This window comes from Pigmentiphaga humi (genome assembly GCF_900606115.1).
Classification (GTDB): Bacteria; Pseudomonadota; Gammaproteobacteria; order Burkholderiales; family Burkholderiaceae_B; genus Pigmentiphaga; species Pigmentiphaga humi.
Genome location: NZ_UWPJ01000011.1, coordinates 1 through 54,822 on the forward strand (window position 1 = coordinate 1; position 54,822 = coordinate 54,822).

59 protein-coding genes (1 of these 59 only partly in view) are annotated in these 54,822 nt (G+C 66.1%); 51 read left to right on the forward strand and 8 right to left on the reverse strand.

The annotated features are described in order from the left end of the window. Window positions 1-194: 194 nt before the first annotated feature. The 12 genes from rpsJ to PIGHUM_RS06025 all read left to right on the forward strand — a co-directional run bounded on the left by rpsJ (window position 195) and on the right by PIGHUM_RS06025 (window position 6,411). Window positions 195-506, forward strand: a complete 312-nt coding sequence (gene rpsJ / locus PIGHUM_RS05970; RefSeq protein WP_087779994.1) for a 30S ribosomal protein S10 — start codon at window positions 195-197, stop codon at window positions 504-506. A gap of 302 nt (window positions 507-808) precedes the next feature. Continuing rightward, complete coding sequence (gene rplC, locus PIGHUM_RS05975) at window positions 809-1,501, forward strand: 50S ribosomal protein L3 (RefSeq protein ID WP_124078485.1); 693 nt, start codon at window positions 809-811, stop codon at window positions 1,499-1,501. 2 nt (window positions 1,502-1,503) lie between these two features. After that, on the forward strand, window positions 1,504-2,127 hold the full coding sequence (rplD, locus tag PIGHUM_RS05980) for a 50S ribosomal protein L4 (RefSeq protein ID WP_124078486.1): 624 nt from the start codon (window positions 1,504-1,506) through the stop codon (window positions 2,125-2,127). Further along, window positions 2,124-2,423: a 50S ribosomal protein L23 gene (rplW, locus tag PIGHUM_RS05985; RefSeq protein WP_087779997.1), complete on the forward strand. Its 300-nt coding sequence runs from the start codon at window positions 2,124-2,126 to the stop codon at window positions 2,421-2,423. The genes rplD and rplW overlap by 4 nt, the downstream gene beginning before the upstream one ends. Beyond that, entirely contained in the window at window positions 2,424-3,251 is an 828-nt protein-coding gene (gene rplB / locus PIGHUM_RS05990; protein ID WP_124078487.1) for a 50S ribosomal protein L2, read from the forward strand. Between the two features lie 12 nt (window positions 3,252-3,263). After that, window positions 3,264-3,539, forward strand: coding sequence for a 30S ribosomal protein S19 (rpsS, locus tag PIGHUM_RS05995; protein WP_124078488.1), 276 nt, complete (start codon window positions 3,264-3,266; stop codon window positions 3,537-3,539). A 5-nt stretch (window positions 3,540-3,544) separates the two neighbouring features. Beyond that, window positions 3,545-3,874 carry a 50S ribosomal protein L22 gene (rplV, locus tag PIGHUM_RS06000; protein WP_124078489.1) on the forward strand — a complete coding sequence of 110 codons (330 nt, stop codon included), beginning with the start codon at window positions 3,545-3,547 and terminating at the stop codon, window positions 3,872-3,874. Window positions 3,875-3,883: 9 nt separating this feature from the next. Further along, complete coding sequence (rpsC, locus tag PIGHUM_RS06005; RefSeq protein WP_124078490.1) at window positions 3,884-4,756, forward strand: 30S ribosomal protein S3; 873 nt, start codon at window positions 3,884-3,886, stop codon at window positions 4,754-4,756. Between the two features lie 2 nt (window positions 4,757-4,758). After that, entirely contained in the window at window positions 4,759-5,175 is a 417-nt protein-coding gene (gene rplP / locus PIGHUM_RS06010; protein WP_124078491.1) for a 50S ribosomal protein L16, read from the forward strand. Between the two features lie 11 nt (window positions 5,176-5,186). Next, the gene (gene rpmC / locus PIGHUM_RS06015) at window positions 5,187-5,378 is read left to right on the forward strand and encodes a 50S ribosomal protein L29 (RefSeq protein ID WP_124078492.1); all 192 of its coding nucleotides are present in this window, start codon (window positions 5,187-5,189) and stop codon (window positions 5,376-5,378) included. Window positions 5,379-5,380: 2 nt separating this feature from the next. Continuing rightward, window positions 5,381-5,644, forward strand: coding sequence for a 30S ribosomal protein S17 (gene rpsQ / locus PIGHUM_RS06020; RefSeq protein WP_124078493.1), 264 nt, complete (start codon window positions 5,381-5,383; stop codon window positions 5,642-5,644). 173 nt (window positions 5,645-5,817) lie between these two features. Then, window positions 5,818-6,411, forward strand: coding sequence for a sugar O-acetyltransferase (locus PIGHUM_RS06025; protein ID WP_124078494.1), 594 nt, complete (start codon window positions 5,818-5,820; stop codon window positions 6,409-6,411). A gap of 30 nt (window positions 6,412-6,441) precedes the next feature. Here PIGHUM_RS06025 and PIGHUM_RS06030 read toward each other — a convergent pair whose 3' ends face one another. Further along, entirely contained in the window at window positions 6,442-7,743 is a 1,302-nt protein-coding gene (locus PIGHUM_RS06030; protein ID WP_124078495.1) for a DUF763 domain-containing protein, read from the reverse strand. A 214-nt stretch (window positions 7,744-7,957) separates the two neighbouring features. On the opposite strand from PIGHUM_RS06030, the gene PIGHUM_RS06035 reads away from it, so the two are divergent. The 5 genes from PIGHUM_RS06035 (at window position 7,958) to PIGHUM_RS06055 (ending at window position 15,268) form a co-directional block, all read left to right on the forward strand. After that, window positions 7,958-8,470 (forward strand): sigma-70 family RNA polymerase sigma factor, encoded by a 513-nt coding sequence (locus PIGHUM_RS06035; protein WP_222929224.1) that lies wholly within the window; start codon window positions 7,958-7,960, stop codon window positions 8,468-8,470. 3 nt (window positions 8,471-8,473) lie between these two features. Continuing rightward, window positions 8,474-9,463, forward strand: coding sequence for a FecR domain-containing protein (locus PIGHUM_RS06040; RefSeq protein ID WP_124078496.1), 990 nt, complete (start codon window positions 8,474-8,476; stop codon window positions 9,461-9,463). Window positions 9,464-9,543: 80 nt separating this feature from the next. Further along, window positions 9,544-12,162 carry a TonB-dependent receptor gene (locus tag PIGHUM_RS06045; protein WP_124078497.1) on the forward strand — a complete coding sequence of 873 codons (2,619 nt, stop codon included), beginning with the start codon at window positions 9,544-9,546 and terminating at the stop codon, window positions 12,160-12,162. 8 nt (window positions 12,163-12,170) lie between these two features. Beyond that, window positions 12,171-13,931: a choice-of-anchor tandem repeat GloVer-containing protein gene (locus tag PIGHUM_RS06050; RefSeq protein ID WP_124078498.1), complete on the forward strand. Its 1,761-nt coding sequence runs from the start codon at window positions 12,171-12,173 to the stop codon at window positions 13,929-13,931. Continuing rightward, window positions 13,925-15,268, forward strand: a complete 1,344-nt coding sequence (locus PIGHUM_RS06055; protein WP_124078499.1) for a tetratricopeptide repeat protein — start codon at window positions 13,925-13,927, stop codon at window positions 15,266-15,268. The genes PIGHUM_RS06050 and PIGHUM_RS06055 overlap by 7 nt, the downstream gene beginning before the upstream one ends. An 87-nt stretch (window positions 15,269-15,355) precedes the next feature. On the opposite strand, the gene PIGHUM_RS06060 is transcribed toward PIGHUM_RS06055, so the two are convergent. Together PIGHUM_RS06060 and PIGHUM_RS06065 are read right to left on the reverse strand one after the other, a co-directional pair. Then, window positions 15,356-15,676 (reverse strand): BrnA antitoxin family protein, encoded by a 321-nt coding sequence (locus tag PIGHUM_RS06060; RefSeq protein ID WP_124078500.1) that lies wholly within the window; start codon window positions 15,674-15,676, stop codon window positions 15,356-15,358. Next, window positions 15,663-15,935 (reverse strand): BrnT family toxin, encoded by a 273-nt coding sequence (locus tag PIGHUM_RS06065; RefSeq protein WP_124078501.1) that lies wholly within the window; start codon window positions 15,933-15,935, stop codon window positions 15,663-15,665. Before PIGHUM_RS06065 ends, PIGHUM_RS06060 begins: the two co-directional genes overlap by 14 nt. A gap of 468 nt (window positions 15,936-16,403) precedes the next feature. On the opposite strand from PIGHUM_RS06065, the gene PIGHUM_RS06070 reads away from it, so the two are divergent. The 4 genes from PIGHUM_RS06070 to PIGHUM_RS06085 all read left to right on the forward strand — a co-directional run bounded on the left by PIGHUM_RS06070 (window position 16,404) and on the right by PIGHUM_RS06085 (window position 21,008). Further along, window positions 16,404-18,566 carry a TonB-dependent receptor gene (locus tag PIGHUM_RS06070; RefSeq protein ID WP_425466678.1) on the forward strand — a complete coding sequence of 721 codons (2,163 nt, stop codon included), beginning with the start codon at window positions 16,404-16,406 and terminating at the stop codon, window positions 18,564-18,566. A 14-nt stretch (window positions 18,567-18,580) separates the two neighbouring features. Next, window positions 18,581-19,828, forward strand: coding sequence for an MFS transporter (locus PIGHUM_RS06075; RefSeq protein ID WP_124078503.1), 1,248 nt, complete (start codon window positions 18,581-18,583; stop codon window positions 19,826-19,828). Between the two features lie 83 nt (window positions 19,829-19,911). After that, window positions 19,912-20,580, forward strand: coding sequence for a TetR/AcrR family transcriptional regulator (locus PIGHUM_RS06080; RefSeq protein ID WP_124078504.1), 669 nt, complete (start codon window positions 19,912-19,914; stop codon window positions 20,578-20,580). 8 nt (window positions 20,581-20,588) lie between these two features. Continuing rightward, the gene (locus tag PIGHUM_RS06085; RefSeq protein WP_124078505.1) at window positions 20,589-21,008 is read left to right on the forward strand and encodes a hypothetical protein; all 420 of its coding nucleotides are present in this window, start codon (window positions 20,589-20,591) and stop codon (window positions 21,006-21,008) included. Between the two features lie 42 nt (window positions 21,009-21,050). On the opposite strand, the gene PIGHUM_RS06090 is transcribed toward PIGHUM_RS06085, so the two are convergent. Then, window positions 21,051-21,881 carry a class I SAM-dependent methyltransferase gene (locus PIGHUM_RS06090; protein ID WP_124078506.1) on the reverse strand — a complete coding sequence of 277 codons (831 nt, stop codon included), beginning with the start codon at window positions 21,879-21,881 and terminating at the stop codon, window positions 21,051-21,053. Window positions 21,882-22,033: 152 nt separating this feature from the next. Between PIGHUM_RS06090 and PIGHUM_RS06095 the strand changes: the two genes are divergently transcribed. The 8 genes from PIGHUM_RS06095 (at window position 22,034) to PIGHUM_RS06130 (ending at window position 33,818) form a co-directional block, all read left to right on the forward strand. Continuing rightward, the gene (locus tag PIGHUM_RS06095) at window positions 22,034-22,510 is read left to right on the forward strand and encodes a sigma-70 family RNA polymerase sigma factor (RefSeq protein WP_124078507.1); all 477 of its coding nucleotides are present in this window, start codon (window positions 22,034-22,036) and stop codon (window positions 22,508-22,510) included. A 2-nt stretch (window positions 22,511-22,512) separates the two neighbouring features. Further along, entirely contained in the window at window positions 22,513-23,505 is a 993-nt protein-coding gene (locus PIGHUM_RS06100) for a FecR domain-containing protein (RefSeq protein ID WP_124078508.1), read from the forward strand. 42 nt (window positions 23,506-23,547) lie between these two features. Beyond that, on the forward strand, window positions 23,548-26,415 hold the full coding sequence (locus tag PIGHUM_RS06105; RefSeq protein WP_222929225.1) for a TonB-dependent receptor: 2,868 nt from the start codon (window positions 23,548-23,550) through the stop codon (window positions 26,413-26,415). Window positions 26,416-26,463: 48 nt separating this feature from the next. Continuing rightward, window positions 26,464-28,995 (forward strand): PKD domain-containing protein, encoded by a 2,532-nt coding sequence (locus PIGHUM_RS06110; RefSeq protein ID WP_124078509.1) that lies wholly within the window; start codon window positions 26,464-26,466, stop codon window positions 28,993-28,995. Between the two features lie 200 nt (window positions 28,996-29,195). Beyond that, the gene (locus PIGHUM_RS06115; protein ID WP_124078510.1) at window positions 29,196-30,086 is read left to right on the forward strand and encodes a HupA family protein; all 891 of its coding nucleotides are present in this window, start codon (window positions 29,196-29,198) and stop codon (window positions 30,084-30,086) included. Window positions 30,087-30,224: 138 nt separating this feature from the next. Then, a complete protein-coding gene (locus PIGHUM_RS06120; protein ID WP_160142180.1) occupies window positions 30,225-31,685 on the forward strand; it encodes a surface lipoprotein assembly modifier in 1,461 nt (486 codons plus the stop codon). Between the two features lie 25 nt (window positions 31,686-31,710). After that, a complete protein-coding gene (locus tag PIGHUM_RS06125; protein WP_222929226.1) occupies window positions 31,711-32,691 on the forward strand; it encodes a DUF6607 family protein in 981 nt (326 codons plus the stop codon). A gap of 173 nt (window positions 32,692-32,864) precedes the next feature. Next, on the forward strand, window positions 32,865-33,818 hold the full coding sequence (locus PIGHUM_RS06130; RefSeq protein WP_124078512.1) for an Rpn family recombination-promoting nuclease/putative transposase: 954 nt from the start codon (window positions 32,865-32,867) through the stop codon (window positions 33,816-33,818). A gap of 43 nt (window positions 33,819-33,861) precedes the next feature. Here the strand turns inward: PIGHUM_RS06130 and bglX are convergent, their stop codons facing one another. Beyond that, window positions 33,862-36,162, reverse strand: coding sequence for a beta-glucosidase BglX (gene bglX, locus PIGHUM_RS06135; RefSeq protein ID WP_425466680.1), 2,301 nt, complete (start codon window positions 36,160-36,162; stop codon window positions 33,862-33,864). 412 nt (window positions 36,163-36,574) lie between these two features. Here bglX and PIGHUM_RS06140 point away from each other — a divergent pair, with 412 nt between their 5' ends. Then, on the forward strand, window positions 36,575-38,098 hold the full coding sequence (locus PIGHUM_RS06140) for a glucan biosynthesis protein G (RefSeq protein ID WP_281279058.1): 1,524 nt from the start codon (window positions 36,575-36,577) through the stop codon (window positions 38,096-38,098). Here the strand turns inward: PIGHUM_RS06140 and PIGHUM_RS06145 are convergent. Then, entirely contained in the window at window positions 38,095-38,997 is a 903-nt protein-coding gene (locus PIGHUM_RS06145) for a LysR family transcriptional regulator (protein WP_124078513.1), read from the reverse strand. The two genes, PIGHUM_RS06140 and PIGHUM_RS06145, sit on opposite strands and share 4 nt — an antisense overlap. Window positions 38,998-39,123: 126 nt before the next feature. Here PIGHUM_RS06145 and PIGHUM_RS06150 point away from each other — a divergent pair, with 126 nt between their 5' ends. From PIGHUM_RS06150 to rplQ, 21 genes are all read left to right on the forward strand, one after another. After that, window positions 39,124-40,074 (forward strand): dioxygenase family protein, encoded by a 951-nt coding sequence (locus tag PIGHUM_RS06150; protein WP_124078514.1) that lies wholly within the window; start codon window positions 39,124-39,126, stop codon window positions 40,072-40,074. A gap of 206 nt (window positions 40,075-40,280) precedes the next feature. After that, the gene (locus PIGHUM_RS06155) at window positions 40,281-42,326 is read left to right on the forward strand and encodes a S8 family serine peptidase (RefSeq protein ID WP_124078515.1); all 2,046 of its coding nucleotides are present in this window, start codon (window positions 40,281-40,283) and stop codon (window positions 42,324-42,326) included. 32 nt (window positions 42,327-42,358) lie between these two features. Continuing rightward, window positions 42,359-42,805 carry a hypothetical protein gene (locus PIGHUM_RS06160; RefSeq protein WP_124078516.1) on the forward strand — a complete coding sequence of 149 codons (447 nt, stop codon included), beginning with the start codon at window positions 42,359-42,361 and terminating at the stop codon, window positions 42,803-42,805. Window positions 42,806-43,184: 379 nt separating this feature from the next. Next, complete coding sequence (rplN, locus tag PIGHUM_RS06165; protein WP_087780015.1) at window positions 43,185-43,553, forward strand: 50S ribosomal protein L14; 369 nt, start codon at window positions 43,185-43,187, stop codon at window positions 43,551-43,553. A gap of 10 nt (window positions 43,554-43,563) precedes the next feature. Then, entirely contained in the window at window positions 43,564-43,881 is a 318-nt protein-coding gene (gene rplX / locus PIGHUM_RS06170; RefSeq protein WP_124078517.1) for a 50S ribosomal protein L24, read from the forward strand. Window positions 43,882-43,896: 15 nt separating this feature from the next. Further along, entirely contained in the window at window positions 43,897-44,436 is a 540-nt protein-coding gene (gene rplE, locus PIGHUM_RS06175) for a 50S ribosomal protein L5 (RefSeq protein ID WP_124078518.1), read from the forward strand. 11 nt (window positions 44,437-44,447) lie between these two features. Beyond that, window positions 44,448-44,753, forward strand: a complete 306-nt coding sequence (gene rpsN, locus PIGHUM_RS06180; RefSeq protein WP_087838307.1) for a 30S ribosomal protein S14 — start codon at window positions 44,448-44,450, stop codon at window positions 44,751-44,753. 11 nt (window positions 44,754-44,764) lie between these two features. Further along, complete coding sequence (gene rpsH / locus PIGHUM_RS06185) at window positions 44,765-45,160, forward strand: 30S ribosomal protein S8 (RefSeq protein ID WP_124078519.1); 396 nt, start codon at window positions 44,765-44,767, stop codon at window positions 45,158-45,160. A 9-nt stretch (window positions 45,161-45,169) separates the two neighbouring features. Then, window positions 45,170-45,703 (forward strand): 50S ribosomal protein L6, encoded by a 534-nt coding sequence (gene rplF / locus PIGHUM_RS06190; protein ID WP_124078520.1) that lies wholly within the window; start codon window positions 45,170-45,172, stop codon window positions 45,701-45,703. Between the two features lie 18 nt (window positions 45,704-45,721). After that, complete coding sequence (rplR, locus tag PIGHUM_RS06195; protein WP_124078521.1) at window positions 45,722-46,078, forward strand: 50S ribosomal protein L18; 357 nt, start codon at window positions 45,722-45,724, stop codon at window positions 46,076-46,078. An 11-nt stretch (window positions 46,079-46,089) separates the two neighbouring features. After that, the gene (gene rpsE / locus PIGHUM_RS06200) at window positions 46,090-46,611 is read left to right on the forward strand and encodes a 30S ribosomal protein S5 (RefSeq protein ID WP_087838303.1); all 522 of its coding nucleotides are present in this window, start codon (window positions 46,090-46,092) and stop codon (window positions 46,609-46,611) included. A gap of 3 nt (window positions 46,612-46,614) precedes the next feature. Continuing rightward, window positions 46,615-46,800, forward strand: a complete 186-nt coding sequence (gene rpmD, locus PIGHUM_RS06205) for a 50S ribosomal protein L30 (protein WP_124078522.1) — start codon at window positions 46,615-46,617, stop codon at window positions 46,798-46,800. A gap of 120 nt (window positions 46,801-46,920) precedes the next feature. Continuing rightward, a complete protein-coding gene (gene rplO, locus PIGHUM_RS06210; RefSeq protein ID WP_124078523.1) occupies window positions 46,921-47,352 on the forward strand; it encodes a 50S ribosomal protein L15 in 432 nt (143 codons plus the stop codon). A 17-nt stretch (window positions 47,353-47,369) separates the two neighbouring features. Continuing rightward, on the forward strand, window positions 47,370-48,692 hold the full coding sequence (gene secY / locus PIGHUM_RS06215) for a preprotein translocase subunit SecY (RefSeq protein ID WP_124078524.1): 1,323 nt from the start codon (window positions 47,370-47,372) through the stop codon (window positions 48,690-48,692). Between the two features lie 9 nt (window positions 48,693-48,701). Beyond that, a complete protein-coding gene (gene infA, locus PIGHUM_RS06220; RefSeq protein WP_087780026.1) occupies window positions 48,702-48,920 on the forward strand; it encodes a translation initiation factor IF-1 in 219 nt (72 codons plus the stop codon). 37 nt (window positions 48,921-48,957) lie between these two features. After that, the gene (rpmJ, locus tag PIGHUM_RS06225) at window positions 48,958-49,071 is read left to right on the forward strand and encodes a 50S ribosomal protein L36 (protein ID WP_087780027.1); all 114 of its coding nucleotides are present in this window, start codon (window positions 48,958-48,960) and stop codon (window positions 49,069-49,071) included. A 35-nt stretch (window positions 49,072-49,106) separates the two neighbouring features. Further along, a complete protein-coding gene (gene rpsM / locus PIGHUM_RS06230; RefSeq protein WP_124078525.1) occupies window positions 49,107-49,472 on the forward strand; it encodes a 30S ribosomal protein S13 in 366 nt (121 codons plus the stop codon). A 29-nt stretch (window positions 49,473-49,501) separates the two neighbouring features. After that, the gene (rpsK, locus tag PIGHUM_RS06235; RefSeq protein WP_124078526.1) at window positions 49,502-49,903 is read left to right on the forward strand and encodes a 30S ribosomal protein S11; all 402 of its coding nucleotides are present in this window, start codon (window positions 49,502-49,504) and stop codon (window positions 49,901-49,903) included. Window positions 49,904-50,267: 364 nt separating this feature from the next. Continuing rightward, on the forward strand, window positions 50,268-50,891 hold the full coding sequence (gene rpsD / locus PIGHUM_RS06240; protein ID WP_124078527.1) for a 30S ribosomal protein S4: 624 nt from the start codon (window positions 50,268-50,270) through the stop codon (window positions 50,889-50,891). Window positions 50,892-51,074: 183 nt separating this feature from the next. Next, window positions 51,075-52,061 (forward strand): DNA-directed RNA polymerase subunit alpha, encoded by a 987-nt coding sequence (locus tag PIGHUM_RS06245; RefSeq protein ID WP_124078528.1) that lies wholly within the window; start codon window positions 51,075-51,077, stop codon window positions 52,059-52,061. A gap of 237 nt (window positions 52,062-52,298) precedes the next feature. Further along, entirely contained in the window at window positions 52,299-52,685 is a 387-nt protein-coding gene (rplQ, locus tag PIGHUM_RS06250; protein WP_124078529.1) for a 50S ribosomal protein L17, read from the forward strand. A gap of 144 nt (window positions 52,686-52,829) precedes the next feature. Here rplQ and PIGHUM_RS06255 read toward each other — a convergent pair whose 3' ends face one another. Beyond that, on the reverse strand, window positions 52,830-53,825 hold the full coding sequence (locus tag PIGHUM_RS06255; protein ID WP_160142181.1) for a Bug family tripartite tricarboxylate transporter substrate binding protein: 996 nt from the start codon (window positions 53,823-53,825) through the stop codon (window positions 52,830-52,832). 35 nt (window positions 53,826-53,860) lie between these two features. Then, window positions 53,861-54,822 carry the 3' portion of an alpha/beta hydrolase gene (locus PIGHUM_RS06260; RefSeq protein ID WP_124078531.1) on the reverse strand. It continues 31 nt past the right edge of the window, so only the last 962 of its 993 coding nucleotides appear in the window; the start codon falls outside the window, past its right edge; its stop codon occupies window positions 53,861-53,863.

The window sequence follows — 54,822 nt, forward strand, 5'->3', positions numbered from 1 at the left end:
TGCCAAGGTATTGAAGTAATCCCCCCTACGCGCTGACGCGCGCCCCCCAGGGGGCGGGACTGGCGGACCGGCAAAGCCGGATCCGCGGTCCCCTGGATCGGGGCGCGGCAGTGCGGGTGGTTGGTTATAGTGCCAGCAGTATCTGACTACTACCGGGACGGGTTTTCCGTCCTCTCGCTCTTTAGGGAAGTTTCATGAAAAAGCAGAAGATTCGCATCCGCCTGAAGGCGTTCGATTACAAGCTCATCGACCAGTCGGCCGCCGAGATCGTCGAAACCGCCAAGCGCACGGGTGCCGTGGTCCGTGGTCCGGTTCCCCTGCCGACCCGTATCCGCCGCTACGACCTGCTGCGTTCGCCGCACGTGAACAAGACGTCGCGCGACCAGTTCGAGATCCGTACCCATCAGCGCCTGATGGACATCGTGGATCCGACGGACAAGACGGTCGACGCGCTGATGCGCCTGGATCTGCCGGCCGGCGTGGACGTGGAAATCGCTTTGCAGTAACGTGGTATTTGCGCCCGGCGCTTGAAAAAGCGGCCGGGCGCACGCTATACTCGCAGGCTGGTCAGTGTTTTACTGGCCGGCTGGCGCACAGTTTTTTCGTGTGCGCCTTTTCAGCCTGGCGGCAATCGCGCCGGGCTGGCTGGAAAAAAAGCGTCTTTCCGCGCTGATCCCGGGTTCATTGCCGGGTGCGCGAATTCCGCTCTACCTCTCGAGTTTGGCGCGGCACCCGGTCCGGGTGCCGCTGTCTCGGTGCTGCGCCCAGGCGCAACGCCACTTTTAGCCCCGGCCAATCGCAGTCGGGAATGGAGAAAACGATGTCGACCCAATCGACGGCCTCCACGCCAGCCGCATTCCGGCTCGGCCTGGTGGGACGCAAGGTTGGCATGACCCGCATTTTCACGGACGATGGCGAGTCCATCCCCGTGACCGTGCTGGACGTGTCGAACAACCGTGTGACCCAGGTCAAATCCCCGCAGACGGACGGCTACGCAGCTGTCCAGGTCACGTTCGGTACGCGCCGTGCTTCGCGCGTCACCCAGCCCCAAACCGGCCACTTTGCCAAAGCTGGCGTGGAAGCGGGCAGCGTGCTCAAGGAATTCCGCCTTGATCCGGCCAAAGCGGCCGAGTTCGCTCCGGGCGCAGTCATTACCGTGGAATCCGTGTTCTCGGTCGGCCAGAAGGTCGACGTCACCGGCACGACCATCGGCAAGGGCTTCTCGGGCGCGATCAAGCGTCACAACTTCTCGTCGAACCGCGCTTCGCACGGCAACTCGGTTTCGCACAACTCGGCTGGCTCCATCGGTATGGCGCAAGATCCGGGCCGTGTGTTCCCCGGCAAGAAAATGGCCGGCCATTATGGCGACGTGACCCGTACCGTGCAGAACCTCGACGTGATTCGCGTGGACGCCGAGCGCGGCCTGCTGCTGGTCCGTGGCGCCGTCCCGGGCCACGCCGGCGCGGACATCGTCGTCCGTCCCGCTGTGAAAGGAGCCTGAACATGGCAGATCTCAAGCTCCTGAATGATCAGGGCCAGGTCGCTGCGACCGTCAGCGCACCCGACACCGTCTTCGGCCGTGAATTCAACGAAGCGCTGGTGCACCAGGTCGTTGTCGCCTACCAGACCAACGCCCGCAGCGGCAACCGTGCGCAGAAGGATCGCGCCGAAGTCAAGCACACGACCAAGAAGCCGTGGCGCCAGAAGGGCACGGGCCGCGCCCGCGCCGGTATGTCGTCCTCGCCGCTGTGGCGTGGGGGCGGCCGGATTTTCCCGAATTCGCCCGAAGAAAACTTCAGCCAGAAAGTGAACAAGAAGATGTACCGCGCCGGCGTGCGGTCCATCCTGTCGCAACTGGCCCGCGAAGACCGCATCGCGATCGTCGAGAACTTCGTCGTCGATTCGCCCAAGACCAAGGTGGCCGCCGACAAGCTCAAGAGCCTGGGCCTGAACTCGGTCCTCATCATTACCGATGCGGTTGACGAAAACCTCTATCTGGCTACGCGCAATCTGCCGCACGTCGCCGTGGTCGAGTCCCGTTATGCCGATCCGCTGTCGCTGATCCACTACAACAAAGTGCTGATCACCAAGCCGGCGATCGCTCAGCTCGAGGAGATGCTGGGATGAGCAACGACCGTCTGCTCCAGGTTCTGCTGGCCCCGATCGTCTCTGAAAAGAGCACGTTCATCGCCGACAAGAACCAGCAAGTGGCTTTCCGCGTCCTGCAAGACGCCACCAAGCCGGAAATCAAGGCTGCCGTCGAACTGCTCTTCAAGGTGCAGGTCGAGTCCGTGCAGGTTCTCAATACCAAGGGCAAAGTCAAGCGCTTTGGCCGCTTCATCGGTCGCCGCCGCAATGAGCGCAAGGCCTATGTGTCGCTGAAGCCGGGTCAGGAAATCGACTTTGCGCAGGAGGTGAAGTAAATGCCCCTCGTCAAGCTGAAGCCGACCTCGGCCGGTCGCCGCGCGATGGTGAAGGTGGTTCACCCCCACCTGCACAAAGGTCGCCCGCTCGACAGTCTGCTCGAAAAGCAGATGCAGAATGCCGGCCGCAACAACAACGGCCACATCACCACGCGTCATCGCGGCGGTGGTCACAAGCAACACTATCGCGTGGTCGATTTCAAGCGCACCAAGGACGGCATCCCGGCCAAGGTCGAGCGCATCGAATACGATCCGAACCGTACGGCGCACATCGCTCTGCTGTGCTACGCCGACGGCGAGCGTCGCTACATCATCGCCCCGCGGGGCCTGGAAGTCGGCGCCATGCTGCTGTCCGGCAGCGAAGCGCCCATCCGCGCCGGCAACACTCTGCCCATCCGGAACATTCCGGTCGGTAGCACCATCCACTGCGTGGAAATGATCCCCGGCAAGGGCGCCCAGATGGTGCGTTCGGCTGGCGGTTCGGCTGTGCTGCTCGCCCGTGAAGGCACCTATGCCCAGGTTCGCCTGCGCTCGGGTGAAGTCCGCAAGGTGCACATCGAGTGCCGCGCGACCATCGGCGAAGTCAGCAACGAAGAGCACGGCCTGCGCCAGATCGGCAAGGCCGGCGCTACCCGCTGGCGCGGTATTCGTCCCACCGTCCGCGGTGTGGCCATGAACCCGATCGATCACCCGCACGGTGGTGGTGAAGGTCGTACTGGCGAAGCCCGTGAGCCGGTCAGCCCCTGGGGCACTCCGTCCAAGGGTTTCAAGACCCGTCGCAACAAGCGGACGAGCAATATGATCGTCCAGCGGCGCAAGAAGAAGTAAGCGAGGCGAGCCATGTCACGTTCTATTAAAAAGGGCCCGTTCGTCGATCAACACCTTCTGAAGAAGGTCGATGCGTCGACGGCCGGCAAAGACAAGCGCCCGATCAAGACCTGGTCGCGTCGTTCCACGATCCTGCCCGAGTTCATCGGTCTGACGATCGCGGTCCATAACGGCCGCCAGCATGTTCCCGTCTACATCAACGAGAACATGGTCGGTCACAAACTCGGCGAATTCGCGCTGACCCGGACGTTCAAGGGCCACGCTGCGGATAAAAAGGCCAAGAGGTAAGCGCGATGGAAACCACAGCGATTGTTCGTGGCGTACGCGTGTCGGCCCAGAAGGCCCGTCTGGTCGCGGATATGATCCGCGGCAAGTCGGTTGCCCAGGCCATCAACATTCTGACGTTCACGCCCAAGAAGTCCGCCGGCATCATCAAGAAAGCGGTCGAATCCGCGATCGCGAATGCCGAGCACAACGACGGTGCCGATATCGACGAACTGAAGGTGAAAACCATCTACGTCGACAAGGGCACGTCGCTCAAGCGTTTCGACGCTCGCGCCAAGGGCCGCGGCGTCAAGATCGAGAAGCAGACTTGCCACATCGTGGTCAAGGTCGGTAACTAAGGAGCCACGATGGGACAGAAAATTCACCCGACCGGGTTCCGTCTCTCGGTCAGCCGTAACTGGTCTTCGCGCTGGTACGCGGGCGGCAGCGCCTACGCCGGCATGTTGGCCGAGGACATCAAGGTCCGCGAATACCTGAAGAAGAAGCTGAAAGGTGCTTCCGTGGGCCGCGTGATCATCGAGCGTCCGGCCAAGAATGCCCGCGTCACGGTCTACTCGGCCCGTCCGGGCGTCGTGATCGGCAAGAAGGGCGAGGACATCGAAGTCCTGAAAGCCGACCTGCAGCGCCTGATGGGCGTGCCCGTGCACGTCAACATCGAAGAGATCCGCAAGCCGGAAATCGACGCGCAGCTGATCGCCGACTCGATCTCGCAACAGCTCGAGAAGCGCATCATGTTCCGCCGCGCGATGAAGCGCGCCATGCAGAACGCGATGCGCCTGGGCGCCCAGGGCATCAAGATCATGAGCGCGGGCCGCCTGAACGGCATCGAAATTGCTCGTACCGAGTGGTATCGCGAAGGCCGTGTGCCGCTGCACACCCTGCGCGCCAACATCGACTACGGCACTTCCGAAGCCGGCACGACCTACGGCCTGATCGGTATCAAGGTCTGGGTCTACAAGGGCGACACGCTGGGCTCGGCCGAACTGGCCGCCGCCCCGGAAGCAACCAAGGACGAAGAGCGCAAGCCGCGCCGCGGTCCGCGCAACGATCGTGGCGATCGCCCGGGCAATAACCGCCCCGGCGCCGGCCGTGGTCGTGGCGGCCGCCGTCCCGAAGGTGAAGCAGCTGCCGCTGCCGCGCCCGAGGGCGGTGCCCGGCGTGCGCCGCGCAAGCCGGCTGCTGATGCCGCCGCGCCTGCGCCTGCCAAAGACGGAGAATAAGCATGCTGCAGCCATCGCGCAGGAAATACCGCAAGGAACAGAAAGGCCGCAATACCGGCCTGGCGACGCGCGGCGCCAACGTTTCGTTCGGCGAATTCGGTCTGAAGGCCACCGGTCGTGGCCGCCTGACCGCTCGTCAGATCGAAGCGGCCCGTCGTGCCATCACCCGCCACATCAAGCGTGGCGGCCGTATCTGGATTCGCGTCTTCCCGGACAAGCCGATCTCGCAAAAGCCGGCCGAAGTCCGTATGGGTAACGGCAAGGGCAACCCGGAGTACTGGGTCGCCGAGATCCAGCCCGGCAAGGTGCTGTACGAAATGGAAGGCGTCAACGAAGAACTGGCGCGCGAGGCGTTCCGCCTGGCCGCTGCCAAGCTCCCGATCGCGACCGTCTTCGTGACGCGTCACCTCGGGACGTAAGGAGAATAGCAATGAAGGCAAGCGAACTCCGTTCGAAAGACGCTGGCGAGCTCGGTAAAGAGCTCGAGGGTCTGCTTAGGGCTCAGTTCAGTCTGCGCATGCAGCTGGCTACCCAGCAGCTTTCCAACAACAGCCAGCTCGGCAAGGTCCGCCGCGACATCGCGCGCGTCCGTACCGTGCTGCGCGAGAAAGCCGGGAAGTAAACATGAGCGAAACCAAGCTGAAGCGTACGCTGACCGGCCGTGTGGTCAGCGACAAGATGGACAAGACGGTTACCGTGCTGGTCGAGCGCCGCGTGAAGCATCCGCTCTACGGCAAGATCGTCGTCCGGTCCGCCAAGTACCACGCTCACGACGAAACCAACCAGTACAACGCTGGCGACCTGGTCGAGATCGCGGAAACCCGTCCGGTTTCCAAGACCAAGGCCTGGGCCGTGGTTCGTCTGATCGAAGCCGCGCGCGTCATCTGATCGCGCTGTGAGGGCGCGCGCGCCCTCGCAAGAAAGCCGCCCCACCGCAAGGTGTCGGGCGGCTTTTTCATTTCACGTCCAGCCGGGCTCGCCAGGTGCCGCGCCGCACATGGATGCCGGCGCCGATGGGGTATCGTGAAGGCATCGCTGCAAGCCGAAGCAACAGCCGAACCATGTCGAGCCTCGAAGACCAATTCGCCCACATCCGCACCGGGCAGATGTATGACGACCTGACTCCGGAGCTGCTCGCAGCACGCGAACAGGCTGTATTGCTGACGAACGAATACAACGGATCTTTTTCGTCGCCGGCCATCGTGCGCGAGGCCATCCTCAAGCGTCTGCTCGGAACAGTCGGCTCGCGCGTGCATTTCGAGCCGACCTTTCGCTGCGAATTCGGCCGCAACATCCACATCGGCAACAACTTCTACGCCAACTTCGATTGCGTCATGCTCGATGGCGGCGGGATCTACATCGGCGACGACGTGCTGCTGGCTCCGCGCGTGGGCATCTACACGTCCAACCACGCAATCGACCCGGAAGAACGGGCGGCGGGTGGCTGTTTCGCCAAGCCGGTGAGGATAGGCGACAAGGTCTGGATAGGCGCGGGGGTCCACCTCAATCCCGGCGTGTCCATCGGCGACGGCGCCATCATCGGCTCAGGCAGTGTCGTGACCTCGGACATTCCGGCAGGCGTGGTGGCCGCAGGCGTGCCCTGCAGGGTGATTCGCGCCATCACGGAAAAAGACAAGACAGGATTCCAGCCCTGATCTCGACGCGGCCGGATAAGCGTGCCGGCGCTATGGCTTCGCCGCTGCCTCGGCCGGCGGCAATTCCGGCCCGAACACGCTGCGCCCGCCGTACCGATGCGAATCCCGCCGCTCCTGGGCGATGAAGGCATCGACCGCTGCGCCTTCGGCATCGCGTTCGAGGCGGCGCGCCTGAGCGTCGAGCCGGCGGATGGCGTCGAGCTTTTCGTCGTTGCCCAATCGCGCCTGGGAGACGGCCGTTTTCAGCACGGCGATCGTGCGGTCGTAGACCTCGCACGGAACGGGATAGGGATGCCTGTCCTTGCCGCCGTGCGCGAGCGAAAAGCGCGCCGGGTCGGTGAAGCGGCACGGCGTGCCGTGCACCACCTCGGCCACCAGCGCCAGCGAGCGCACGGTGCGCGCGCCCACGCCGGGCACCATCAATAGTTCGGAGAAATCGACCGGGCCGCATTCGGCGGCGGCCGCCAGCGCGCCGTGCAGGCGGCGCACGACGACGTCCTTGGGACGCACGTCGTGGTGCGCGGGCATGACGAGATGGGGCAGCAGCGACAACTGTGCGATGCGCGCCGGGTGCTCGTCCTGCGGCGGTTGGGCTTCGGCCGGCGGAGCATCGCGCCCGCGGCCGAGCAGCCCCAGCGCGGCCGCTTCGCAGGCGATGAAATCGGGTCCGCGGTCGAGCAGCAGTGCCACCTGGCTTCGCCGCGACGCGGCGGCCCGGCGGTCGGTGAGGTTGACGATGCGTCCCTGGTTCACGCCGTCGATCGCCGCGTGCGGCGCCTCGACGAAGCTGGCCATGTCTTCCGATAGCCAGTGGTAGCGGCGCGCATAGCGCGTGTCGCCATTCATGCCCTGCTGCACGACTGCCCACTTGCCGTCGTCGGTCACGAAGAAGCCGTGCAGATAGAGATCGAAGCCGTCCTGCAACGCGGCGCTGTCCACCTTGGCGACCATCCGGCTGGCCTGGGCCAGCGCGTGGCCGTCGAAGCCGGTGCGTTCGCCGATGGCCGCCAGCTCCTGCGGCGTCTTGCGCGAATGGTTGCCGCGCCCGCCGCATACGTGCAGGCCGAGTTCGCCCGACAGCGGCGCCAGCCCGCGCTTGAGCGCGCCGATCACGCTGGTGGTGATGCCCGACGAATGCCAGTCCATGCCCATCACGGCGCCGAAGGACTGGAACCAGAACGGGTGCGCCAGCCGGCGCAGGAATTCGTCCCGGCCGTAATGGTGGACGATGGCCTGCGTGATCACCGCGCCCAGCCGCGACATGCGCCGGCCCAGCCAGGCGGGGACGCGGCCGTGATGGAGGGGGAGGTCGGCGCTGCCTGCGCGTCGCATCGGATCGTGCCCGGAAAGAAAGACGGTAACTGCCGGACGATTGTAGCGAATCGGGAATGGGTGCCGAGCCGGGCCTCTCTGCGCATGCTCGGCAAAGAGGCGCCGCCCGATGCGCGCGGCGATCTTCCATTGCGATCTGCAATGAGAGTGATTATCATTGGCATTTGTCCGGTGGCGGCGACAGCCTGCCCGGCACCCCTGGGGGAGCACTGTCTTGAGCTCGCGTCTGCCGCTGTCCGTGCGCAACGTGGAAACGCTGTACGTCGCGCACCATGGCTGGCTGCTGAACTGGCTGCGCCGGCGCCTGTCCGATGGCAGCCAGGCCGCCGACATCGCGCAGGACGCATTCCTGCGCGTGCTGGCCTCCCGCAGCCGCGAACCCATCGCCGAACCGCGCGCGCTGCTGGCGCGCATCGCCAAGGGCTTGATGATCGACCGGTGGCGGCGCCAGGAGTTCGAGCGGGCCTACCTGGAAGCCCTGGCCGCGCAGCCCGAGCCGGTGGCGCCGTCGCCCGAGACGAGGCTGGCGATCCTGCAGGCGCTGGAACGCATCGACCGCCTGCTGGATGGCCTGCGGCCGCCGGTGCGCGAGGCCTTCCTGCTGGCCCAGCTGGAGGGCCTGGGCTACGCCGCGATCGCGGCCAAGCTGGGCGTCACCACCCGCTCGGTCGAACGTTACATGGCGCAGGCGCTTTTCCACTGCCATCTGGCACTGGAGGAAGACTGAGCCATGACGACCGCGGGTAGCGCTCCGTTCAACCAACTTGTCAGGCAGGCGATCGACTGGGCCGTGCTGCTGCAATCCGACCGCGCCGACGACGGCGCGCGGCACGCCTGTCGATGCTGGCGCGACAGCGACCCCGACCGCGAACGGGCCTGGCAGCGCGTGCAGCAGGTGCTCGCCGCCGTGCGCCAGGACATCGGCCTGCTGCCGTCGGCCGGCGCAGCGCATGCTGTCCTGCGCGCTTCTGCCGAGCGGGCCGGGCGCCGCAAGGCGCTCAAGCTCCTGACCGCATCGCTGGCCACCGCGCTGTCGGCCGGCTGGCTGGCGGAACGGCATCTGCCGTGGCAGCGGCTGGCGGCCGACCATTACACCGGCGTCGGCGAACGCAAGACGGTGCTGCTGGCCGACGGCACCCGCCTGGTGCTGAATACCGACAGCGCCGTGTCGGTGCGTTTCGACGCCGCGCAGCGCCTGATCGTGCTGACTCGCGGCGAGGCGGCCCTGGCCAGCGGCGCCGATTCACGCTCGCCGCGCCATCGGCCCCTGAAGGTACAGACCCGTCATGGCCTGTTCGAGGCATTGGGCACGCGCTTCATAGTGCGGCTGGAGCCGGCATCGAGCATGCTGACGGTGGAAGAGGGCGCCGTCGCGATCTACCCGCGCGACGCGCGCGGCGCGCCCGTCATCGCCCGCGCCGGCATGGCCTACCGGACCGACGGCGCGGCCGCGGTGCCGGCCGACACACGCGGCCTGGACTCCGCCAGCTGGGTCCATGGCGCGCTGTCGGTGCGCAACATGCGCCTGGCCGACTTCCTGGCCGAAGTGGCGCGCTACCGCGCCGGGCGGGTCGACTGCGACGAGGCTGTCGGCGAACTCCGGCTCTCGGGCGTCTATCGGCTCGACGACTCGGACGAGCTGCTCGCCATGCTGCCCGACATCCTTCCCGTCCAGGTGCGGTACCGGACGCGCTACTGGGTCCACGTCGGCGCGCGTTGATTTTGTTGCGCCGGGCTGTCGGGTTTCGGGCGCCCGTTCGGCTTTAGGAGAACAGAGCATCTCCTGCGACGAGCCATCCCATGCCCTATCCTCCCGTACCGTCTCATTTCCGCAGCGGCCGATCCAACCCGCGGTCGCGCGGCCTGCCTTGGACCGCCGCCGCCACTGCCGCGCTGCTGGGCGTCCATCCCGGCGTCATGGCCCAGGCGCCGGCGCCAGCCGGCGTACGCGCCTACCTGGTCGCGCCCGGGCCGCTGGACGAGGTGTTGAACGGCTTCGCCCGCCAGGCCGGCATCTCGCTGTCGTTCACGCCGCAGCAGGTGGCCGGGCGCAGCAGCCCGGGGCTGGCGGGCGAGTTCAGCGTCGATGCGGCGCTGGCGCGCCTGCTGGAAGGCAGCGGCCATAGCGCCGTGGCGCAGGCGCCCGGCCGTTATCGACTGCAGGCCGCGGCGGCCGGTTCGGCGGCCGTAGCCGCCGCACCGCCGGCGGGCGACGCGGAGGTGGCCACGCTGCCTACCGTAGTGGTGACGGCCGCCGCCGATACCGGCATCGCCGACGCCTCCAACACCATCGTCATCAGCCGCGAAAGCCTGGACCGCTTCCCGCCCACCAGCCCGGGCGACATCTTCCGCGACATCGCCGGCGTCATGGTCGCAAACAATCGCAACGGTCCGTCGCTGGACCTGAACATCCGCGGCATGCAGGGCTTCGGGCGGGTCAAGGTGCTGGTGGACGGCACCGAATCATCCAGCTCCAGCTACAAGGGCTACGGTGGCGAAAGCACGCGCGCCTTCATCGATCCCGAACTGCTGGGCGAGGTCAAGATCGAGAAAGGGCCCAACGCCGGTCCCTACGGCGCCGGCGTGGTCGGCGGCGTGGTGAGCGCTTCGACCTTGACGGCGGCCGACCTCATCAAGGACGGCAAAAGCTACGGCCTGCGCCTGCGCGGCACGCTGGCCAACAACCAGGCCGGCACCGACAGCTACCAAGTGTTCGGCCCGGGGCCCAGCGGCTCGGCGTCGGCCCAGCCGGGCACCGACGCAGGCTTCCGCGAGATCACGCTGCCCGGCCGGACCTGGACGGGCAGCATCGTCGGCGCCTGGCGCCCCAACGACATGCTCGACCTGGTCGCCGGCTTGAGCCGCCGCCGCGCCGGCAACTACGTCTCGGGCAGCCGGGGCGATGTGACCGGCCGCTTCGCGCCCGCCGAGGCGCCGCGGCGGCTGTCGTACTACCAGCCCGGATCCGAGGTCTACAACACCTCGCAGGACACCGACTCGGTGCTGCTGAAGGCGGGCCTGAAACTGCCCGCCGACCAGCGGCTCGACCTCGGCTTCAGCCGGCTGGAGAGCCTGTTCGGCGAGGCGCGCAGCGCCGGCTATCCCGAATACATCGAACAGCTCAATCTCAGCAGCGCCGACAAGAAGCTGTACACGGCCCGCTATGCGTGGTCGCCGGTCGGCAACCCGTGGATCGACCTGCGCGCCAACGTGTGGGCCGCCGACTCCGAGGAATACCAGGCCGCCGACATCCGCGGGATCGCCATGATCTCCGGCATCCATCGCGCCCAGCACGCCAACACGCGCGGCCGCGGCGTAGAAGTGTGGAACACCAGCGTGCTGGACCTGTGGGGCGTGGGGCTGAGCCTGAAGTACGGCGCAACCTGGCTGTACGAGAAGGCCCGAATCGCGCCGCTGGACGGCGGCATCTACATGGAGCCCAACGGTCAGCGCCGGATGAGTTCGGAATTCGTGCAGGCCGAGGTGATGCCGATCGACAGCGTGACGCTCAACGCCGGCGTGCGCCGCGAGCGCTACGAGATGCGGGGCGCGGGCGAGGTCTCGTCGGGAATACCGGGGCAAGTGCTGCCGCTGAACATCCGCCATGGCGAGAGCCGGACCAATCCGAGTCTGGGGGCCACCTGGCAGATCATGCGGGCGGTGCAGCTGTTCGGCCGCTACGGCGAAGGCTGGCGTCCGCCTTCGACCAAGGAGACGATCAACGGCCTGATCGCCGACTCGAACGTGGGCCGGGCTCTGCTCAGGCCCGAATTCATCCGCAGCACCGAGGCCGGTGCGAGGCTGACGCTGCGCGACCAGTGGCTGCGCAACGACCAGTTGGCCGCGTCGCTCACGTTCTTCCGCAACAAGACGACCGATTACGTGCAGGGCTTCGCCGGCGAGTTCCGCAACGCCGACAGCGCCGATTTCCGCGGCCTGGAGTTCAACCTGAACTACGACGGCGGCGTGGTCTTCGCGCGCTATGCCTTCACCCGCTACTCCAAGATCGAATTCTGCGGCGTGGCGCTGGCGTTCAATACGGCGCCGCCGTGCTTCAAGATGCCGTACGAAGACTATGCCTCGGGCTGGGACCTGTCGATGAGCGGGCTGTACGTGCCGCCCAAGGCCCAGCACAGCCTGACGGTCGGCGCCCGCCTGCTGGAGCGCCGGCTGACGCTGGGCGCGCGCGCGATCCTGGCGCGCGACAACGCCGCCGGCGGCGACGTGGTGTCCAGCGGCTGGCGTTCCTATACGGTCTACGACCTGTTCGCGGGCTACCGGATCAACGACCGGCTGAACGTCAACCTCAGCGTCGAGAACCTGACCGACCGCTTCTACATGGACGCCGGCACCAGCTCCATGCTGGCCATACCGTCGCCCGGCCGCACCGCCAAGCTCACGCTCACGTACTCTCTTTGAAGACTGCCATGAAGACATTTTCCATCGCGGGCCGATACAGCCGCTGCCTGCCGCTCTTGCTGGCGCTGGCCGTGTCGGCCGGTCCGGCCCGCGCCGCGCTGCCGTCGGTCGACATCATCACCAACTTCACCGGCAGCCAGCCCGGCGGCGGCAACGGTTCATTGAGCCACGGCACGCTTACCGAGGGCGCCGACGGCTATCTGTACGGCCGCTCGCTGTTCGGCGGCGGCACCGAGGCCAACATGCAGGATGCCGGCGGCCTGCAGGGCGGCCGCGTACCGGTGTTCTACCGCCTGCGCAACGACGGCAGCGGCTTCGAAGTGCTGTCGCGCAACGCCACGGTGCTGCCGGTGGCCACCGGCGGCTGGCTCGCCGCCGGCGACGGCTATCTGTACGGGCCGTCGAACAACAACGGCGGCGTGCTGCTGCGCTACCTGCCCGGCGGCAGCCCCGAATGGACCTTCTTCGGCCCCAATAGCACCGTCAGCCCGCGCGCCGACGTGGTGGCCGAATCCCTGGGCCGCTTCATCGTGGGCCGCACCAGCAATCCTCTGCGCGCGCTAAGCATGGACGGCGCCACGGTGACGACGCTGGCCGCGCTCGGCAACGTCGGCGCCAGCCCGATCTATATGGTGACCGATACCGACGGCACCGTGTACGGCGTGTTCAGCACAGGCGGAGGCAACGGCCGCGGCTCGCTGTTCCGCCTGAGCGCCGACGGCGCCGCGCTGAAGCTGATCCTGGGCTTCGACGACAACCAGGTCGGCGGCTATTTCAACGGTCCCTACCGGCCGATCGTATTGGCCGGCGACTACATATACGGCGTGACCTACCGCGGCCCGCTGGCCGGCGGCGTGTTCTGGCGCATCCGCAAGGACGCCGCCGGCGCCAACAGCGGCCGCGACGACGTGGAGATACTGCACAGCTTCGGCACCGGCGACGTGCTGGGAGGCAACAATCCCGACAACCTGATCCTGGGCCGGGACGGCCACATCTACGGCATCACGCAGGGCGGGGCGACGCTGTCGGGCGCGCCGGCCAGCGGCGCCATCTTCCGCTATCGGATCGGCGAGGGCGAAGACGACAAAGGCCTGCTGGAAGTGCTGCATACCTTTTCCCGCGAGTTGCCCGATCCGCCGCGCAACAACATCTACTACGTGAACGGCGCGCCGGTGGCCAGCCCGATCAACCTCGGCGCCAATGCCGGCGGCCACACCGTGACGGCGCTCGCGCAGGCCAGCAACGGCCAGTTCTACGGGCTCACTTCCTTTGGCGGCAGCTACGGCTGGGGCACGCTGTTCCGCTTCAATCCCGGCGACGAGGTGGAGCCCGGCTCGGCGCTGACCCCCGTGCAGCCGCAGGTGATCTTCGGCATCAACAGCCTCGACGCTGGCCAGAACCGCTACACCCTGGCGGTGGGCGGCCATGTGTCCTTCTATTGGCGCGGCGTGTTCGCGGCCGGCTGCGTGGCGTCGTCGACCGAGCCGGATTCTCCGTGGAACGGGCCGCGGCCGCAGGAAGGCAACTATCTGAAGGCCGAACGCATCGACGCGGTGAAAGGCGGCACCTGGCAGTACACGCTGACGTGCGAGCCGCAGAGCAGCGAATACACCGAGCCGGTGTCGGCCACCGTGACGGTGGAAGTGGTGCCGGAGGTGGCCGACGCAAAAGAAGTGGGCAACGGCGGCGGAGCGTTCGGGTGGTGGAGCCTGTTGCCGCTGCTGATGGCGTGGGGCTGCGCGGCGCGCCATCGCAGGCGCGCATGCTGAGGGGCGTGCGGCGTCCATGGCTGCCGCTGTCGTGGCTGATGGCGTCGTGGCTGCTGCTGGCGCCAGGGCCTGCGGCCGGTGCCGATGCCTGGACGGCGCTGCAGGACCGCGTCCAAGAGTTTTACCGGCAAGGCGCCTATGCGGAGTCCGAGCAGAGCGCGCGGCAATCGCTGGCATTGGCGCAGGCACAGGACGGCGAAGACTCGATGCGGGCGGCGTCCAGCCTGAACGGGCTGGCGCTGGCGCTGGACGCGCAGGGCCGGCACGCCGAGGCGCTGCCGCTGCTGGCGCGCGCCGTGCGGATCTCGGAGACGGTGCCAGACGCGCCGCCCGGCGTTGCGGCCTCGCTGCGTTTCAATCTCGCCTCGGTGCACGAAGCCCTGAACGATTATGCGGCCGCCGCGGCGGCGTATGAGCAGGCGCTGCGGATACGGGAAGCCGCGCCGGGCGCGGATGCCGCCGACGCGCTGCCCGTCCTGCTGGCGTTGAGCCGGGTCGGGGCGCAGCAGGGCCGGCATGGCGAAGCGGAGGCATACGCGCGGCGGGCTGTGGCCAATATCGAGTCCCGGCTCGGCCCCGACGCGCTGCAGTTGGCCCGGCCGCTGATCGAAACCGCGCTGGCCATGCAGCGCCAGGGCAAAACCGAAGGCGTGCCGGCGCTGCTGGAGCGCGCGCTGGCGATCCGGCAGGCGGCGCTCGGCCCGGCGCATGCCGACGTGGCCGACAGCCTCGAGCATCTGGCGCGCTTCTACCAAAGCACCAGCCGCGCGGATCTCGCCGAAACCCTGCTGGCGCGCGCGTTGGCCATCCGCGACGGACAGCGCGAAGAGACGCCGGCAATGGCCGAGAGCCTGAACGGCCTGGCGCTGGCGCATTACGCCCGCGGCGAATACGGCCAGGCCCGGCAGGCTTTCGCGCGCGCATTGGCCATTCTCGAGCGGCACCAGGGCCCCGATAGTCTGGTCGTGGCGCAGGTGGCGGGCAATCTGGCGCGGGCCGAAAGCGCGCAGGGCCATCAGGCCGAAGCGCAGGCGCTTTATCTGCGGGCGCTGGCCGTGCGCGAACGGCTCGACCCCGAGAGCCTGGATACTGCGCAGACGATGGAGGACCTGGCCGCGATGTATTTCGCGCAGCGCAGCTTCAGCAAGGCCGAGCCGCTATATCGCCGCGCGCAGGCGATCATAGCGAAGCGGCTGGGGCCGACCGATGTCCGGCTGCTGTACGGGCTGGACAGCCTGGTCGACCTGTACCAGGCGACGTTGCGCAGCGACAAGGCGCGCGACGCGGCCAGACTGGCGCAGGACATCCGCAAGGCGGCCGCCGCCGGCACGCACTGAGTCTGCCGCGGATGCTGTCGTCGGGCCAGCTGAAGGCAAATCATGCAACTGGTACCGGAGCCTAGAGAAGGCGTGGGAACATCGGAACTACGCCTGGTGCAGTGCTTCGCGCAAGATGCGGCGCAGCGTTTCTTCGGTCAAAGGTGCCTCGCCTCCAACGAATGCCCGGCGCAACGTATCGTTGATGACTGTCTGGTATCCGGTCCCTTGCCGTGCCGCCTGGGTCTTGGCTGCTTCGATCACGTCGGCGTCCAGGCGTATGGTGATGCTGATCTTGCCGGGCTTGGCCGCACGCGCGAAATCTTCCGGCGTCCATTCAGGATTGTCGGAATCGGCCGCGATGCCCGCGTTGATTGCGGCATCTTCGGCCTCCGTGGGAGACAGATGATCCGGCTTAAGCTTCGGCATACTGCCGCTCCTCCCGCTTGTTCGCTTTGCGCAAGCTGATAATGCGGCGAATATTGCCGCGATCCACGTACACCACTACATGGAGGCGGTTACCGATGTAGCCGATCGCGCTCATGCGATCTTCACCATATTCGAAACGATCGTCTTTGCGCACCAGCGCATCGGCCCACTCGAATGAGCGGGCCTCGTCCAGCGGCATGCCATGTTTGGCTTGGTTCGACTCGTTCTTCGTGGGGTGATAAGTGATGTAGACCAGCATTAATGTACATACAAAGTAACTACATAACAAGTAGTCTCTCTTGTTTACGCGCCGCAGGCGCCGTACCTGGCATCGGAATGGGGTAGGCGCGCCCTACCGCGCACTCTACCGAGCATTGCTGCAGTTGCACCGGAAGCTGAGGGGCGATTTGTCCTATTCCTCGTCTCGATAGAGCCTCTCGCGCACCGTCGCGAGCGCCTGCTTGCTTCACCGCTGTTCGACCACGGGCTTCCACGAAACGGACCGCCGCAACCGCCGTCGTCTTGACAAACAATTTTGGGAATCATTATTATTCTTACTGATCATTTGGTCAGTTAACGAATCGATCGATTAATTACTCGGTGTGAAACCGATCCGAGCCCATAGCGCCCTGTCATGGAACAGGGTCTTTTCGGCCTGGATTTCCCTGCATCTGTCCGAAGGCGAGCCATGCGTGCCAGCAATCACCAAGAGTGTGTCCATGAGGTCTTGCCGCGACTTTCGCGGATTGCCGGTGCGCTGGCGTCGTTTCTCGTAGCGGCGCCCTCGGCATGGGCGCAGAGCGATGCATCGCCCCAGCCCGTCGCGGAGCTTCCGGCCGTCACCGTGACGGCCCGCAAGCGCGAGGAATCCGCGCAAACCGTTCCGATCAGCATGACCGTGCTCGACGGCCAGACCGCGGCGGCCGTCTCGGCCCCGTCCGACAGCAACGCCGGGCTGGCGCGGTCGGCGCCGAACGTTGCTTTCGCCGACAGCGGCGGCCAGTTCGGCAATCTGTTCGTCATTCGCGGCGTCGGTTCGTTCGCGCCGCTTTCGTCGGACGACACGTCGGCCGTCATGTACCTGGGCGAGGTGCCGCGCTCGGTCTATGGAACACCGCCGGCCTTGCTCGACATCGACCGCGTCGAAATCATGCGCGGCCCGCAAGGCACATTGTTCGGCCGCAATACGCAGGCCGGGGCAATCAACGTCGTCCCCAGGCTGCCCACTTTCAAACGCGAGTTTTCGGCGACGGCCGAGGCCGGCACGCACGGCCACCGCCTTGGCGAGCTGATCGCGAACACGCCGCTGTCCGACACGCTGGCCGCGCGCCTGGCGGTGCGCTATTCGAATCTCGACGGCGCCGTTCCCAATGTCGCGGCCGGCGGCAGCGACGGCCGCGTGCAGGTGGGCGCGATGCGCGGGTCGCTGCTGTGGCTGCCGGGCGACCGCACCACCGTTGCCTTCACGGGCTTCTACGACCGGCGCGAATCCGACGCGCCGCGCTTCGTCTGGCTGCAGAACCCGCAGTTCCCGCAAAGCGCGGTCAACCCGGCCGGCAACATCCGCTGGCGCGACGCGGGTGCCAGCCTGAGGATCGAGCACGAGTTCGACCGCGTGCGCCTCACCTCGCTGACCAGCTATCAAGACGATCGTTCGTTCCAGCCTTTCGACCTGACCGACGGGCTGATCTACGCCGCCATGACCGGGCAGCCGCAGGCCCTGTTCAACGTGCCGTATGCGGACTACGTCGGCATCCACTTCCGGGAGAAGACGTTCCAGCAGGAGTTGCGGCTGTCGTCGCTGGAGGAGGGCGGTTTCACCTGGACGGCCGGCGTCAACTACTTCCGCTCGCGCTTCACCAACGACACGCAGGCCGTGGCTTCGCCCGCCGCGTTCAATTTCCAGGCGCAGAACGGCACGCAGGACAACCGCATCGCCACCGACAGCATCGCGCTCTTCGGCGAGGGCACGCTGGCGCTGACGGACAGGCTCAAGGCCACGCTGGGCCTGCGCTATACGCACGAGAGCAAGGATGCGGACTATCTGTTCACCGGCAACGGGAACCCGGCCACCGTGCCGTTCTCCAGCCATAGCCTGAACCTCTCCGACCGTTTCCTGACCGGCCGCGCCGGGCTGTCGTACGACTGGACGCCCGACACCATGACCTACGCGACCGTTTCGCGCGGCGCGGTGAGCGCGGGCTATCCCGTGGTCCAGGTCAACGGCGTCTATGGCAAGGCCGAGCCGCCGTATCCCACGTCGACGAGCTGGACGTATGAAGCCGGGTTCAAGTCGATGTGGCTGGACAGGCGGCTGGGCGTGAACGGTTCGGTGTTCTACAACGACGTGAAGAACGGACACCTGATCGTTTTCGATCCGGCGCAGCTGTTCTTCGGTTCCGCATCTCTCGATTACCAGAGCAAGGGTGCGGAACTGGAGGCGGTTGCCAGCCTGAGCCGCCATCTGAAGCTGAGCGCGAGCGCCGGCTACACGCATGCCGAGCTCGTCGATGTTCCATCGGGCAGCTCGACCGGCGCGAAATCGGGCAACCGCGTGCCGAACATGCCCAAGTTCAATGCCTCGCTGGGCGTGCAATACGACGCGCCCATGCGCGTCGGCGCCGCCCGGGGGCGGCTGAAGGCCGCGCTCGCCTGGCAGTACGTGGGCAGACGCGCGGCGGACGTGAAAGAGAGCTTCGATCTGCCGGGCTATGGCGTCGTCAATGCCCGGCTGGGGTGGCAGCAGGGCAGTTGGGAGCTCTACGGTTTTGCCTGGAATCTGTTCGACAAGCAATACCTGGTGGCCGGCCAGGCCTGGGGCCCGGGCGTCAGTTCGGTGCGCGTCGGGCAGCCGCGCGTGGTCGGGATGGGCGCGACCATGCGGTTCTGACGGGGCGCCGGCGCATGCAGACAGTGAATCATGCCGTGGACGCAGGTTCGGACGGCGCCCGGATCCGTCCCGCGATCGTGCTCCTTTCCGTGGCCCTGGCCTACGTGTCGCTGGGCGCCATCCTCGGCTTCGTCCAGGGCGGCGTGGCGCCCGTGCTGCGCACCCGGGGCATGGACTTGTCGGCCATGCGCTGGGTCTACGCGCTTTACCTGCCGTTCGGCATTGCCTTCCTGTGGGCGCCCGTGGTCGATTCCCGGCGCTGGCCCTGGCTGGGACGCCGCACCGGCTGGATCGTTCCGATGCAGTGGATTGCGGTCCTGGCCTTGCTGGCGGCGGCGTGCAACGCGCCAGGGCCCGGCGCATGGGGCATTTTGCTGGCGCTCGGCATGGTGGCCACGCTGGCGGCCGCCACCATGGACGTGGCCCTGGATGCGCTGACCGTCGAAACCGTTCCCGAGGCGCAGCGGCCCGCCGCCGCCGCGGCCAAGATGGGCGGCGTTTCGCTCGGTTCCGTGCTCGGCGGCGGCGTGCTGGTGGCGCTGTATCCGCGCCTGGGGTGGCCAGGCGCGATGGCCGCCATTGCCGCACTGATGGCGGTGTCCGGCGTACCCATGCTCGCCCTTATCGGCGCGGAGCGTGCGTTGACCGGCCGCTCGCCGCGCCGGCGCGCGGGCATCGGGCAGATGCTGCGCAAGCGCGGGATGCGCCCGCGCTTCATCCGGCTGACGCTGCTGGCCTGCACCCTGCTGGCGTTGTTCAACTTCAACCGGCTGCTGCTGGTGGACATGGGGGTTTCTCTGGAGCGCATCGGCAGCGTGCTGGGCACGGCCGGACCGCTGGCCAATGCGGTGGCCTGCGCGCTCGCGCCGCTGCTGGTGCGGCGTCTGCCTTTGCGGTCGGCGGCCATGTCCATGGCCATGGCTTGCCTGGCCAGCGCCTGCCTGGTGTGGCTGGGCTACGCCAGGATGAGTCCGGCCATGGCGCTGGCGGGCAGCGTGCTGGTCACGGCCGGCGCCTCGGCGCTGTATGTGGTGCTGGGCAGCCTGATCCTGGAATGGGCAAGCGGCGACCAGGCCGCCACGGACTACGCGCTGCTCTACGGGCTGGGCCGCTTCCTCGGGACTGCCGCCCTGATGATCCTGCCGGGGCTGATACAGACTGTTGGATGGTCCGTTTTCCAGGGCGGCATCGTGATCGCCTTTGCCTGCGCCGCCTGGTACTTCCTGCGATTGATTCCCCGAGCCGAGGCCGGTCCCTCCTGAAATGCGATTAATCTGCTGACTATTTGATCAGCACGCAAGCCGTGGAAGGCGGCTGTGCACGCCGCCCTCAGGAGATTCGTCCCATGTCCGAATTACGCCAGGTCTACACCACCGTCGATGCCCGCGACCGTATCGTGGAGGCCGCCCTGACCGTCTTTGCCAAGCTCGGCTTCGATGGCGCCACGACCCGCGAGATCGCCAAGGAGGCCGGTGTGTCGCCAGGCTTGATACACCACCACTTCCAGGACAAGGAAACCCTGTGGAAGCTGGTCGGCACTCGCATTACCGAAGAGTTCGCCGAGTTGGGCAGCGCGGCCGTCGATCCGGCGCTGCAGGGCAAGCCGGAAGGACTCAAGCAGATGCTGGCGGCCTATATGCGCTATTGGCGCGAGCATCCGCGCGCGCTGCGGTTTCAACTCTGGCGCGTGCTCGGCGCCCCGAAGGAGGAGCGCAAGTCGCGTTCGCAGTCGCTGAACCAGCTGTTCGTGCCGCATTTCAAGGCCGCTCAGGACGCCGGGCTCATCCGGCAGGACGTGCCCGCGGGCCTGCTCATGGTCACTGCGGGCGGTCTGGTCCAGTTCTTCCTGCACAGCGACATCGAGACCAACGATGCTCTGGCGGTCACCGGCGCGCCGCCGCTCGAGGACGATGCCGCACTGGACTACCTCTGGGGGCTGATCGCCGCCGATCGGCCCGCCTCGAAACCCGCCCGGAAACCCCCATCCCGCAAACGCAGTTCATCCAGGACATAGCATCGGCCATGCTGAGCAAGAACGATTTCAGGCATTACGACATCTCCGCCTTCCCGATCGTGAGCATCCGGGGCAGCCGGCTTCCCGCCGGCTATGCGCCGCAGTGGATCGTGGAGATGGAGGCGCTGGTGGCGAACGCCCAGCCCTTCGTCTTCATATTCATCGACAGCGCCGAACATCCCGAACATGAGGACCAGAAGGCCCAGGTGCAGTGGTTGAAGGCGAACAAGAAAACCCTGGCCCAGGTGTGCAAAGGAATCGTTGCGGTCGAACCGGATCGGGCCAGGCGAGTCCTGAAGCGCGCGCAGGCCCTGGCGCTCTCGGCCGCTTTCGGGCTTCGCATGTCGGTCGCGCCGGACCTCGGCGAAGCCCGGGTTCGGGCGCAACGCCTTCTCGAGGGAAACGAGATCGCCGACGATGAGGAATGAGGCACGGAGCGGGCGGCAATAACGCGTGGCCGTCTGCCCGAGTCATTGCGTTCGCAATTCATAGAGCGCGTAGAACGGCACGCCGAACAAAACGCGGAACGCCGGCCCGATCAAGGCATAAGGCCAGCCGTAGCTCTCCATGATGGGGTGCGCCGCCGCAAGCTTCAGGCGCGGAGAGTCCCTGGTGAGTTCGGCGGAGCGGCGCGGCCCCCAGCGGAATTCGGCCTGGGTGTGGCGCACCGAGGGGTGGCGCTTCGCGCGTCCGGCGGCCAGCCAGCACATCGCGTCGAAAACGAAGGACGAGCCGGCCGGCGCGCGTTCGCCGAAGGTGCGCAGCACCGCATGGACCATGGCCGGTTCCAGGTACATGAAGACGCCCTCGGAAAGCAGGAACACCGGCGCCTCGTCGCGGCTGGCCGGCAAGCCCAGGGCGTCCCACCAGTCCGCCGCGGCGAGATCGACTTCGCGCACGATGTGCCGGCCGCCCCCGGCCGGCAGCAGTTCGCGGCGGATCTCCAGCACTTCGGGCAGGTCGGCGTCCGTCATGCGCATGCGGCCGTTGTCCAGCCACTGGAAGTAGTTGGACAGGCCGCAGCCGAGATTGACGACGCGGCCATCGGGACGCGCGGCGAGGAACTGCGCGGCCAGGTCGCGGAAGCGGCGCGTGCGTGCGAGGACGCCGTAGACGCTTCCGCGGTCGCGCAGCCAGACGGCGCCGTCGTCGCCCAGCGCCGTGAGCATGCGCGCGGCATCCGCGTCGCCGACGGCCATGTTCGGGAACATCGCGTCGCCCAATGCCCTGGCCGCGAGCGGAATGCGCAGCGTGGAAGGCACGGCGGACAGCCTGGCGACATCGGGAAGCGGATTGGACATGGGACAGTTCCTCGAACGGTGCCGGAGGCCTAAAACCGAACCGGCATCCGGCTAGATTAGATCGGTATTGAAATAAGAATCATTATCATGTAAATTCGCTGCTCGGTCAGATGTTTGCGGAGGACGGGGGTGATCCGAGGCGCGGCTTTCCCATGACGATCGAAACCATGTATCGGAGCCACGGCTCGTGGCTGCTGGCCCGTTTGCAGCGCAAGCTCGGCAACAGCTGGGACGCTGCCGACCTGGTCCAGAATACCTTTCTGAAGGTGCTGACGTCATTCGACGTCGCGGCGATCGCCGAGCCGCGCGCCGTGCTGACGACAGTGGCGCGCACCCTCTGGATCGATCAGCTGCGGCGCCAGGCGCTGGAACGCGCGTATCTGGAGGCCTTGGCCCGGCAGCCCGAGAACCTGGTGCCGCCGCCCGAAGTGCGGCTCATCGCCATCGAGGCGCTGGTCGAAATCGACCGCATGCTCGACGGCGTGCCCTTGCAGGCCAAGCAGGCTTTCCTGATGGCGCGCATCGAAGGCATGTCGCTGGGAGAAATCGCGGCGGCGCTCGGAATCTCGCTGGCCACCGTGAAGCGGCGCATCGCTCAGGCCGCCGTGCGCTGCTACTTCGGATACTGACCATGCCGCCCGTCACGCTTGCCGCGCCCGACGCCGTCGATGTGCCCGAAACCGTGGCCCGCCAGGCAGTGCAGTGGCTGATCGAGTTGCAGACGAAGCCGCTGGACGAGGGGCGGATGCAGGCATGGATGCGTTGGCGCCACGCATCGGCCGTCCACGAGCGGGCCTGGCTGCGTATCGAAGAGATCGACGATCGCCTGCGCCAGGTGGGATCGGCGGCGGTCGCCATCGAGGCCGTCGGCGGTGCCGAGCGCAGCCGCCGGCGCACGCTCAAGCTGCTGGCGGCGGGCGTGGCCGGCCTGGGCGGAACGATCGTGCTGCTGCCGCGCGCCGCGCCGTTCCAGGCGTGGATGGCTAATCACGCGACCCCGGTCGGCGAGCGCCGCACGGTGCGGCTGGAAGACGGCACCCGCGTGGCGCTGAATACCGATAGCGCGCTCAATGTGCGCTATGGCGCGCAGCGGCGGGTGCTCGAGCTGCTGCGTGGCGAAATCCTGGTCGAGACCGGCGGCGATCCGGCGGGGCGGCCGTTTCTCGTGCGGACCGCGCAAGGCGATGCGCGGGCGCTCGGCACGCGCTTTACGGTGCGCCAGTACGACGCAAGCACCCGCGTGTCCGTCTGGGAAGGCCTGGTGGCGCTGGAGCCGCGCCGCGGCGCCGGGCCGGGCCTGCGCCTGCGCGCCGGCGAGCAGGGCGCCTACACTTCCACCTCGGCCCAGGGGCCGGAAGCGTCGGACCCTTACGCCGATTCATGGGCGCGCGGCTATCTGACGGCCGACCATACGCCCTTGGCGGTGTTCCTGGCCGAAGTCGCCCGCTATCGGCAAGGCTGGGTGCAATGCGATCCGGCGGTAGCCCACCTGCCCGTCTCCGGCACGTTTCCGCTCGACGATCCCGACCGCATTCTTGCGTCGCTTCCGCATGCGCTGCCCGTGGAAGTGCGCAGACGCACGCGCTACTGGGTACGCGTCGAAGCGCGTTCTCCCGCCGCCTGAACCCGGGCTCCGCGACGGGCGTGGCCCGCTCGCGCGACGCCGGTGAGCCGATTTTCGGCCGAGTTCGTCAATGGATATGTAAGCCGCGAAATCGACGCGGCCGAACCGGGACTCAGCCACTTCATGTCTTTCCGCTTTCCGATGCCCAGCCGCCGCGGGGTTGGCGTTGCCGCGCTCGCCGCGGCGCTGGCCGCGCTGGCATGGACGCCGCTCGACTCGCGCGCGCAGGCGCAAGCCAGCGCCCCCGCCGTGCGCCACTACCAGATCGAGCCTGGAGACCTCACGCGCGTCCTCAAGGATTTCGGCATCGCGAGCGACCTGCTGATCAGCTTCGACTCGCATCTGGCCGATGGCCGCCAGAGCGCCGGACTCCGGGGCGAGTACGCGCTGCCGGACGCCTGGCGGGCGGTGCTGGCCGGCACCGGCCTGGAGGCCCTGCCGTCCGGCGAGCGCAGCTATACCCTGCGCGTCGCGCCCGCGACGGTGCAGCCCGGCATGCTGGGCACGGTCACGGTGGTAGGGCTGCAAGAGCGCGACGAGAAAGAGGAGGTCTACAAAACCGCCGGCTCGCGCAGCGTCCTCACCCGCGACGACATCGAGCGCAACCGCGGCATGTCGGTGGGCGACATCTTCCGCGGCGTGCCCGGCGTACTGGTCGGCGAGCTGCGCAACAGCGGCGGGCTGGACATCAACATCCGCGGCATGCAGGGGCAGGGCCGGGTGCCCATCCTGGTCGACGGCGCGCGCCAGGAAACCACGGTGTACCGGGGCTATTCCGGCGTGGTGTCGCGCAGCTACATCGACCCCGACCTGATCGGCGGCATCACCATCGACAAGGGTCCGACCCTGTCGGCCCAGGGCACCGGCGCCACCGGTGGCCTGGTCAGCATGCGCACCATCAAGGCCGAAGACATCGTCCGGCCCGGCCAGGACTTCGGCATACGCGTGCGCGGCCAGGCCATCGGCAACAACACCGGCTCGCCCATGGCGCCGGACACGCCTACCGGCCTGTTCACCGGCGTCGGCGAAACCTTCAATTCGGCCCCGGTCTACCGCACCGACTGCGCCACCGCCGGCGCATGCGCCGGCAAGTATGCGCTGCCCGACGAGTGGGGCAACCCGGAAGGGCTGGACCGCCCCGGTACCTTCCAGCCCAAAAGCTATGCCGGCAGCGTAGCCATCGCCAAGCGCTGGGAAAAATTCGACCTGGTGGCCGCCTACGCGCAGCGCGAGCAGGGCAACTACTACGCAGGCGAACACGGGCCCGCGGGCTGGGTGGATGTGTCGAACCGGCGCAAGCTGCCTTTCTACACGGAGGTCCGCCCCGAGATCAAAGGCGCTTCCGTATTCCGGGCCGGCGAGCGCATACCCGGCACCAACTACGAAAGCAAGTCGGCGCTGCTCAAGGGTACGGCCTACCTGGCCGACGACCAGGAACTGGAACTCGCCTACCTGCGCTACAGCAGCGTGTACAGCGAGATCATGCCCTCGCAGATCATCCGCTTCGCCAATCTCTCGCCGGTCCTGCAGCCGCGCAATAGCGACGTCACGGTCAACACCTACACCAGCCGCTACCACTGGAAACCCGCCGGCCAGCCGCTGCTGGACCTGCGCGCCGACCTGTGGCACACCCGCACCAACGCCACCAACAACAGCCCCAGCGAGACCCAGCCTTCCCTCTACAACAACGTGCGCGAAAAATACAAGCGCTGGGGGCTGACCCTGGAGAACACCTCCACCCTGCAGCACGGCGACTGGGGCGAGAGCCAGGTGCGCGTCGGCATGGCCGCGCAATGGGAAAGCGTCGGCACCACTGCGCTGAACGACGGCGACTCCCGTTCCGCCGGGCGCAGCGGCGACCGCGATGAATACAGCGCGTTCGCCGCCTGGCTCTACAAGCCCATCGAAACCGTGGCCCTGGACGTCGGCCTGCGCCATACGCGCTTCAAGTCCAGCGACGACAAGGACATCGTCGTCAGCAATCCGGACAGCCCCAACTGCGTCGACCGCGACGGCGACGGCGTCTGCGATCCCATCCCCAACCGGAACAAGCAAAGCGGCACCGCCCCCGTGCTCAGCCTGAGCTGGGAGCCGGGTAAGCGCGGCCTGCAGTTCTACGGGCGCTACGCCGAGGCCTACCGCATGCCTAGCCTGTTCGAGAGCACCTCGGGTTTCTCGTTCGATGCTGCGCCGGACGTCGCCCTGAAGCCCGAGCACGCCAGGAACAGGGAAATCGGCATCAACTACGCGAAGGACGGCATCCTGGCCGGCCGCGACCGCCTGCGCCTGAAGCTCGCCTATTTCCGCAACCACATCACGGACTACCTGACGCGCACGTCGCCCAACCTGTGGGAGGAGGGCGGGTCAGGCGGCGAGCTGGCCCAGTCGTCGAGCTTCACCATGCGCAACATCGACAGCGCCACCTTCCACGGGCTGGAGCTATCGGGCGGATACGACCTGGGCGTGGTGTTCACCGAGTTCGGCTTCACCAAATACAACAAGATCGAAATCTGCCACACCGGCAGTTACCGCGTGAACCGTTGCAACGACTACGGCATCGCCGGCAGCTACATCAACAACATGGTGCCGCCCAAGTGGCACGGCAGCGTCACGCTCGGCGCGCGCCTGATGGACTACCGGCTGGTGCTGGGCGTGCGCGCCACCCTGATGGGCCAGCGCACCAACGCGCCGCAATACAACAACGACACCGCGCGCGGTTTCCTCGCTGTCGTGCCGTGGCACTCCTACCGCGTATTCGACCTGTTCGCCAGCTACCGCGTGAACGATCGCGTCAGCATCGATTTCAACCTCGACAACTTCACCGACCGCTACTACATCGACGCGCTCAGCCTCGGGCTGATCCCCGCTCCCGGCCGCACCGCACGGCTGAGCGTCACCTTGCGGTACTGATTTCGCAGCCACCTCCTGAACGACATCGACAAGCAAAGGACACTCGACATGACACAGATATTGCGCAACCTCGCGGCGGGGCTGGCTAGCGCCGCCGTGCTGCTGCTGGCCGCGTGCGGCGGCGGAGGCGACGGCGGTGGCGGCGGCAACACAGCCACCCCGCCCACCGCCGTCGCCACGGCCGCCCCGGCCAGCGCGCCCATCGGCACCGTCGTCACGCTCGACGCCAGCGCCAGCACCACGCCCAATGGCGGCACGCTGAGCTACGAGTGGACGCTATCGGCCAAACCGGAAGGCAGCGCCGCCGCGCTTTCCAGCGCCACGGCCGCCAAGCCGACCCTGACCGTCGACCTGCCCGGAGAATACGTGGCCGACCTGATCGTCAAGGACGGCGCGGCCAGCGCCAGCGCGCGCGTCACGGTCACCGCGACCAACCCCGACCCGGTGGCGGTGGTCGTGCCTCTGGAGCAGACCGTGCTGCAAGGCGAGACGGTCACGCTGGACGGCAGCAAGAGCCTGCCGCCCACGGGCGGCGCGGCCAGCGAGCTGCGCTACCAGTGGAACTTGATCGACCAGCCCGATGGCGATCTGACCACCCCCTTGGACAACGCCGCCAGCGCTCAGGCCAGCTTCCTGGCCGAACGGGTCGGCGTCTACCGCGCCACGCTGGTCGTGCGCCACGGCGACAAGGTCAGCGCCCCGGTCGAGGTCAAGATCACCGTCAATACCGGCAACAGCTATCCGGTCATCTCCATCGTCGAGCCGGAAGGGGCCACGCACAACGCCAGCGGCCACCTGCTGTTCAACGCTACCTTGCGCAAGACGATCGTGCTCGACGGCAGCGGCACCAAGGACCCGGACGGCGATGTCCTGAGCTACCGCTGGCGCTTCGCGCTCGACGTGCCCACGCCCAAGCCCGACGGCAGCGAGGCCGTGATCAGCGGCACCAGCAGCGCCAAGGCCGAATTCACGCCCGACATCGTGGGCAAGTATTACCTCGATTTCCTCGCCTACGATGGCCACGCCTCGACTACCCAGCGTGTCGTCATCACCGTCGCCAAGGCCGCTGGCGATACGGTCAATACCGCACCCGGGGCGACGATAGGTTTCGCCACCACCACCGATCAATGCGAGCTGGGCGGCAGCGGCACCTGGTGGCCCTATTGCACCGTCTACGCCTACGCCTACGATGCGGAAGGCGATCCGCTGACCTACAACTGGACTTACTGGAAGGCAGGCTCGGAAGACCGCCAGACCAGCGCCGACGCGTCCTTGAAGCTGGATGGCAACGACGCGGGCGACTGGCGCGTGGAGCTGGTCGTCAACGACGGCAAGCTCGACAGCGCGGTGGCAGCCAAGACCTTGACCATCAAGATTGCCGCCAACCGCGCCCCCGTCGCCAAGGTCGCGCTGGACGTGGCCAAGGTGGAAAAGGGCGGCACCCTCGTCTTCGACGGCAGCGGCAGCACCGACGCGGACGGCGACCAGATGTTCTACACCTGGACCCTGGTGGATCGCCCCGACGGCAGCGCCGCCGTGGTGGACGGAAAAGAGAGCGATCCCATAGCCAGGGTGACGACCGACAAGGCTGGCGTTTACACGGTGCACCTGCAAGTGAAGGATGCCCGGGGCGGGTATAGCCCGGCGACCGACACTACGGCCAGCGCCAGCGGCTTCGCCAAGGTGAGCAACCATGCGCCGGTGTTGTCGGAGCTGCGTCTGGAAGGGGGGACGACGACCGTCGCGGGGAGATTGAACAGCAACATCACGCCGGGCCAGGCCGTGGTCGTGAATGATGATGGGCTTCATAATTTCAGCCTTCATCTCTATCCCATCGTCCTCGATCCGGACCAGGATACGCCCCTCTACTACGACATTTCGGTGACGCAGCCCCAGGGGAGCACGATCAAACCGGTGTCTTGCACGATTCCGGTCACGACTGCGAACCGATGCAGCTTCGTCAGCACGCCGAATCCATTCGTGCCGGGCGACTATGCCTTCGAGGCCATCGCCAGCGACGGTCTGGCCTACTCCGAGACCAAGCGCCTGGAGATCAGCGCCGTCAGCCGCCAGAACTACCCCACGCTGCTGCTGGAGCAGAACCCGAAAGGAGATCCTGCTGCCGGTACATCGGCAACGCAGAAGTTCTTCCCCTTTACGGCCGTTCCGGCTTCGACATTGGATGGCAGTTCTTGGACATACACGCTGAATAGCCTCGGGGATTCTGGCAGGAGCGACGATTACCAGGCGATTTACCAACTGACGGCTTTCGATCGCGACTACACCATCGTCGACCTCGCCACGTCGGCGGTAGACGGCTACCAGCCCAGCTTCGTCGGCCTGCAGAACAATCAGGTGATACGCAAGGGCGAGTCGGTGCTGTTCTACCTGAGGCGCCCGCGCATCCCCAACGAAGCGCAGCTCTATGCCGAGGCGCTGGAGAAGTACCCCAACCTCGGCAGCATCCCGAAGGCAGAGCGCGAGAGCCTGCACAACCTCATCGCGACCTACCAGTTCAAGTGGTCTTTCCGCGTGTCGGAAAAGGACGGCTACACCTTCCACGTGGGACCGCTCAATTGAGCGCCGGCGGCCGGGTCGATCGACGGCCACCCGGCCGCTTTTCCCGGGCGCCGCTGTGCTTGCGCGCGGCGGCGCCCGTCCAGGCCAAGGAGGCGAGGGCACACCATGCATGAGGCTGCCTGTCAGCGACATCCCCGCCCTGGGCGGGACATGTCGGTAAACCGTGTGCCCAGGTGCACACATATTGAGGAATCACGATCATGAAACACACAGTGATTGCATTGGCCATACTCGCCGCCTCCGGCGCCGCGCAAGCTCAGACCGTCAGCGGTTCCGTCAATACGGGCAGCCAGCTCGTCGTGGTGGGCGGGGCGACCATCGGCGGCTTTCATGGTCCGCTGGGCGCGCCGGGCATCGGCGCCTACGACGGCGACAACGACCCGACCAATGACCAGCTCATCAGCCTGCAGAGCATCGAGCCGTTCACCCGCCAGACCACCCTGGACGTTGTCGAAGGCGGCCTGACCTTCGCCTACTACCAGCTGCCGTCCGGCTTCGCGCATCCCCCGGTGCCGGGGGGCGGCACGCCGCCTGCCACCACGGTCGACATGAACGGCGTGAAGGTCCCGAACCTGACCAAGAACGTCTACTTCGGCATGGCGAGCTCGGGTACCGCCGGGGTGGGCACCGTCGAGCACGAGGCATGGTTCGTGGGCGATACGACGGGCCGCGTCCTGCCTGCCGCCGCCACCAACTACGCTACCGTGGCGTTGCTGGGGCTGACCGGAGCAACGACCAACGACGGCACCTCGTTGGATGTCCTGCAAGGCACGCTGAGCCTGGGGACGCCCACCGGAGGAGCGGCCTCGACCGCTTCGTTGACGGGGACTTTGAGCAAGTCGGCCACCAGCCAGTATCTCGACATCAATGCCGTTGCCACGCTCAGCGGCGCGGGCGCGGGCACCTTCGCCGGCAACGCCACGTACTACGTGACCACTCCGGTGGCCGCCAACGGCACCACCAGCGGCCAGTTCTTCGGCAATGCCAGCTCTACGACTCCCGGCACCGACGGCAGCGCGCTGGCCGGCGTCGCGAGCGGCAGCTATCTCGGCACCGACTATGTCGCCTCCTTCGGCGGCCGCGCCAACTGAGCGGGCGGGGCCTTTCTGACCGCCGCTTGAAAAGAGACTGCCTTTCGCCATGGTGAACCGCTTCAGTCTCTCCCGTATCCGCCCATGGGCGGATACGGGTTGTTCGGCTTGCCTCGACTCGACCTGCATCCCGCTTTCATGACATCCCGGTTCCAACGCCTACTACGCAGCGCCGCGTTGCTGTTCTTCCTGTGCTCCGCCAGCGCCTGGGCGCAACAAGACACGGCCGACCGCCTGTGGCAGGGCGCCGAGCGGCAGGCGCAGCAACTCCGCCGCCAGAGCGACCCGCTACAGGGTGCGGGCCGGGGCAACTGGCTGGAGGAATCCATGCTGTCGGCCTGGCAGACGCCCCAGACCCGCCTGCACCAGCTGCTTCTGTCCATCATGCAGGCCGTCAATGCGCGCGACTGGTTCGGCGCGGACCGGCTGCTGCGCCAGTACGCCCAGGTGCCCGGGCGCGACCCGGCCCTGTTCACTTTCGTCGAGGCCGCCCGCCTGGCCGCCGAAGGCGATTACGACGCCGCCATTGCCGGCTATCGCCAGGTATTGCAGGCCAATCCCAAGTTCATACGCGGCAACCTGGACCTGGCGCGGGCGATGATGGCCGACAGCCGCCTGCGCGATGCGCGCGAAATCTTCCAGCAGATGCAGGCGCGGCCGCTGCCGGCCGAAGTGGAACGCTACATCGCCGATGCCATGACGGCCATCGAGCAGCGCGGCCGTCTGCGCCTCACTTTGTCAGTGGCGGCGGTGCGCGACGACAATTTGGCCAATACCTCGCGGGTGGTCGATCCGTGCGCGCTGGTGTTCTACGGCACATGCCTGCAGAACGTGCCCGGCAGCAAGACCGCCGACAGCGGCGCCTATTTCGAGGCCAGCCTCAACAAGCTCTGGCCGCTGGCCGGCCACCACGGCGTGCTGCTGCGCAGCCTCAACTACGGCAATCACTACCGCCACGAGAGCAATTTCGACAACCTCGTTTCCACCACCTACCTGGGCTACCAGTACAGCACCGCGCGCGGCCATTTCCAGTTCCTGCCCTTGTTCGAACTCGATCTGGAAGGCGGCCGCGAGGCCTACCGGGCCGTGGGTTTTCGCACCAGCTTGAATCGGCAGCTGAACCCGCGCGCCATGATCGAAGCCAGCTACGAGTACAAGCACCGCGACTTCACCGAGCGGCTGCAAGGCCTGGAGGGCGATTTCCGCAGCGCCATGCTGTACGGCCAGTACGCGGTCCGGCCCGATCTGTTGCTGTACGGCGTCCTGACCTGGCGCGAAAGCGACGCCGGCTTCGGTCTCTTCGGCTATCGCGAGCAGATCGCGCGCCTGGGCATCGTCAAATCGTTCAATCAGAAGGTGACGGTCAACGCGGCCTACAGCTACCGCCGCAGGCAGGCCCAGGAGGACTACGCCATTTTCGGCAGGCGTCAGCGCGACCACGAGAACGGCCTCTATCTGAGCGTCTCGCTGCCGGGCTACGCCTGGGCAGGCTTCACGCCCACCATGAGCTACGAGTACCGCAACAACCGGAGCAGCATCCCGCATCTCTACACCTACGAAAGAAACCGCTTCACCCTGGGCTTCACCAAAGTTTTCTGAGGACTTCTTCAACGGAACCCGCACCATGAAAGTCAACTTACGATCCTTGCTGTTCCCATGTCTGTTGCCCGCCCTGCTGGGCGGCTGCCTGTCGACTTCCCACATCCGCGCCGTGCCGGACGACCAGCGCCCGCACGTCATCAGCCACGCCGAGGGCCTGGAGCGCGATCGGCAAGCCATCCTGGCGATGGTGGGCGACTACCGCGTCAGCTTCAATTTCGAGGAAGGCGATCCTGCGCCCGGCTACGAGCCCAAGCGGCGCTATCGCAGCGGCGCCTACGAGATGGTGCTGGTGGCCGAAGACACGGGTGACCGCATCGTGCTGCAGCACCTACTGGTCCACCGCACCGCCGGTTTCGTGGTCAAGCACTGGCGCCAGGATTGGCAATACCAGGCGCCGACGCGGCTGGAGTTCACCGAGGACCAGACCTGGCGCCTGCGTTCCATCGACCCGGCCGTCACCAAGGGCGCCTGGACCCAATGCGTCTACGAGGTCAGCGACGCGCCGCGCTATTGCGGCACGGGCAAATGGACCTACGACAACGACACCCCCACCTGGACCTCGGACGCCGGCTGGCGGCCGCTGCCGCGGCGCGAGTACACCAAGCGCAGCGACTACAACGCGCTCGGCATCGTCAATGTCCAGCGCATCACGCCCGAAGGATGGATGCACGAGCAAGTCAACCGCAAGGTGGTGCGCGACGGCGAGCGCGAAGTCTCCACGCTGGTGAAGGAAACCGGCGCCAACGACTACCGTCGCATCACGGGATTCAACTTCAGTTCCGGCTACCGCTATTGGGAGAACACGGCCGACTACTGGCGCCGCATCCGCGAAGAGTGGAAACTGCGCATCGCCGAGGGCCAGGGTGTGCATCTGAACTACCCGGTCGATGGCATGAAAATGATCCTGAGCATGTACGTCCAGTCACAGCAGGCGAACAATGGCGTCGCGATCAGCGAGGCGGACATCCGCGAGCTGTTCGATCCGTGGGTGTCGGCGCCGTAGGGCACCTGCGCTTGGAAGTGCGCGGCCGACCGAGCGGGTTGGCCACGCTCCCATGTGTCTTGCGGCCGCTTGCCCCTGTGGCCACCCCAGATGGACAAACGCCTGCCGCAATAGCCGCCGCCGGCTTTGCATGCCATAGAGTACGTGTCCCGCCCATTCCATCGGGACACGCCATGCGGCACCACGACCGTCACTACCGGCGCCTGTTCGGCCACCCGGCCATCATGCGCGACTTGCTTGCCGCCATCCTGCCGCCTCAATGGCGAGGCCTGATCGACCTGGATACGCTCGAGCCCCTGCCCGCCGACCACCTGAGCGCCAAACAACACGTCCGCCACGGCGACCTGCTCTGGAAGGTTTGCCGGACCGACGGCCAGCAACTGCACCTGCTGGTGCTGCTCGAACACCAGTCCTCGGGCGACCGCATCATGGCTGTGCGCATACTCAGCTATGCCGCGCTCAGCTACGAAACCCTGCTGCGCCGCGAGCGACGCTCCACCCGGCAGCTTCTGCCCGCGCTGCTGCCCATCGTTCTCTACACCGGCTTGAAGCCCTGGCGCGCCGCGACCGACGTGGCGGCGCTGATCGACCCCGTTCCGGCCGCGCTGCAACCCTTCCAGCCGGCCATGCGCTACGTGTTGGCCGATGCCGGCGTGCTGGTACGCCAGGGCGCGCTGCCTGCCGGCAACCTGGCCAGCCTGGTGCTGCAGTTGGAGCATAATCAAGGCATCGAGCAGGCCGCGCGATTGCTGCGGGAGCTGTGCACGGCCATTGCAAGCCATGCCGGACACGAAGCGTTGCGCCACGTTCTGGGCGCCTGGGTGCGCTACATCGTGCTGCCGCGCGCCTTGCCCAAAGACATCCCCTTGCCTGACACCGACGATATTGCGGAGCTTGCCATGACAGTTGCACATTCGCGGGACTGGACCCTGCGGCCACGGATGGAAGGGCGCGAGGAAGGGCGCCGGGAAGGCCAGGCCCAGTTGCTCAAGCGCCAGCTGATGAAGAAGTTCGGCATCCTGCCGCCCGCGGTCGTCCAGCGGCTGGAGCAGGCCACCGAGGCTCAGACCGAAGCCTGGTCGCTGAATTTTGTCGACGCGGACACCTTGGACGACGTGTTCCGCTGATCTCTCAGCGAGATGGTGATGTCGTCCTTGGCGCGTTTGCCGGTCAGTGCAATTCGAACCTCGCGCGCTCCACATCCTGCGAGTTCAGGCCGATCTGGACTTCGAACGCGCCGGGTTCCGCTACGTGTTCCAGCCTGGCGTTGAAGAACTTCAGGTCGTCTTCGACGATGTCGAAATGCACGATGCGTTCCTCGCCCGGCTCCAATGAAATCTTCTGGAAGTTCTTCAGTTCTTTTACCGCGCGCACCACCGAGGCGCTTTCGTCGCGCACGTAGAGCTGCACCACGGTTGCGCCCGCGCGGTCGCCGGTGTTCTTGACGGTGATTCGCGCGCCGATGCGTCCGCCGCGCGCCATGACCGGGCTGCTCAGCGCAAGATCGCCAAGAGAGAAGCTCGTATAGCTCAGGCCATAGCCGAAGGGGTAGAGCGGACCGGTCTTTTCCTCGAAGTACTGCGACGTGTAGTTGCCCGGCTTGCCCTCGGTGAAGGGGCGCCCGACCCGGGGATGGTTGTAATAGGTGGGGATCTGGCCGATGGAGCGCGGGAACGAGATCGGCAGCTTGCCCGAGGGGTTGTAGTCGCCGAACAGCACGTCGGCGATGGCGTTGCCGCCTTCCGTGCCGCTGAACCAGGTTTCCAGCAGCGCGTCGGCGGTGGCGCTTGCTTCGCGCAGGTCCAGCGGCCGTCCGTTCATCAGCACCAGCACCAGCGGCTTGCCGGTCGCTTTCAGGGCGGCGAGCAGGGCGCGCTGGCTGGCGGGGATGTCGAGGGTCGTGCGGCTGGAGGATTCGTGCGACATGCCGCGCGATTCGCCCACCGCGGCGACGACCACGTCGGCCCGGCGCGCCGCGGCGACGGCTTCGGCGATCATCTCGGCCGGCGGACGCGGGTCCTGCACGATTTCCTTGGTGTCCCAGTTCAGCTGGTTCAGGTACTCGACCAAGGCCGGGTCGTCGGTGACGTTGGCGCCGCGCGCGTAGAGCAGCCGCCCCTGGCCGCGCATGGCGGCTTCCATGCCCTGGCGCAGCGTGACCGGGTTCGTGCCTCTACCGGCGGCCGACCAGCTGCCCATGATGTCCACGGGGGAGTCGGCCAGAGGTCCGACCAGCGCGAGGATGGCGTTCTTGCGCAGCGGCAGGGTCCGGTTGCGGTTCTCCAGCAGCACCAGGGATTCGCGCGCCAGGGCGCGCGCGTCCGCGCGGTGCAGGCGCGATTCGGCGTAGAGGTCGGGCGGGTCGTCGGCGGCGCGGCCGATGCGCAGGTAGGGATCGTGGAACAGGCCCATGTCGTACTTGGCGCCGAGGATGTTGCGCACGGCGCGGTCGATGTCGGCGATGGGGACTTCGCCGCTCTTGACCAGCCCGGGCAGCTCGTTCAGGTACAGCTCGTCGGCCATGCTCATTTCGACGCCGGCGCGGATGGCGAGCTTGGCTGCTTCGCGGTCGTCGCGCGCCACGCCGTGGCGTATCAGTTCCTTGATGGCGCCGTGGTCGCTGACGGCCACGCCGCCGAAGCGCCAGTCCCGGCGCAGCAGATCCTGCAGCAGCCAGGTGTCGGCGCTGGCGGGCACGCCATTGATCGAGTTGAGCGCCACCATGACCCCGCCGGCGCCCGCGTCGATGGCGGCGCGGTAGGGCGGCAGGTAGTCCTGGTACATGCGCATGGGGCTCATGTCGACGACGTTGTAGTCGCGGCCGCCTTCGACCGCGCCGTACAGCGCGAAGTGCTTGACGCTCGCCATGATGCTGTCGCGCCGGGAGGTGGCGTCGCCCTGGTAGCCGCGGACCATGGCGCGCGCGATGCGCGAGACCAGATAGGGATCTTCGCCGAAGCCTTCGGAAGTGCGGCCCCAGCGCGGGTCGCGTGCGATGTCCACCATGGGCGCGAAGGTCATGTCCAGGCTGTCGGCGCTGGCTTCGATGGCGGCGACGCGCGCGCCGCGCTCGATGGCCTGCATGTTCCAGCTCGAAGCCTGCCCCGGGCCGATCGGGAAGATGGTGCGGTGGCCGTGCACGACGTCGTAGGCGAAGAAAATGGGGATCTTCAGGCGGCTGCGCTGCACGGCGGCGTTCTGCATCGCCCGGTTGTCGGCAGGGACGACCGAGTTGAACGTGCCGCCTATGCGGCCCGCGGCGATCTCGTTGGCGATGCGTTCGCGCGACATGTCCGGGCCGATGCTGATCAGGCGAAGCTGGCCGATTTTCTCGTCCAGCGTCATCTGGCCCAGCAGGTCGGCGATGAAGGCCTGCCTGTCGCCCAGCAGCGCGGGGTCGGGGGCGGCCGCGGCCGGGCCGGCCAGCAGCATCGCGGCCAGGCCCGCTGCCAGGCGGGCGCGCAGGGGCAAGCGGCGGCGCGAGGGGCCGTGGGATTGCGGGTGGGCGGAGGGGGGCGCGAGACGCGGCAGGGAAGCGGGGCAGGACGCCAAGAGTTCGGTCTCCGGAAAAGCGGGTCGGGTGCGGCCGATTGTACGCAGCGGGGCCGGCAGCGGCGCGCGGGCCGCGCGGATGGGGCCTATGGTATTTTCCTGGCGGGAATCATCGCGCGGCGCCGCTGTGGCCGTCACGGTACCAGACAGCTTGTTACAACCGCGCAGCCGCTGGGCCGCGCTCGCCGGAATCCTCTGCGCCCCGGGCGGTCTAGTTGTGTTCCGGACAATCACTGCGCACATGCGCTTCAGGGAGAATCTAGTGGGTTTCACAGACCTCGCGGCCTTCATGCGGAAAGGGCTGCTGCAAGCCGCGCTGGGGGCGGCTACCATGCTGGCCGCCGCAGGCACGGCAGCCGTACAGGCATTTACGCTCGACGACGTCACGGCGCGCGCGCGCCAGCTGATCGAACAGCCCTATGCGGCCCCGGTCAGCAACCTGCCTCCGGTCTTCAGCAAGATGGAGTTCGCCGACTACCTGCGCATCCAGCCGCGCCGCGACAAGTTCGAATGGCAGGATCTGGCTACCCCCTTCAAGCTGGCCTTCTACCATCAGGGCATGCATTTCTCCAGCCCGGTGGCGATCAGCGAGGTGGTGGACGGCAAGGTCCACGAGATCAAGTACGACCCGGCCAAGTTCGATTTCGGCGGCCTGAACTTCGACGCGGCCGCCACGCGCAATCTCGGCTACGCGGGCTTTCGCGTGCTCTATCCGATCAATCGCGACGGCGTGCAGGACGAGATCATGAGCCTGCTGGGCGCGAGCTATTTCCGCGTGATCGGCAAGGGGCAGATCTACGGTCTGTCGGCGCGCGGCCTGGCGATCGACACGGCCTGGCAGGACGGCATGTCCGAGGAGTTCCCGCGCTTTCGCGAATTCTGGGTCGAGCGGCCCAAGCCGCAGGATCGCGAACTGGTCATCTATGCCTTGATGGATTCGCCGCGCGCCACCGGCGCCTACCGCTTCGTGCTGCGGCCGGGCGAGGACACCGTGGTCGACGTCCAGTCGCGCGTGTTCGTGCGCGGCGAGATCCATCGCCTGGGCGTGGCGCCGCTGACCAGCATGTTCCTGTACGGTCCGAACCAGGGCGTGCGCGGCAACAACTTCCGGCCCGCGCTGCACGATTCGAACGGCCTGGCCATCCACACCGGCGACGGCCAGTGGCTGTGGCGCCCGCTGAACAATCCCGAGTTCCTGTCGGTGAGCGCCTTCCAGGTGACCAACCCCAAGGGCTTCGGCCTGCTGCAGCGCGGCCACGAATTCCATCGCTACGAAGACCTGGCCGACCGCTACGATCTGCGTCCGAGCGCGTGGATCGAGCCGCAGGGCGACTGGGGGCCGGGCCAGGTGCAACTGGTGGAGATTCCCACCGCGGACGAGACCAACGACAACATCGGCGCGTTCTGGACGCCCGAGAAGCTGCCTCCCAAGGGGCAGCCCATGCGCCACGACTATCGCATCCACTGGACGCTCAACGAACCGGCGCTGCTGGAAAAAGAAGTGGGCTGGGTCAAGCAGACGCTGCGCACCGACGGCGAGGTGCGCCAGGCCAACCTGATCCGCCAGCTCGACGGCAGCACCGCCTTCATGATCGATTTCGAAGGGCCGGTGCTGGCCGGCCTGCCGAACGGCACCACCGTCAATGCGCAGGTGGACGTGGGCGGGAACGGCGAAGTGCTGGAAAACGTCCTGCAACGCAATCCGGCCATCCAGGGCTGGCGCCTGACGCTGCGCGTCAAGGTCAAGGATCCGCGCCAGCCGCTGGAGCTGCGCGCGGCGCTGGTCGACGGCAAGAAGGCGCTGACCGAAACCTGGAGCTATCAACTGCCGGCGCGCTCGGTGCGCGCGCCTTAGGCCGGCCCGTTGTCGCGCCGATAGCGCTCGATCACTTCCAGCATGGCGAGCAGGGCGGGGGAGCGGTTGCCGCGCAGGTAGGCGCAGCTCAGCTCCACGTCCGGCAGGAATGCCGAATCGAGCGGGCGGTAGGCCACGCCGGGCAGCAGCAGATTGTCGGCCGCCGAGCGCGGCGTCACGCACAGGCCGAAACGCCCGGCCACCAGGGCCACGCAGGTCAGTACGTCCTCGACCTGCTGCACCACCCGCAGCGCCACGTTCTCGCGGTTGAACATGCGCGCCACGCGTTCTTCCAGCCCCGGCATGTCGAGGTTGGGGTAGAGGATCATGGGCTGGTCGTGCAGGTCGGCCGCGCGCAGACGGTCCCGCCGAGCCAGCGGATGGCTCTCGTGCATGCCGACGTAGAGAGGCTCGCGCGTCACCAGTTGGGCGTCGATATCGGGATCGTCGGGCGGCAGCCGATGGAAGCCGGCGGTAATGCGCCGCTCGCGCAGCGCCTCCAACTGCTCGGGCTTGGTCAGGTTGTGCAGACGGATCTCCACGTCTGGGCGCTCGGCATGCAGGATGGCCAGGATGCGCGGAATCACGCTGAGTATCCCGGAGCCGAACACGCCAATTTCCAATGTGCCCGTCAGCCCCTGGCCGGCGCGGCGCGCCCGCTCGTGGGCGCGCTCGGTCAGCGACAGGATGTTGGGGACTTCGTCCAGCAGCGCGGCGCCGGCTTCGGTCAGTTCCACCCCCTTGGGCGTGCGCACGAACAGGGGCGCGCCCAGGTCGCGTTCCAGTTCCGCCATGTGACGGGTCAGCGGCGGTTGCGCCATGTGCAGCCGCTTGGCGGCGCGCGTGAAATTGCGCTCCGTGGCCACCGCCACGAAATAGCGCATCTGCTTCAGGTTCATCGTGGAAAGTGAGCCATACTGTATCGGTATGGAGATCGTCATAGACGGTATTGGACTGTATCGCATCCGTCCGCGATCATCCAGCCGTGGCGCGCCCGCATGGCCGCTCATCGATATGGACCAGACATGATCATCAAGAACCAGCAAGACGTGACCGAGGCCGTGCTGGCCGAGGCCGCGCGGGCCGACGACCCGCGCCTTCGCGAAATCCTGTCGGCCGGCGTGCGGCACCTGCATGCCTTCGTGCGCGAGGTCCGGCTGACCGAGGCCGAGTTCCACCAGCTCTGCGGCGTGATCGCCCGGGCTGGCCAATTGACCAACGCCTTCCACAACGAAGTCGTGCTGGCGGCGGGCTCGCTGGGCGTGTCGTCGCTGGTCTGTCTGCTGAACAACGGCGACAACGGCCAGACCGAGACCTCGGCCAACCTGATGGGGCCGTTCTGGCGCATGGATTCGCCGGTCACGCCCAACGGCGGCAGCATCGTGCGTTCGCCCACCCCGGGCGATCCCATTTTCGTCAACGCCTGGGTGCGGGACCGCGACGGCCGGCCGGTGGCCGGTGCCGAGGTGGACGTCTGGCACAGCTCCACCGAGGGCTTCTACGAGAACCAGGATCCGGCCCAGGGCGACATGAACCTGCGCGGCAAATTCACCACCGACCAGGACGGCCGCATCGCTTTCCGCAGCATCAAGCCGGCGGGCTACCCCATTCCCGTCACCGGGCCGGTGGGCGACCTGATCAAGGCGCAGGGCCGCCACAACATGCGGCCCGCCCACATCCATTTCATGATCTACAAGCCGGGCTACAAGACCCAGTTCTCGCAGGTGTATTCCAGCGACGATCCCAACCTCGAGACCGACGTGCAGTTCGGCGTGACCGAGGCACTGGTGGGGCGCTACGTGGCGCACGATGCCGCCGGCGAGCCCGCGCCGGCACCGGACGTGCAGGGCCGCTGGTACACTCTGGACCAGCATTTCGTGGTCGAGCCGGGGGAGGCTCGGCTGCCCAAGCCACCGATTACCGGCAAGGCCGACGGCGATCGTCCGGTGTTAACGGTGCTGGAGCGGCGTCCGTAACGGTATCGGGCGGCGCCTCCGGCTTGCTCCCGCCCGATCGACACCCCGGTTCTTCGCCACTCACGATGATCTGATTTTCTTGCCCAGCATCCCGCGTTGCTCATGCACAAGCAGGTGTGCAGCGATGTCGAACGCGCCACACGGAGTCTGCCGCGCCCGGGGGGGGACGGCAGAAGACCTCTCTTTCTACTCAACGACGCGAGATCATGCATCTAAAAACCAGAACCCGCTTTCTCCTTCTGCCGGTGGTGTCGGCGGTACTCGCCGCGTGCGGCGGCTCGGGAGACCCCGCGCCAACGGAGGCTTGTGCCGAAACGGGCGAATATGCCTGCAAGACGGGCGCGACCGAGCCTCTCTATACCTTTCAATGGGCGTTGAACCGCGCGACCACCTTTTTCAAGGACTTCCCCGCCACGTTCGCCACCGATGTCGATCTGAACGTGGAGCCGGCACATCGCCAGGGCTACAAGGGCGAGGGCGTGCGGGTTCTGGTGCTCGACACGGGCGTCGAGCTGAAGCACGAAGACTTGGCGGCGAATGCCGACCCGAGCATGTCGTACAACTTCCTGACCGGCACCGACGATCCGTTCCCGGAACTGTCTCCCCCCGATAGCGCCGCACATGGCACGGCCGTGGCGGGCATGATCGCGGCGGCTCAGAACGGCAAGGGCGTGATGGGCATTGCGCCGCGCGCCACCGTGGGCGGTGCCAACCTGCTGTCCAGCACCAATTGGCAGTCGGATCTGCTCCTGGCGTTCGGCGGCGCGCCCTGGTCCAGCAAGGCGGATGTGTTCAATGGCTCGTTCGGGGATTCCGTCGCGCTTGCCCAGGGCTACGACGACGAAACGGATGGCGCCACGCTTGCCGTGCGTCAGCTCAAGCGCCTGCGCGGCGGCAAGGGCGGGGTATTCCTGAAGTCGGCAGGCAATTCTTTCCAGGAAGGCACGTGCGGCACCGGCCTGGCCTACTACTCTTGTTCCAATGTGGGCAACGACCGGTTGACGCTGGAGCCCAGCGTCGTCACGGTAGCGGCCCTCAACGCCATGGGCAGGGCCAGCAGCTATAGCAGCGCGGGCTCGGTGGTCTGGGTTACCGGCATGGGCGGGGAGTTCGGCAGCTCCGGCACCTATGGCGAAGGGGTGAGCGCGGGCAGGGTCCAGAACGGACCCACCATTTTCAGCACCGATCTGAGCGGTTGCGTCAACGGTTTCAGCAATACGGCCGCGTCCACGCTTTTCCAGCGTGGACAAAGCAGCCGCAATGGCCAGCCGGACAACGCCAACTGCGACTACACCTATATGAATGGCACGTCTTCGTCCGCGCCCACGATGTCGGGCGTGGTGGCGTTGATGCTCAGCGCCAATCCGGATCTCACCTGGCGCGATGTGCGCGACATCCTGCAGAAATCGTCGCGCAAGGTCGATGCCGATTACTCCGCCAACCTGGTCCCGGGCGGAACCAAGCGATATGGCGCCTTGATGAGCCTGAACACCAACCAGTTGCTCGACCTGCGCGGCAGCGCCGTCGACATCCGCGATGGCTCTTTTGTGGCTCCCGTCGAACTGGGCTGGCAGAAAAACGCCGCGGGCCTGGAGCATTCCAACCGGTACGGCTTCGGCGTGCCCGATGCCGGCCGGGCCGTGGAGCTGGCGCTGGAGTACAAGAAAGACCCGAGCCGCAGCCGGACCGCAGATGTGAAGATCCCCGACTTCACCCCGCTCAGCTACAGGCAGAAGGGCGGTACCGACGTTCCGGATCCGGAGGATCTCGCGGAGTTCGGCTTCGTCGATATCGGCAGTCCTTTCCCTTACCGGCGCGTGACCGAGGACGTGGCTTCGCTCACGGTCGCCGACGCCGGGACCGTGGATGCGTTTCAGGTGCGCCTGAGCGGAGAGAATGTCTGCCTGGGCTCGCTGGGCATCGCCGTCCGGTCGCCCTCGGGAACCATGTCGCTGCTCAAATTGCCCAATGATGCCTTCCGGGCCGGTTACTACAATCTCCCCTGGGGTTCGGGGCCGTGGAACAAGTTCGACAACTATGGTTTGTCCAGCGCGACTTTCTATGGCGAGCAGGCCCGGGGGGATTGGAAGGTCTTCCTCATTGCGGCCAATCCGGACGAGCAGATCGAAATCTACCGGGTGGTCGACAACAAGCGTGAATTCATGATGTCCGAGAAGTGCTCTTCCACGTTGGAAGACGGATCGCCGGCGGACTTCAAGTTCATGGTCGAAGCGCGCGTCATCGCGCAATAACTTACGGCATCGAGGACGATATGAAAAAATTGGTGCAAACAGCCTTGGTGGCGCTGGGTCTGTCCGTGGCGATGGCGTGCCAGGCAGCCGAGACGCCCGAGCCGGGGCAGCGGATGTCGCCGGAGCAGCTCGCACAGTGGGGACAACTGCGCAGCTACACCGCCGGTTCCAGCCGCTTGCGTGTGCTGCCCGTCCCGCCCGCGGACGGAGAGGGCGTCTTGCTGCTCAGTTCGCAAGACGTGGTCGGGCTCAGCCGCAACGAGGTGCTGGTGGTCGGCGCCTCCGAAGATCAGGTCAGGGCGGCCGCCTCGGTACCCGCTCCGGTGTCGGTGCAATACATGGCGCCGACCGGCTCGGCGCTGCTGCGCTATGCCGAATTCGGCCAGGCGGTGGCGGCCCTGAAGGCGCTCAAGACCAATCTGCCCGGAGCGACGGTGCGCCTGCCGGTGCAATGGGAAAAGACGCCCGTGCCGCGTTGACGGCGCGACCGATGCCGGCGGCCGCAGAGGGCGCGTTCCGCGCGAATGCGCCATGTGGTTCTTGTCGGCAATGTTGCGCCCAGGCTGCCCGTCGGTTCTTCCGGCATGAAAGGTGTTGCCATTTGACGGGAACCGGGCTAATATCAAAGGCTTACCTTTGCAGTTGCTGGATGCGTCCTCGAGTTTTGTGGGCTGATCCATGCGGCTGCCGAGGTGGAAACTGGCCTTGCGTTGTGGGGTTTCCCGCGGCGTTCGCTTCAGAATTTCAACCCAGGGCGAGCAAGCAGTTGCCTGCCTGACGGGACCAAAACTGATCGGATGGCCTGGCGCTGCTTGAATGGCGCCGGGTATTTCGGGTTAAGTTGGAACAGGGTAAATCATGATTCAAATGCAGACCACGTTGGACGTGGCCGACAACACCGGTGCGCGCTCGGTTATGTGCATCAAGGTGCTCGGCGGCTCCAAGCGCCGCTATGCCGGCATCGGCGACGTCATCAAAGTGAGCGTCAAGGATGCGGCCCCCCGCGGTCGCGTAAAAAAGGGCGAAATCTACAACGCCGTGGTGGTTCGTACCGCCAAGGGCGTCCGTCGCAAGGACGGTTCGCTGATCCGTTTCGGTGGCAATGCCGCCGTGTTGCTCAACGCCAAGCTCGAGCCCATCGGCACTCGTATCTTCGGACCCGTTACGCGCGAACTGCGTACCGAGCGTTTCATGAAGATCGTGTCGCTGGCGCCCGAAGTGCTGTAAAGGGGCCGCGATGAACAAGATCCGTAAAGGCGACGAAGTCATCGTCCTGACCGGCAAAGACAAGGCCAAGCGCGGTGTCGTGCTTAGCGTTGGCGAAGACCGTGTCGTGGTCGAGGGCATCAATGTCGTCAAAAAGAACGTGAAGCCGAATCCGATGGCCAACCAGCCTGGCGGCATCATGGACAAGACCATGCCCATCCACGTCTCGAACGTGGCGATTTTCAACCCCGCCACCGGCAAGGCCGATCGCGTGGGCGTCAAGAAAGTCGAAGGCAAGAATGTGCGCGTCTTCCGTTCCAATGGCGAAGCCATTGCGACGAAAGCGTAAGCGGGAGCAAACGACATGGTCCGTCTTCAAGACTATTACCGCGAGAAGGTCGTTGCCGACCTGACCAAGCAGTTCTCGTACAAGAGCGCGATGCAAGTGCCGCGCATCACCAAGATCACCCTGAACATGGGTGTCTCGGAAGCTGTCGCCGACAAGAAAGTCATCGAGCACGCTACCGGCGATCTGACCAAGATTGCTGGCCAGAAGCCCGTCGTGACCAAGTCGCGCAAGGCTATCGCCGGCTTCAAGATCCGCGAGAACTATCCGATCGGCTGCATGGTGACCCTGCGCGGCGCCCGCATGTACGAATTCCTCGATCGCCTGATCAGCGTCGCGCTGCCGCGCGTGCGCGATTTCCGTGGCGTGTCCGGCCGTGCTTTCGACGGTCGCGGCAACTACAACATCGGTGTGAAAGAACAGATCATCTTCCCCGAGATCGAGTACGACAAGATCGACACGCTGCGTGGGCTGAACATCAGCATCACGACCACGGCAAAGACCGATGAAGAAGCCAAGGCGCTGCTTTCGGCCTTCCGCTTCCCGTTCCGTAACTAAGGGGTGAAATAGTGGCTAAGCTTTCACTCATCAATCGCGATATCAAGCGTGCCAAGCTGGCGGCCAAGTATGCCGCCAAGCGTGCCGCGCTCCAGGCTATCGTCGACGATGCGTCCAAGTCGGACGAAGAACGTTACCAGGCTCGCCTGAAAATTCAGCAGCTGCCTCGTAACGCCAACCCCACTCGCCAGCGCAACCGCTGCGCGGTGACCGGTCGCCCCCGTGGCGTGTTTCGCAAGTTCGGTCTGGCCCGTAACAAGCTGCGCGAGATGGCTATGCGCGGCGAAGTCCCGGGCATGACCAAGGCCAGCTGGTAGGAGAGTCATTCATGAGCATGAGCGATCCGATCGCCGATATGCTGACGCGCATTCGCAATGCGCAGCGCGTAGACAAGGCGTCCGTATCCATGCCCTCCTCGAAGCTGAAGGTGGCGATTGCCACCGTGCTGAAGGACGAGGGCTACATCGACGGTTTCGAGGTCAAGGCCAATGATGGCAAACCCGTACTCGAAATCAGCCTGAAGTATTACGCCGGCCGTCCGGTCATCGAGCGCATCGAACGCGTCTCGAAGCCCGGTCTGCGTATCTACAAGGGCCGTCATTCCATTCCCCAGGTCATGAACGGCCTGGGCGTGACCATCGTGTCCACCTCCCGTGGCGTGATGACCGATCGCAAAGCACGCGCCAATGGCGTGGGCGGCGAGGTCCTCTGCTACGTGGCGTAAGGAGTCGACATGTCGCGTATTGCTAAGTATCCCGTCGAGTTGCCCAAGGGCGTCGAGGCCACCATCGCTGCCGATCAGATCACCGTCAAGGGCCCGCTGGGCACTCTGGCGCAGGCCTTGACCGGCCAGGTCACGATCGGCCAGGACGATGGCAAGCTGACCTTCGTCGCTGCCAACGACAGCCGCGAAGCCAAGGCCATGTCCGGCACCCTGCGTGCCCTGGTCAACAACATGGTGACCGGCGTCAGCAAGGGCTTCGAGCGCAAGCTCACCCTGGTCGGCGTGGGCTACCGTGCCCAGGCCCAAGGCGACTCGGTCAAGCTGCAACTGGGTTTTTCGCACGATGTCGTGCACCAGATGCCCGCCGGCGTGAAAGTCGAATGCCCCACCCAGACCGAAGTGGTTCTGAAGGGTGCCGACAAGCAACGTGTTGGTCAGGTGGCCGCTGAAATCCGCGCCTATCGCCCCCCCGAGCCCTACAAGGGCAAGGGCGTGCGCTATGCGGACGAGCGCGTGGTCATCAAAGAGACCAAGAAGAAATAAGGCGGGTAAGGACGAATCATGGACAAGAAGCAATCTCGTTTGCGTCGTGCGGTACCTACCCGCCGAAAGATCGCCGAGTTGCGCGTGCATCGCCTGTCGGTGTTCCGCTCGAACCTCCACATCTACGCAAACATCATTTCGCCGGAAGGCGACAAGGTGCTGGTCAGCGCCTCGACCGTCGAAGCCGAAGTGCGCCAGCAATTGGCGGGCAAGGGCGGCAACGTGGATGCTGCAACCCTGGTGGGCAAGCGCGTGGCCGAGAAGGCCAAGGCCGCCGGTATCGAAACCGTTGCGTTCGATCGCAGCGGTTTCCGCTACCACGGCCGCGTCAAGGCCCTGGCCGATGCCGCGCGTGAAGCCGGCCTGAAGTTTTAAGCGAGGATTACATGGCCAAGATGCAAGGTAAGAATGCCGCGGCTGAGGAGCGCGATGACGGTCTTCGCGAGAAGATGATCGCCGTCAACCGCGTCACGAAGGTCGTGAAGGGCGGTCGTATCCTCGGTTTCGCAGCGCTGACGGTGGTCGGCGACGGCGACGGTCGTGTCGGCATGGGCAAGGGCAAGGCCCGGGAAGTCCCGGTCGCCGTCCAGAAAGCCATGGAAGAAGCCCGCCGCAAGATGGTCAAGGTGCCGCTCAAGAACGGCACCCTGTACCACAACGTGGTCGGCAAGCATGGCGCCTCCACCGTTCTGATCTCGCCTGCCGTCGAAGGTACCGGCGTGATCGCCGGCGGCCCGATGCGTGCGATTTTCGACGTGCTCGGCGTTCGTAACGTGGTGGCCAAGAGCCTCGGCTCGACCAACCCGTACAACCTCGTGCGCGCTACGCTCAACGGTCTGAGCGCAAGCTCGACTCCGGCCGACGTCGCCGCCAAGCGCGGCAAGTCGGTCGAAGAGATCCTGGGGTAAGCCATGACGAAGAAGAACGTCAAAGTGACGCTCGTGCGTTCCCCCATCGGGACGCCCGAATCGCATCGCGCCACCGTGCGCGGCCTGGGCCTGCGCGGGCTGAACAGCTCGCGCGTCCTGGTCGATACGCCGGAAGTGCGCGGGATGATCCGCAAGGTGTCGTATCTGATCACCGTGTCGGAAGTATGATTCCCCCCCTACGCGCTGCGCGCGCCCCCCAGGGGGCGATGCAAGCGGACCGGCAAAGCCGGCTCCGCCGCATCCTGGACGGCAAGCGCGCTGTGTTGTTGTGGCACTGGAGTATTTGACATGCAATTGAATTCGCTCAAGCCTGCCGAAGGCGCCAAGCACGCCAAGCGCCGCGTCGGCCGCGGTATCGGCTCCGGCCTCGGCAAGACCGCCGGCCGCGGTCACAAGGGCCAGAAGTCGCGTTCGGGCGGCTTCCACAAGGTCGGCTTCGAAGGCGGCCAGATGCCGCTGCAGCGCCGTCTGCCCAAGCGTGGCTTCAAGTCGCTGGGCCAGCATCTGTACGCGCAGGTCCGTCTGTCCGAACTGCAAGCCCTGCCCGTCGAGGAAGTCGACGTGCAGGCGCTCAAGCAGGCCGGTCTGGTCGGCCAGCAGGTCCGTTACGTCAAGGTCATCAAGACCGGCGAGCTCTCCCGCAAGGTGGTGCTCAAGGGCATGACGGCGACGGCGGGTGCCAAGGCGGCGATCGAAGCTGCTGGCGGCTCCCTGGTCTGATAACCGAGGACTGAGCTTTGGCTAATGCGAACGCACTGGGCAAGACCGGCAAGTACGGCGACCTGAAGCGCCGGCTGGTTTTCCTGCTGCTCGCCCTGGTGGTGTACCGGATCGGTACGCACATCCCCGTGCCCGGAATCGATCCGACCCAACTGTCCGCCCTGTTCCAACAGAACCAGGGCGGCATTCTGGGCCTGTTCAACATGTTCTCGGGCGGTGCGCTTTCGCGTTTCTCGATCTTTGCACTGGGGATCATGCCGTATATCTCGGCATCGATCATCATGCAGCTGATGACGGTCATCGTGCCGTCGTTGGAAGCGATCAAGAAGGAAGGCGAGGCCGGGCGGCGCAAAATTACGCAGTACACGCGCTATGGCACGCTGGCGCTTGCGATGGTTCAGGCGGTCGGTATTTCCGTCGCGCTCGAATCGCAGCAAGGGTTGGTCATCGATCCGGGCCTGATGTTCCGGGCGACGACGATGATCTCGCTGGTGACGGGAACGATGTTCCTGATGTGGCTGGGTGAGCAGATCACCGAGCGCGGCCTGGGCAACGGTATTTCGATCCTGATCTTCTCGGGTATCGCGGCGGGCTTGCCCCACGCGCTGGCCGGGTTGTTCGAGCTGGTCAATACCGGGGCGATGGCTGTGCTGACGGCGTTGTTCATCGTGGTGCTGGTGGTGCTGGTGACGGCTTTCGTGGTGTTCGTGGAACGCGGGCAGCGCAAGATCGTCGTCAACTACGCCAAGCGCCAGGTAGGAAACCGGGTGTACGGTGGGCAAAGCTCTCATTTGCCGCTGAAGCTGAATATGTCCGGGGTGATTCCGCCGATCTTCGCGTCGTCGATCATCCTGTTCCCGGCTACGGTGGCAAGCTGGTTCTCCAGCGGCGAAGGCATGCGCTGGCTGAAAGACCTGGCCGCCGCGCTGTCGCCCGGACAACCGCTCTACATCACGTTGTATGCCGTCGCCATCGTGTTCTTCTGCTTCTTCTACACGGCGCTCGTGTTCAATAGCCGCGAGACCGCCGACAACCTGAAGAAGAGCGGCGCGTTCGTTCCGGGCATTCGTCCGGGCGAGCAGACCGCGCGGTACATCGACAAGATCCTGATGCGCCTGACGTTTACCGGCGCCATCTACATCACGTTGGTGTGCCTGCTGCCGGAGTTCTTGGTGTTGCGCTGGAATGTTCCGTTTTACTTCGGTGGTACGTCTTTGCTGATTATCGTTGTGGTGACCATGGATTTCATGGCCCAGGTGCAGGCTTACGTCATGTCGCATCAATACGATTCACTGCTCAAGAAGGCGAACTTCAAGGGTGGGAATCTGCCGATGCGGTAACGAGAATGTATGTCCAAAGACGACGTTATCCAGATGCAGGGAGAGGTGCTGGAAAACCTCCCCAACGCAACATTTCGTGTCAAGCTCGAGAATGGCCATGTCGTGTTGGGACATATCTCGGGAAAAATGCGGATGAACTATATCCGCATCCTGCCGGGAGATCGTGTGACGGTCGAGTTGACGCCATACGATCTGTCACGCGCAAGAATCGTGTTCCGCTCGAAGTAAGCCCCAAGGCTTACCGGGTAAGAATTAGGAGTCAATCATGAAAGTAATGGCATCGGTCAAAGCAATTTGCCGGAACTGCAAGGTCATCAAGCGCAAGGGCGTGGTGCGCATCATCTGCACCGACCCGCGCCACAAGCAACGTCAGGGCTGAGCCCCGGCTAGCACTCAGGTATTCAAGGAAACGTTATGGCCCGTATCGCTGGCATCAACATTCCGCCGCATCAGCACACCGAAATCGGTCTGACGGCGATCTTCGGCATCGGCCGCTCGCGCGCTCGCAAGATCTGCGAAGTGTCCGGCGTGCCGAACAACAAGAAGGTCAAGGATCTGAACGACGCCGAACTCGAGCGGATCCGCGAGCAGATCAACACCTTCACCGTCGAAGGCGACCTGCGCCGCGAGATCCAGCTGTCGATCAAGCGTCTGATCGACCTCGGCTCTTACCGTGGTTTCCGCCACAAGCGCGGCCTACCCGTGCGTGGTCAGCGCACCCGCACCAACGCCCGTACCCGCAAGGGTCCGCGTCGCGCCGCGGCCTCGCTCAAAAAGTAAACGGCTGATACCCAGTCAAGGATCCAGAAATGGCGAAATCCCCGAACAGCGGCGCCCAGCGCGTTCGCAAGAAGATCAAGAAGAACGTGTCGGACGGCATTGCGCACGTCCACGCGTCCTTCAACAACACCATCATCACGATCACCGATCGCCAAGGCAATGCGCTGTCGTGGGCGACGTCGGGCGGCGCTGGCTTCAAGGGCTCGCGCAAGTCGACACCGTTCGCTGCCCAGGTCGCTGCCGAATCGGCTGGCCGCGTGGCGCTGGAATACGGCATCAAGACGCTGGAAGTTCGCATCAAGGGCCCCGGCCCCGGCCGCGAATCGTCGGTGCGCGCCCTGAACGCGCTCGGCATCAAGATCTCCAGCATCGCCGACATCACGCCGGTGCCGCACAACGGCTGCCGTCCGCCGAAGCGCAGAAGGATCTAGGTCCCCCCCCTACGCGCTTCGCGCGCCCCCCCAGGGGGGCGGCACTGGTGGGCCGGCGGAGCCGGATCCACTGTGCCCTGGGTCTTTTGGCTCGTTGCCCTTTGGGCAACGTTGCCGGGGTTGCTGGGGTTGGGTTTCGGCTCGATTCCGGGTGGGATGCGAAAGCGCGGTAGAATGGCGGGCTTTGCCGCGTTTTGCGGCAATTTTTGCAGTCTGGTTTTTATTGTTTCTGGGGGCGCAGCCGGCAGGGCTGGGTGCGCCGAGTAAGACCACCGTTTGCCGCGTTCTGGTTCATCGAACGTAAATGACCAAGGCAAACTCCTCGCCATGCGTGTGCATGGCCTGACAGAGAAAAGGATACATCGTGGCACGTTATATTGGCCCCAAGTGTAAGCTTTCCCGCCGCGAAGGCACGGACCTCTTCCTCAAGAGCGCCCGTCGTTCGCTGGATTCCAAGTGCAAGCTCGAGAGCAAGCCCGGCCAGCATGGCCGCACCTCGGGTGCCCGTACCTCGGACTACGGTCTGCAGCTGCGTGAGAAGCAGAAGCTCAAGCGCATGTACGGCATTCTGGAAAAGCAGTTCCGCAAGTACTTCGAAGAAGCCGATCGCCGCAAGGGCAACACCGGCGAGAACCTGATCCAGCTGCTCGAATCGCGCCTGGACAACGTCGTCTACCGCATGGGCTTCGGCTCGACCCGCGCCGAAGCGCGCCAGCTGGTCAGCCACAAGGCCCTGATGCTGAACGGCCACACCGCCAACGTGCCTTCCATCATCGTCAAGGCCGGCGATGTCATCGCCATCCGTGAAAAGGCCAAGAAGCAGGCCCGGATCCAGGAATCGCTGCAACTGGCTTCCAGCCAGGGCATGCCGCAGTGGGTCAGCGTCGACCAGACCAAGCTCGAAGGCACCTTCAAGCAGGCTCCGGACCGCGCCGACGTCGCCCGCGACGTCAACGAATCCATGGTCGTGGAACTGTACTCGCGCTAATCGAACCAAGCCGGCGGAGAAAAACGCCGCCGGCCTGTAAAAAATACCCCAGGGCACCGCGGATCCGGCTTTGCCGGTCCGCCAGTGCCGCCCCTTGAGGGGCGCGCGAAGCGCGTAGGGGTGGGCCATTCCTCCACCAGCCTTATCGGTGTAACGAGCCGAGGGTATTGACAAGGAACATTCATGGCGAACGCCGCATTTCTGAAACCGCGCAACATCGACGTCGAAGTCGTCGGCGCCAATCACGCCAAAGTGATCATGGAGCCCTTCGAGCGTGGCTACGGCCATACGCTGGGCAACGCGCTGCGCCGCATCCTGCTGTCCTCGATGGCGGGCTACGCTCCCACCGAAGTGCAGATCACCGGCGTCGTGCATGAGTACTCCGCGATCGACGGCGTGCGCGAAGACGTGGTCGACATCCTGCTGAACCTCAAGGGTGTCGTGTTCAAGCTGCACAACCGCGATGAAGTCGTCCTGACCCTGCGCAAGCAAGGTCCCGGCCTGGTCACCGCCGCCGACATCGAAGTGTCGCACGACGTCGAGATCATCAACCCGGATCACGTCATCGCCAGCCTGACCGACAACGGCCGCCTGGAGATGCAGTTGAAGGTCGAGAAGGGCCGCGGCTACGTGCCGGGCAACCTGCGCAGCTTCGCCGACGACCATTCCCGCACCGTCGGCCGCATCGTGCTGGACGCCTCCTACAGCCCGATCCGCCGCGTCAGCTACACGGTCGAAAGCGCCCGCGTCGAACAGCGTACCGACCTGGACAAGCTGGTGCTGGACATCGAGACCAACGGCGTGATCTCGCCCGAGGAAGCCGTGCGCCAGTCGGCCCGCATCCTGATGGACCAACTGTCGGTGTTCGCCGCGCTGGAAGGCTCGACCGAAACCATCGAAGCGCCCGCCCGCGGCACGCCGCAGATCGACCCGATCCTGCTGCGCCCGGTCGACGACCTCGAACTCACCGTGCGTTCGGCCAACTGCCTGAAGGCCGAGAACATCTACTACATCGGCGACCTGATCCAGCGTACCGAGAACGAACTGCTCAAGACCCCGAACCTGGGCCGCAAGTCGCTCAACGAGATCAAGGAAGTGTTGGCTGCCCGTGGTTTGACCTTGGGCATGAAGCTGGAAAACTGGCCGCCTCTGGGCCTCGAGAGGCCCTGAGGCCCCGGGCGTAGCCCGGGTTGCTGGGCAAAGCCCAGCAAGGCCAGTTTCGGCGAAGGCTAACTTGGGCAAAGCCCAAGTTAAGGCCCGAAAGGGCCGGCCGAAGCCAAAATTGGCTGCAATTCAAGAAGACCTGTTTTAGAAACCTATTTTCAATACCGGCCCGCGGCACCTCGCCGATAGAAGAGCTGGAAACCCCGCGGCACGGCCGCTTCTAGATTCATAAAGGAAGTCATCATGCGTCACCGTCACGGTCTCCGTAAACTGAACCGCACCAGCAGCCACCGTCTGGCCATGTTCCGCAACATGGCTGTCTCGCTGCTCACGCACGAAGCCATCAAGACCACCCTGCCTAAGGCCAAGGAACTGCGCCGCATCGTCGAGCCGCTGATCACCCTGGGCAAGGAACCCACCCTGGCCAACAAGCGCCTGGCCTTCGCCCGCCTGCGCGACCGCGACCTGGTGGTCAAGCTGTTCGCCGAGATCGGCCCCCGCTTCAAGGAGCGCAACGGCGGCTACACCCGCATCCTGAAGATGGGCTTCCGTCAAGGCGACAACGCCCCGATGGCCTATATGGAACTGGTCGACCGCGCGCCGGAAGGCGAAGTGGCCGAAACGGAATAAGGTCCCCCCCTACGCGCTTACGCGCGCCCCCCAGGGGGCGAAACTGGCGGACTGGCAAAGCTAGATCCGCGGTTTCCTGGGTCTAAACAGAATCCCCATGCGACGTGCGTCTCATGGGGATTTTTCTTTGTTTGCGGGCGGGATTTATTCGGGCTTGACGCCGGCCATTTCGAAGGCGTCGCGCAGGACCGCCATGTCGTTCTTCAGTGCCGCGCCGAAGGCTTCGGGCGTGCTGCCGATGACGCTCCAATGCTGTTCGTCGATCTTGGCGCGAATGTCGGGCTGCTGCAGGACCGTGTTGAAGGTCTGCGCCAGCTTGGCGACGATGGGGGCCGGCGTGCCGTTGGGGGCGACGAAGCCCATCCAGTTGCCGAAGGGCCGGAAGTTCGGCAGGGCTTCGGTAATGGCCGGCACGTCGGGATGCAGCGGATGGCGCGTCGGCGACATGAAGGCGAGCACCTTGATCTGGCCGGCCTTCCACTGGCCCAGCAGGCTGCCTACGCTCAGGATGGTCGTATCCAGCCGGCCCGCCAGCAGTTCGATGGCGATCTGGCCCGCGCCCTGGTAGGGCACGTGCATCATGTCCACGCCGGCGGCCGCCTTGAACTGTTCGCCCAGGATGTGGTTGAACGAGCCGTTGCCGACGCTGGCGTAGTTGGTCTTGCCGGGGTTGCGCCTGAGGTAGTCGATGAATTCGCGCGGGGTGTTGGCCGGCACTTTGGTGCTGACCATGAGGGCCACGGGAATGTCCGCGACGGCGGTGATCGGCGTGAAGTTCTTGAGCGGATCGTAGGGCAGGTCCTTGCGCAGGAAGCTGTTGAGCAGGAAGGCCGAGGTGGTGGTCAGGTGGATGGTGTAGCCGTCGGCGGCGGCGCGGGCGGCCTGGCCGGTGCCGATGATGCCGTTGGCGCCGGGCTTGTTCTCGAAGACCAGCGGCTGCCCCAGGATCTTGGCCGCGCGTTCCGACATCAGCCGGCCGATGGCGTCGATGGGCGATCCGCTGGGGTAGGGAAAGACCACGTGGATGGGGCGGGTGGGGTAGGCCTGCGTTTGAGTCTGGTTCTGGGCATGGGCCAGGAACGGCGCGGCGAGCGTGGCGCATGCGAGGGCGCAGGCGAGGCGACGAAGCGTGGGTCTCATGGTTGAATCCTCCGGGGATGGGGTGGGCGTCCGGGTCATGGCCTGGACATGTTGTCGGCATGCGGGGCGGGCGAACCGTGCAGGAGCTCGCCGAACGCCTCGCAGATGGTGTCGTTGGCGCGGCGCGCCGATTCCGAGGCTTCGAAGAAGCCGAAGAAGGGATGGAACATGTCTTCGAAGCGCAGGATGCGCGTGGCCACGCCCGCTGCCGCGAGGCGGGCGCCGTAGGCCTGGCCTTCGCCGTAGAGCGGATCGTGCCCGGCCAGGGCGATGACCGTGGCCGGCAGGCCGGACAGGTCGGCCGCGCGCAGGGGCGAGGGCGGAAAGCCTGCTGCCTCGTCCATGCGGGAGCCCATGTACAGGCGCGCGATGTCGCGCAGGTCGGCGGGCGTGAGCATGGGGTAATCGTCGCCGCCCGGCCGTTCCAGCGGGCGGGTGTCGCGCGCCATGTCCACCCCGGGCACGACCAGCAACTGCGCGGCGAGCCGCAGGCCGCGGGTGCGGCATTGCAGGGCGGCGCTGGCGGCCAGGTTGGCGCCAGCGCTTTCGCCCGCGATGGCGACCTGCGCGTGGGATCCGCCCAACTGCGTCGCGTGCGCCGAGGCCCACAGCGTCGCGGCGAGCGCGTCGTCGTGCGCGGCGGGGTAGGGATGCTCGGGGGCGAGCCGGTAGTCGACCGAGACCACGATGGCGCGCAGGTCGCGGCACAGTTTGCGCGCGATGTCGTCCATCAGTTCGACGCTGCCCAGCACGAAGCCGCCGCCGTGGAAGAAAACGACGATGGGCAGCGGGCCGGATGCGGCAGGCGGCTCGTAGATCCTGACCGGAACGCTCACGCCGCCGTGCTGCGCCACCACATTCCGCACGCGCCCGACCTCCGGCAGCGGATGCCGCTGCCGGGCCTGCATGATCGCCTGCGTCATGCGGGCGCGCGCTTGCGGCGCCGAGCCGGAGAAGGGCGGCGGCGCGCCGCGCGCGCGCAGGGCAGCGACGATGG

Excerpts from the sequence above, each read along its gene's own strand:
- rpsJ (WP_087779994.1), top strand. The coding sequence starts at position 195 with ATGAAAAAGCAGAAGATTCGCATCCGCCTGAAGGCGTTCGATTACAAG.
- rplC (WP_124078485.1), top strand. The coding sequence starts at position 809 with ATGGAGAAAACGATGTCGACCCAATCGACGGCCTCCACGCCAGCCGCA.
- rplD (WP_124078486.1), top strand. The coding sequence starts at position 1,504 with ATGGCAGATCTCAAGCTCCTGAATGATCAGGGCCAGGTCGCTGCGACC.
- rplW (WP_087779997.1), top strand. The coding sequence starts at position 2,124 with ATGAGCAACGACCGTCTGCTCCAGGTTCTGCTGGCCCCGATCGTCTCT.
- rplB (WP_124078487.1), top strand. The coding sequence starts at position 2,424 with ATGCCCCTCGTCAAGCTGAAGCCGACCTCGGCCGGTCGCCGCGCGATG.
- rpsS (WP_124078488.1), top strand. The coding sequence starts at position 3,264 with ATGTCACGTTCTATTAAAAAGGGCCCGTTCGTCGATCAACACCTTCTG.
- rplV (WP_124078489.1), top strand. The coding sequence starts at position 3,545 with ATGGAAACCACAGCGATTGTTCGTGGCGTACGCGTGTCGGCCCAGAAG.
- rpsC (WP_124078490.1), top strand. The coding sequence starts at position 3,884 with ATGGGACAGAAAATTCACCCGACCGGGTTCCGTCTCTCGGTCAGCCGT.
- rplP (WP_124078491.1), top strand. The coding sequence starts at position 4,759 with ATGCTGCAGCCATCGCGCAGGAAATACCGCAAGGAACAGAAAGGCCGC.
- rpmC (WP_124078492.1), top strand. The coding sequence starts at position 5,187 with ATGAAGGCAAGCGAACTCCGTTCGAAAGACGCTGGCGAGCTCGGTAAA.
- rpsQ (WP_124078493.1), top strand. The coding sequence starts at position 5,381 with ATGAGCGAAACCAAGCTGAAGCGTACGCTGACCGGCCGTGTGGTCAGC.
- PIGHUM_RS06025 (WP_124078494.1), top strand. The coding sequence starts at position 5,818 with ATGTCGAGCCTCGAAGACCAATTCGCCCACATCCGCACCGGGCAGATG.
- PIGHUM_RS06030 (WP_124078495.1), bottom strand. The coding sequence starts at position 7,743 with ATGCGACGCGCAGGCAGCGCCGACCTCCCCCTCCATCACGGCCGCGTC.
- PIGHUM_RS06040 (WP_124078496.1), top strand. The coding sequence starts at position 8,474 with ATGACGACCGCGGGTAGCGCTCCGTTCAACCAACTTGTCAGGCAGGCG.
- PIGHUM_RS06045 (WP_124078497.1), top strand. The coding sequence starts at position 9,544 with ATGCCCTATCCTCCCGTACCGTCTCATTTCCGCAGCGGCCGATCCAAC.
- PIGHUM_RS06050 (WP_124078498.1), top strand. The coding sequence starts at position 12,171 with ATGAAGACATTTTCCATCGCGGGCCGATACAGCCGCTGCCTGCCGCTC.
- PIGHUM_RS06055 (WP_124078499.1), top strand. The coding sequence starts at position 13,925 with ATGCTGAGGGGCGTGCGGCGTCCATGGCTGCCGCTGTCGTGGCTGATG.
- PIGHUM_RS06060 (WP_124078500.1), bottom strand. The coding sequence starts at position 15,676 with ATGCCGAAGCTTAAGCCGGATCATCTGTCTCCCACGGAGGCCGAAGAT.
- PIGHUM_RS06065 (WP_124078501.1), bottom strand. The coding sequence starts at position 15,935 with ATGCTGGTCTACATCACTTATCACCCCACGAAGAACGAGTCGAACCAA.
- PIGHUM_RS06075 (WP_124078503.1), top strand. The coding sequence starts at position 18,581 with ATGCAGACAGTGAATCATGCCGTGGACGCAGGTTCGGACGGCGCCCGG.
- PIGHUM_RS06080 (WP_124078504.1), top strand. The coding sequence starts at position 19,912 with ATGTCCGAATTACGCCAGGTCTACACCACCGTCGATGCCCGCGACCGT.
- PIGHUM_RS06085 (WP_124078505.1), top strand. The coding sequence starts at position 20,589 with ATGCTGAGCAAGAACGATTTCAGGCATTACGACATCTCCGCCTTCCCG.
- PIGHUM_RS06090 (WP_124078506.1), bottom strand. The coding sequence starts at position 21,881 with ATGTCCAATCCGCTTCCCGATGTCGCCAGGCTGTCCGCCGTGCCTTCC.
- PIGHUM_RS06095 (WP_124078507.1), top strand. The coding sequence starts at position 22,034 with ATGACGATCGAAACCATGTATCGGAGCCACGGCTCGTGGCTGCTGGCC.
- PIGHUM_RS06100 (WP_124078508.1), top strand. The coding sequence starts at position 22,513 with ATGCCGCCCGTCACGCTTGCCGCGCCCGACGCCGTCGATGTGCCCGAA.
- PIGHUM_RS06110 (WP_124078509.1), top strand. The coding sequence starts at position 26,464 with ATGACACAGATATTGCGCAACCTCGCGGCGGGGCTGGCTAGCGCCGCC.
- PIGHUM_RS06115 (WP_124078510.1), top strand. The coding sequence starts at position 29,196 with ATGAAACACACAGTGATTGCATTGGCCATACTCGCCGCCTCCGGCGCC.
- PIGHUM_RS06120 (WP_160142180.1), top strand. The coding sequence starts at position 30,225 with ATGACATCCCGGTTCCAACGCCTACTACGCAGCGCCGCGTTGCTGTTC.
- PIGHUM_RS06125 (WP_222929226.1), top strand. The coding sequence starts at position 31,711 with ATGAAAGTCAACTTACGATCCTTGCTGTTCCCATGTCTGTTGCCCGCC.
- PIGHUM_RS06130 (WP_124078512.1), top strand. The coding sequence starts at position 32,865 with ATGCGGCACCACGACCGTCACTACCGGCGCCTGTTCGGCCACCCGGCC.
- PIGHUM_RS06140 (WP_281279058.1), top strand. The coding sequence starts at position 36,575 with ATGCTGGCCGCCGCAGGCACGGCAGCCGTACAGGCATTTACGCTCGAC.
- PIGHUM_RS06145 (WP_124078513.1), bottom strand. The coding sequence starts at position 38,997 with ATGAACCTGAAGCAGATGCGCTATTTCGTGGCGGTGGCCACGGAGCGC.
- PIGHUM_RS06150 (WP_124078514.1), top strand. The coding sequence starts at position 39,124 with ATGATCATCAAGAACCAGCAAGACGTGACCGAGGCCGTGCTGGCCGAG.
- PIGHUM_RS06155 (WP_124078515.1), top strand. The coding sequence starts at position 40,281 with ATGCATCTAAAAACCAGAACCCGCTTTCTCCTTCTGCCGGTGGTGTCG.
- rplN (WP_087780015.1), top strand. The coding sequence starts at position 43,185 with ATGATTCAAATGCAGACCACGTTGGACGTGGCCGACAACACCGGTGCG.
- rplX (WP_124078517.1), top strand. The coding sequence starts at position 43,564 with ATGAACAAGATCCGTAAAGGCGACGAAGTCATCGTCCTGACCGGCAAA.
- rplE (WP_124078518.1), top strand. The coding sequence starts at position 43,897 with ATGGTCCGTCTTCAAGACTATTACCGCGAGAAGGTCGTTGCCGACCTG.
- rpsH (WP_124078519.1), top strand. The coding sequence starts at position 44,765 with ATGAGCATGAGCGATCCGATCGCCGATATGCTGACGCGCATTCGCAAT.
- rplF (WP_124078520.1), top strand. The coding sequence starts at position 45,170 with ATGTCGCGTATTGCTAAGTATCCCGTCGAGTTGCCCAAGGGCGTCGAG.
- rplR (WP_124078521.1), top strand. The coding sequence starts at position 45,722 with ATGGACAAGAAGCAATCTCGTTTGCGTCGTGCGGTACCTACCCGCCGA.
- rpsE (WP_087838303.1), top strand. The coding sequence starts at position 46,090 with ATGGCCAAGATGCAAGGTAAGAATGCCGCGGCTGAGGAGCGCGATGAC.
- rpmD (WP_124078522.1), top strand. The coding sequence starts at position 46,615 with ATGACGAAGAAGAACGTCAAAGTGACGCTCGTGCGTTCCCCCATCGGG.
- rplO (WP_124078523.1), top strand. The coding sequence starts at position 46,921 with ATGCAATTGAATTCGCTCAAGCCTGCCGAAGGCGCCAAGCACGCCAAG.
- infA (WP_087780026.1), top strand. The coding sequence starts at position 48,702 with ATGTCCAAAGACGACGTTATCCAGATGCAGGGAGAGGTGCTGGAAAAC.
- rpmJ (WP_087780027.1), top strand. The coding sequence starts at position 48,958 with ATGAAAGTAATGGCATCGGTCAAAGCAATTTGCCGGAACTGCAAGGTC.
- rpsM (WP_124078525.1), top strand. The coding sequence starts at position 49,107 with ATGGCCCGTATCGCTGGCATCAACATTCCGCCGCATCAGCACACCGAA.
- rpsK (WP_124078526.1), top strand. The coding sequence starts at position 49,502 with ATGGCGAAATCCCCGAACAGCGGCGCCCAGCGCGTTCGCAAGAAGATC.
- PIGHUM_RS06245 (WP_124078528.1), top strand. The coding sequence starts at position 51,075 with ATGGCGAACGCCGCATTTCTGAAACCGCGCAACATCGACGTCGAAGTC.
- rplQ (WP_124078529.1), top strand. The coding sequence starts at position 52,299 with ATGCGTCACCGTCACGGTCTCCGTAAACTGAACCGCACCAGCAGCCAC.
- PIGHUM_RS06255 (WP_160142181.1), bottom strand. The coding sequence starts at position 53,825 with ATGAGACCCACGCTTCGTCGCCTCGCCTGCGCCCTCGCATGCGCCACG.